We start from the raw sequence: 52,637 nt of genomic DNA on the forward strand, positions 1-52,637 counted from the left end.
CGTGAACCGTGGTCATCACCGGCCGGTCACGCTGACCGGCCCGCGTCGGTCGGGTCCTCGGCAAGCTGCGGAGTGTTAGGTGAGCGGTCCTCGGGCGATCGGTCCTGCCCTGGTCACCGTTGTGTCACCACGCGCCGACGAGGCCGTCACGGTCGTGCGGCGCGTGTCACGGTGTCGGTGACGTCGCGCAACACTCCTGCACCGAACCGTACGGCTGACTGGCCCCGGTCTCGTGTCCGCCCAACCTTCGCGTCCCCGCGCACCGCCCGTGGTCGCGCGGTGTCGCCGTGTGCTGAGCCTCCAATTGCCATGTGGGTTGATACGCCGATGGTCCCCTCCCGATTGACGCGCTTCTGTGTCGTGCTTGGTGCGGTGTTCGCCGCCGCCTGTGGTGACGACGTTTCCATCATTGCCCCGCCAGCGGAACCTGCGATTCGAGGGATTGGGGTCGCGCCGGTGAACGCGACGCTCAAGCCCGGCGAAACGCTCATCATGGTGGCGCAAGTGACGGCGGACTCCGGCGCGGACCGCGGGGTAACGTGGAGCTCGGCAGATCCGCGGCGCGCCACGGTGTCGGCGAACGGGATCGTGACGGCGGTCTCCGAGGGGGTGGTGATCGTCACGGCGACCTCGCGCGCCCGGCCCGACATTTCTGCGTTTGCCACCATTCAGGTGCTCCCGGCGGCCACCGTGCGATCGATCGGCATTACCCCAGCGACCTTGACGTTGCGCGTGGGGACCAGCGTGCCGCTGGTGGCGGCGGTGCAGGCCGACTCCGGGGCAGACCGCACCGTGTTGTGGAGCTCGGCCGACCCGAGCCGCGTCTCCATCTCGAGTACCGGCGTTGTCACCGGATTGGCGGAAGGGGTCGCTGTGGTCACGGCGACGTCGCGCGCGCGCCCCGAAGTGTCGGCCTCATCGGCGGTGACGGTGCAGCCGGCGGCTGGCGTGCGTTCGTTGAGCGTGACGCCAGCGTCCGTGGAGTTGCAGCCGGGGGCGCAGCAGGCGCTGGCGGTGAACGTGCAGGCCGACGATGGCGTCACCCGCAGCGTGACCTACACATCGAACAATCCCGCGATCGCCACCGTCTCTCCCGCCGGCGTGGTGACGGCCGTTGCGATCGGGACGACGACGATCACGGTGTCGGCGGTGGCGTCGCCTAACGTGACTGCGACCGCCATCGTCAGCGTAAAGTCGCCGGCGCCGCCGCAGGTGTCGATCCAGTCGATCACGAAGGGCGGAACCGGTTTCCCCGTCAACCTGCAGGGTGCGGGTGGGCAGCTCGATGTCACGATCAATGTGGCCCCCGGCCAGGACCCCCTGTCGACGGTGGACCTGATCGTGAACCAGAACGGGTCCGACATCCTCGTCGCCACGCAGGCGTTCCTCGGCGGCGGCGCAACGGCGGGCCGGGCGGACGCAGCGCAGGCATCCACCGCGCCGATCGTCCTGTCGTTCCGCACGGAACTGTACGATCCGGAGACGGGTGAGGTGCGCATGAAGAACGGCCCGGTTGCGCTGCGCGCGGTGGCGAAGTCCGTGGCCCCGGGCAGCGGGACGGCTCAGTCGGCATCCAACACGGTATTGCTGACCCTGTTCAATCCCGATGGCTTTCATGTGACGATGCAGGCGCTGAGCTCGACCTCGCAGTTCAATGCCAACGACGCGAACGGACGCGCGTGGGTGCAGGCGGGTCGAGGGCTGGTGGTCCGTAGCGTCCCGGTCTCGTTCTCCGGGCGGGTGATCGGCTTGCGCACCATTGCCTTTCCCGGCGAGGCGCCGGTGGCCAACCTGGTGTCGACGCGTACTGGCGTCTCGGTTGACACCCTCGCGTTGAACGGTTTCAGCGCGCCAACCACGGGTGAGGCGTACCTGAATGGTCAGTTCCCCGCGATGACGGCGGCCAGCACGCTGGGCGAGACCATTGCCTTGGCCGGAACGGCGGGGACGTCGGGGGCCGGCGTGCTCAATGCCCAGCCGCAGGTCACCTCAGGCGAACGTCTCACGGGCCTCCGCGTGGACAACGCACCGCCGCCTTCGGGTGCGACCTTCGTCATCTCCACGGCCTCGGCCAACAGCAATAACTGGATCAACGGCACCTATCCGTTCGAGTCGGGACTCAGTGGCTTGGTGGGGGATGCCGGGGTCGGGCTGGCCGGTTCCAACACGACGCCAACGGCCGCCAGCGCCCTCGTGGAGTTCCGGATCACCGGTGGCGCGCTCACGGATACGGTCGTGGCGACCCAGGGAAGCGCACTGGCGGCGACGACGACCCACCTGGCCTACAAGGGTGTTGCGCGCTATGCCGACCGCCTCGGCAACCGACGCGAGGTGCCGTTGACCGGGTCTGGCGTGAACCCTCTCGCGACTTTTGGGGTGGACCTCGTGGCGCCGACCGCGCGTTACCTGACCAGTCCACCCCCAGGGGCCGCCACGATCGGCTTCTCCTCGGATTCGGTGTACACCTCACTGACGGACGTCGGCCTGTCGCCCTTCGTGTTCGGCATCGAGGCGATTGATGACCGCAGCGGGTTCGGCGCCACCCCGGTTGAGGTGACGCTGGAGCGACACTCGCAGCCCAATCCCTCGGGCTCGTTCCTTGGCACGCGCACCTGCGTGATCGGCACCGCGGTCAATGGCACGTGTACGGCGGGCGCCGTGGCCTTCGCGGGCTCTCCCCTCACCGATGGGTACCGGCAGCTCACCACGGCGCTCGATGGCACGACCGGGCTCGAGGGCTACTACGGGTGGGTGGGTCTCGTGCGCGACCAGGCGGGGAACGCGAGCAGCGTGTTGCGCAAGCGCGTGCTCTATGACCAGGGCACCGGCGCCTCGGCGCCGCTGGTGGCCACGGCGGGCGCGCCCGCGTTCATGCGGGGCGGCCAGGCGGTGACCTTCGTCCCGGTCGCCACCGACAATGTTGAGCTGACGAAGGGCCAACTGTACGTCGGCTACCCGAACCTGCCAACGACCACCATCCTGGCCTATGAAGGCGGAGCGGCGGGATCCTTCGCCATCGGGACCGCGTTTGACTCGCTGTTGACGTCACCAATTTCAGGTGGGCCCGGCTTCACGATCTCCCACTTTATCCGTGCGATCGAGAGCACCGATGTCGCGCACGCGCCGCAAGCCTACAACGCGGCGACCGTCAAGCCGAACGCGACCAATGTGGTCGTGCGTGATGTGCCGAACCTCGTGCCCGCGACCCTGGCCGCAAATGCGGTGATCCTGCCCGGGATGGTGGAGACGCCAACGGGGACTCCGGGGTTTGCCAACCTGACCGGCCAGCTGGCGCTGCTGAAGTGGCGTCCGTTCACGGGATCCGGCTTCATTCGCATGGAAGCCGTGGGGCCGAGCGGCCAGACCGATTCTCCGTTTGCCCGCGTCTACCTGGCCAAGCTGGAGGCGGGCATTGCGCCGAATGCCCAGGTCTGGCGTATCCTGAGTGAACAGACAGCTGCGACGAGCCAGGACAACGGGCTTGAGCGTGTCTGGAAGTACGATCTGGGGACCAGTCTCTCGGCCGGTTCCTACATCGCGATCGGCGTCACTGACGACGGCGACGCGATCGTCTCACAGGTGATCGTGATCTAGTCTGGATTGGCCAGGTCGGCTGCGAGGACCAAATGGAGGCGCACGTCCCGCACGGTGGGCTCCGCGTCAAAGCCGATGGTGCGCCACTCCGTGGCGTCACCGGCGGCGACGGGGGCGGCGAACCGCTTGAACCGGGCGCAGGTGGGGCCGGGTGGCAGGCAGGGGGTGGAGCGCCAGTAGTCGAAGGGAAGGCCGTCCCAGTCCACCGAGGGGGAGACGGTCCCACTGCCGGGCACGGCGATCCGCAGCTCGTTAGGCGAGGTGACCGTAATCCCACCCGGGGTGGCGAGCGCTTCGACACGCGCGGCAAACAGGTAGATGCCGCCGCCACCATCCGGCGCCGTGGGAAACGTGGGTGTCACGAGGCGTGTGCGCGTGAGGCGATTGTGGATGCGCACGCTGGCGGTGACGCGCACCCACCCGGGTCGCACGGCGCCGACCATGGAGCGACGCAGGTCGCGCACCTCAACGGCGAGCGCGTCCTGGCCGAGCAGGGAGTGGAAGGCGAGCGACGGCGCGGGCGCCCCAACGAGCGAGACGTCGTGCACCAGCGCGAGGCGCGCGATGGCCGGGGGCAGCGGTGGCGGCGGCGTGACCTCAGCGGTCACGGCGCTGCGGCAGGCCACCAGGCTGGTGAGGAGCAGGAGATGGGGGCGCATGGCGAAGAGGGGACGTCCGCAAGTGTCGGCCGGTCACGTGTAACAGCCGCTGGCGACCGTGTAACGCTTCCCGATACACAACACCGCGTGAATGCGGACCGAAGCGTTGCGCGCTCTCTACCACGCGCCAATGGCCGGACGCGCCCGGGAGGGCGATCATCCCTTCCCACGCGCCGCCGTGGCTGGAGGCCTAACGAGTCATGGCCCGGCCGCCGGGCAGCGCCCAGCGAAGGACGAGGAGTGGCCAAGCGACGTTCACGGACCAGGGTAGGCAGGGATCGGCCGCGTCCGACGACATCCGCACCCTCCGCCCTCCTGATCCCCATCGCGGCCCACCGGCTCACCGCGCCCGTCATCCACGGGGGCAATCTCTATCGCGTGATCGAGAGTGCCGCCGGCCAGTGCGTCCTGCAGGAGTGGTGCGCGGGCTACTGGATGCCGAGCCTGCTTCCGCTCTACGAACTCAACGATGCCCGCCTCGCCTCGGAGCGGGACCTCGCCGAACGACAGGTGCCCATCGCGGACCGCCAGGTGACCACAGCGTCACTGGCATGGACCGCGCCGACTCTTACCCGCTTGCCCCACCAAGAGAGTGTGGCACGCCAGAGGAAATTGCATGTCAACCAGTGAAGCGTTGCCCTTGGGGGGCGGGCGCACCACGGTGTGTTGGCGTCCCCGCAGGGCGCGCCTGCTGAACGTACTGAGTCTCCTTTGCCTCCTGCCCGCAGCAGCCACCGCGCAAGGCGGTGGACGACTCGCGGGACGCGTGGTGGATGCCGGAAGCGCTCAGGCCATTTCGGGGGTCACCATTGTCGTGGGCGACAGCGCCGCGATCGTGGTAACGGACCTCGACGGGCGGTATCGCACCGGGCTGCTGCGTGTGGGCAAGTACAAGGTGCTCGCGCGACGCCTGGGGATGCAGCAGAAGCAGTACGACTCGATTGCGGTTGAGGACGGGCAAACGACGGTGGTGAACTTCGCTCTCTCCGCAGCCGCGGTCTCCCTTGAAGCGGTGGTCGTCAGCGCCGAGCGTGCCGATCGGGCGACGTCCGAGGCCGGCCTGCTCGCTGTGCAGCGGCGCGCCGCTTCGGCGTCTGACGGAATCAGCGCGGAACAAATCGCGCGCGCGCCGGATAGCGATGCCGGCGAGGCGGCCGTGCGTGTGCCTGGGGTGTCCATTGTGGACAACAAGTACGTCGTGGTGCGCGGCCTGGCCGAACGGTACAGCAACACGCTGCTGAATGGTGTGGAGATCGCGTCTCCGGAGCCGTCGAAGAAGGTGGTGCCGATGGACATCTTCCCGTCGTCGCTGATTGACGGGATCGTCGTCACCAAGAGTGCGACGCCGGACAAGCCTGGCGATTTCTCTGGTGGCAGCGTCGAGATTCGCACCAAGGAGTTCCCGGAGGAGTTCGTCTTTCAGTACAACCTCTCCGCGGGCGCCAACTCACTGGTGACCGGTCGGATGGTCGACTTGCCGGAGTGGAGGGGGCTCGACTACCTCGGCTTCGACGCCGGCAAGCGGCGTCGCGAACCGACGCTTCCGGCGTCCTTCGACGACCCGACGGCGGTGGAGCGATACCAGGAATCCCTGCGGAACGAATGGACGCCGCGTATGCGCCGTGCGCTCCCGAACCTCGGACTCGGCGTGAACGTCGGGGACCAGAAGCAGTTCGGGTCCAGTGCCTTTGGGTACCTGACCTCGCTGACCTGGTCGAACAAGAACGAACTGCAGCCAGAGCGGCTCTTTCAGTTCCTGCTCGACCCAAATGCGAACCCCGCGCGGGGGTATGTCTTCCGGGAGCGACGGTCGGTGGTGGACTGGGGTGGGATCTTCAATACGGCCCTGCGCCTCGGGACCAATCACAAGTTCGGGTGGAAGAACCTCTACACACGGAACGCCGAGGAGTATTACGCCACGAACGAAGGGTTCAACGTTGACCTGAACGGGGCGTTCCGCGGCTACCAGTTCTCCTACATCACGCGCGACCTGATCCAGACGCAGCTCACCGGCGAGCATATCGGGCAATTCATCCGGCCCTGGCGGGCGGAGTGGAAGGGCACAGTGAGCCGCTCGACGCGTGACGAGCCGGACAACCGCCAGGTGCCGTACGTGCGCCCGGATGACGACAGCTCGTTCTTCGTAGGGATCAACTCCGACTTCTGGTTCCGTTACCTGCAGGATGACCTCAGGGCAGGCCAGGTGGACCTCTCGACGCAGCTCCCGTGGTTTGGTGGGCGTGAGACGATGTTCAAGGTGGGGGGATCGGCGCGTCGCAAGGTGCGCGAGTTCGACGCCAGGATCGCCGCGCTCTCCCTCAACCTGCAGGGCGCCTTGCCGCCGCGGATTGGCACGCTCCCCCCTGAGCGCCTCTTCCAGCCGGAGAACGTCGGGGACTTCCTCATCGTGAACTTCCCCGGCAACCTCGCACAGCCGTATTCCGCGGACGATGACCTGTTTGCCGGGTACGCCATGCTGGACCTGCCGGTGTTCAGCTGGCTGCGCGTGGTCGGTGGTGCGCGGCTGGAGGATTGGCGGCTGAACCTGATGGACGGCGGGCGCGAGCGCTTCGCGATGGACTCCACGCTTGTCGCCACGACGCGGAACAACAAGGACGTGCTCTGGTCGGCGAATGCTACCGTGTCGCTCAGCGAGCGAATGAACCTACGGTTGGCAGCGTTCAAGAGCCTGTCGCGCCCGGACACCCGTGAGCTGTCGCGCGATGAGTATGTCGACCTGGTCGGGTCCTGTCCCCTGATCGGCAACCCGACCTTGCAGCGTACCCTCATCACCAACGGCGACCTGCGGTGGGAGTGGTACCCGGGGCCCGGTGAGGTGATCTCGGTCAGCGGATTCTGGAAGTACTTCGAGCAGCCGATCATTCGCGCCATTACCGGCGACAACAACTGCCGCTTTACCTACAACAACGGGGAAGACGCGACGAACGTCGGGGCGGAGATCGATGTGCGGAAGGGGTTGTCGTTCCTGCCGGGGGCGCTCGGCAACCTCGCGGTCGGCGTCAACGGCACGTATGTGCAGTCCCGGCTGACCATCGACCCGCGCTTCGGAAACTACGATCGCGACCTGCCGCTGGAGGACCAGTCCCCCTGGCTGCTGAACGCGAACCTCAACTGGGTCGACCCGCGCGGCCGCATGGAGGCCTCGGTCCTGTACAACTGGTTCGACGACCGGGTCTCGCGTTACGGGTTTCGCAGCGGCGGAGGTGGGGAGCAGGGCCCGAACATCATCGAGGAAGGGCGCGGCACGCTCGACGCCAAGGTGCAGTGGAAGGCGTCGCGCCAATGGACCGTGACCATGACCGGCAAGAACCTGACCGACAACCGCGTCACCTTCCGGCAGGACACGCGCCGTGGGGCGGTGCAAACCGGATACGCCCAGCCGGGCATCGGCGTGTCCCTTGGAGTGAGCCATGCGCGTTAGGCACTGGTTACCCGGCCTTGGAACGCTGGCGGTTCTTGCCGCCTGCGGCACCGAACAGACGGCCGTCGATGCGGCGCCGACCGCTGCAGCCCTCCGTGTGGAGGCCGTAGGCGTCAGTTCGGTGTCGATTTCGTGGGACCGAGTGAATGCCGCCAATGTGACGGGATATGAGTTGCAGCGGCGCGAAGACCTGAACGGGCCCTTCCGTCCCGTGGGGGGCAGCATCCCGCAGGCCGCCGGTCGTATCACGGTCTTCGACAACGAGGTCAAGCCGGAGACCTACTATGGCTATCGTGTCCTGACGCTCACGACTCTTGGCGGGCGATCCGGCCCGTCGACCGTGGGTGGGGCGCGCACCCCTTCGTTGCCCACGCTCGTCGTGACCGTCACCACGACAGCGCCGAACGACGGCTCCATGGACCCGGACGGGTATGTGGCCACCGTCCTCGGGCCGCGCGATACGGTCACGACCTCGATCGGGACCAACGGGCAGCGGCGCCTGGGCGCCCTGCGGGCGGGGAACTACCTGGTGGTGCTACGTGGTCTTGCCCGTAATTGTGATTTCCAGACGGGCGACTCGCTCCGGACGGCGGTGGTCACTGACATCGGCCTCGAGACCGAGACCTCTGTCCGCTTTGATGTGTCCTGTCGAGATCCGCGCCGCGGCAGTGTTGTCATCCGATACGAGCAGGATGGCGATACCACCGATGCCGACGGGGTGGGGCTCAGCGTCACGGGACTCCTGACCGAGCCTGATCCCGTCGATACCACGCGGGTGTTCGTGCGCACGGAACGGATCCAGACGCGCATCGCGACCTACCGCTACGACAATCTCCGAGGCGGTCAGTACGAAGTGACGCTCAGCGACATTGCGGCCGTGTGCAACGTGATTGGCAACCGCCGTCGCACCGTGACGGTGAAGGCGCTTTCGCTGGACACGCTGCGCTTCAATGCCAGCTGCTCCCGCCCGCAACAGCTCCCTGATACCGTGGGGAAGCCCGTGGTTCTGGAGCACGTGTGGTCTGCGGATGCTGCGCCGACAGGAACGAAGGTGTCCCTCACCACCACCTTTGATGGGACGCGCCTGCCGACAACCTCTTTCCAGGGGGTGTCGTTCGACGTGGGCTACTCGCCAACGGTCCTTCGCTTCGACTCCGTTCGCAAGGCCGACATCGGCACCCTGACGTCTAACGGACGGAGCAATCCGGGGTTGGTGCTGATGGCAGGCCTCGAAACGGACCCGGGTGGCTTTAGCGGCCGCATCGTGCTCGGTCGGATCTGGTTTACGGTGATTGGCGCGACCGGGACCAGCACGAGAACCGGCACCGTGCTCAAGTCGCTGCGTCCGGTCGGCGTGGGGAGCCCGGAGGAGGTCAGCAAGCTCCGTGCGCGGGAAGCCACCTTCACGGTCGGCACCTTCACGACACAGAACGTGCCGCCGGTGGCGCGTGCGAATGGTCCCTACGCGGCCACTGCAGGCGTGGCGATCCGCCTCTCGGCGATCGGTTCGACCGATCCCGACGGGCGTGTCACTGCCTGGCAGTGGGACTTTGGCGATGGGACCCCGCGGGTGAATGGGGAAACGGTGGACCACGTCTATGAGAACGCGGGCACCTTCACGGCGTCTGTCACGGTGACGGACGACAAGGGGGCGACCCATACCGACCAGGCGCGGGTCACAGTCACGAACTCCGGGGCCCCGAATGTCGCCCCGACGGCGCGCATCTCGGCGCCGGCGAGTGCTACGGTCAACAGCTCGGTCACCTTCAGTGGGACGCAGTCCACGGACCCTGATGGGACGATTCAGTCATACGCGTGGGCCTTTGGCGACGGGACCATCAGTTCGGGTCCGACGGTCGCCAAGGTCTACAGCGCCCCAGGCACCTACAACGCGACGCTCACGGTCACCGATAACCGCAACGCGCGGTCGACGGCTTCGCACGTCATCACCATCACGGCGGCGAACCCGGGAACGACGCCGTTCTCATGGAATGCGACCTTCAGTGCGGTCGACCAGGTGAACCAGAGCGTGGATCTGACATTGACGCTCGATCTGTCGGCGGACATCCCCGAGACGCCGGGACCCGAGGAGCTCAGTTCGTTCCTGGTGGATTCACTCAAGTGGGACCCCGTCATCCTGCGACTGGACGCGTTCAACTTTGGTCCGGGTCAACAGCAGACCGTGGACCAGTCGGATATCGCGCGTGGCAAGGTACGGTTCAGCGGTGGCACGGCGCCGGGGCAGAATCGTGGGGTGCTGACCATCGCGCGTCTGCGGTTCAAGGTCCTCGGCGGCCTGGGCGCGAGGGCCACCACCTTTACGGCGCTCGGCCCGCTCGTCGGCACGCCGGCCACCGGGTCCTTCAACTACCGGCCGAAGACCGATGTGCGCGAGGCCTCGTTTGTGAACGGGCCTCCAGTGCAGACGGGGACGATCCTTGGGGCGGTGACGTCCCCACAGAAGGGCAACATCCAGGGAGCGACGATCACGGTGAGCGGTGGCCTGAGCGCGACCACCGCGGCCAATGGCTCGTACAGCGTGGCAAACGTGCCGAGTGGGAGTCGCACGGTGACCGTGTCCGGATTGCCGAGTGACTGCACGGCGCCGCCGGCGCAGAGCGTGACTGTCACCGGTGGCGGAGTACACACCGTGAACTTCGCGGTCACGTGCACACCGCCGCCACCGACAGGGACCGTGACAGGTCTCGTGACCTCGAGTCTCGGTGGCGTGATCGCCGGGGCCACGGTGACGATTGCGCCGAACACGACGACGACGGACAGCACCGGGCGGTACACGATCGCGGGGGCGCCGTCACCCACGGGATCGATCCAAGTGACTGCCGGTGGGTGCACGTCGCGGACGGTGATCTACAACGGACTGGTGGCGAATGACACACTCACGCAGGATGTGCTGTTGACCTGCCAGCCGACGGGTGGGGCGACCTATCCGTTCACCCTCACGTGGGGGAACATCACCAACACCGGCCCGACGGGTCGCCAGGTGACCGCGATCTTCGCGATCGACATGGGACCGGCCCCTGGGCGTCCCGACGTGAACGGGAGCGGCGCGGACGAACTCGTCGCGCTGAACTGGACGCTGCAGTATGCGAGCACCGCGCTCGCCTACCGGTCGCGCACGATTCTGGCGAGCAACCTGGACCTGATCGCCGTGGGGAATCCGTCGCCCGGGCTGACCAACCTGGCGCAGACCAGCTCGCAGAACCTCACCGATAGCGGCAACATTCAGTTGGTGCGGGTGACCTTCGACATCGTGTCCGGCTTCTCGGGAACGGTGACGCCGACGATCACGCTGAACCAGGCGCGCGCCGGCTCGTTCTCCGCCGCAGTGAACGTGGATTCGTCAGTGCGGATTGGGACGGTGCCGACGCTGACCGTGCCCTGAGACGGGGAGCGGTGGGACGCGCGGGAGGCCCGGATCGGGTCTCCCGCGCGTTGCGTTTCGGGCTGCAGGAGGCGGCCGCGTTGCCGTTACATGGTGCGTCACGGATGCGCCCATTTCGGTGACCTGTTCCGCACAGCACCGGTACGGCCGGCACGGACCCGCTGTGACCTCGCGCACCCATCATCTGCTTGCTCGCAAAACGCCGAATTGGCGGCGTTCGAGCGAATCCCCCATGGAGGAACAAGCAATGCAGCTGACGCGCACCAGCGCCGGCCGTCGCTTCTTCACCACCGCAGCCGCGGGACTTGCATTAGTCCTGGCCGCGTGTGGAAAAGAAGCGGGGGTCGGTCCGGTCAATCCGGAGCTTCCCAGCAACCCGGTCATTCCCCCGCAGTATCGTGGCGCCGCTTTCGTCGTTGACGTAAGCTCGCTCAAGAAGTCGATCCGCATCACCCCCCCGCAGGGCTCCATCCGCAACGCGATCACCAACGCGACGACCAATATCGCGGGCGACTTCGCGCGTGGTGTGCCGAAGCTCGGCAACCCGGCGAACGAAGACCAGACCTTCTCCTCGTTGCTCGGTGGTGACGTCGTCGACCTCGTCGCGACCAACTACCAGGCGGGCGCCCTTGGCGCGGTGCAGCCGAACAAGATCCTCATCACGTTCGACCTTCAGATCAACAACAAGCTCAACGGCGTTGACCTGATCCTCCCGACCTGGCCGGCTCCCCCCGCGGGCGCTGCCGGGCCGCTGCTCTTCCCGTTTGAAATCGGCGTGACCACGACCAGCGGTGGTGTGTCGGTCGGTGGCGCTGGCAACGAAGTCATCGTGTCCTCGCCGCGCGGTGGCGCGGTGACCGTCTCGAACGATTGGGACGGCAACGGCACCCCGGGTTCGGGCGCGCCGCACAACTTCTTCAACGACGTCGGCTGCACCGCGACGGCCAATGACTGCTTCCGCAACGAAGAGTACGCCGCGATCCCGGCCCTCGGGTCGTCCGCTGCTCGTCGCGTCGGCTTCCTCATTGACCCGACCGTTGGCGACTTCCGCGTGAAGATGATCCTGGCTGCTGACCTCCGGAACGCCGGTGGCCCGGCGCAGTTCGGCACGGTCGACGGCACCGTCACCTCGCCGCAGGTTGGCCCGATCTCGGGCGCTTCGATCAGCATCAGCGGCGGTTTCTCGGGCACGACCGGCGCGACCGGTTCGTACTCGGTGTCCAACGTCGGCGTCGGTGCGCGCACGGTCTCCGTGAGCAACCTCCCGGCGGGCTGTACGGCTCCGGCCTCGCAGTCGGTTACGGTCACGAACGGTGGAACCTCGACCGCGAACTTCTCGGTCACCTGCGCCGTGCCGACCGGCAACGTCGCTGGTGCGATCTCCTCGAGCCTCGGTGGTGCGCTCGCGGGTGTCTCCGTCACGGTGACCCCGACGGGTGGTTCCGCTTCGGCCCCGGCGACGACGAGCGCTGCTGGTGCCTACAGCATCACGGTCCCGGTTGGCCCGGGCACCGGTGCGGTGACCCTCGGCAACCTGCCGGCCAACTGCACCAACCCCGGCGCGACGAACTACTCCGGCCTGACGAGCGGTGGCACGGTGACGTTGAACGTCACGGTGACCTGCACGGCTCCGCCGCAGTTCGGCACGCTGACCGGTACGGTTTCCTCGAGCCTCGGCGGCATCGTCGCGGGCGCGACGGTCTCCGTTGGTGCGGCCACGACGACCACGAACGCCAGCGGCGTGTACACGCTGCCGAACGTTCCGGTTGGCGCGGGCACGGTCTCCTTCTCCGCGTCGAGCTGCACGGCCGGGACGGCCCCCTATTCGGGCCTCACGAACGGCGGCACGGTGACGGTGAACACCACGTTGACCTGCACGGTTCCGGTCTTCCAGTATCCGTTCACGGCGACCTGGGGCGCGATCACGAACACCGGTCCGACGGGCCGTCAGGTCCAGGTGACCTTCGCCATCGACATGGGCTCGGCCCCTGGCCGTGCTGACGTCAATGGTGCAGCCGCCGACGAACTCGTTGCCGCGAACTGGACCTTCCAGTTCAACGGCGCGGCCCTGACGTACCAGGCCCGGACGATCATCGGTGGCACCAACGGCGGGCTCGACCTCATCGCGGTCGGCAACCCGTCGTCGGGCCTCACGAACTTCGCCCAGACGTCGTCGCAGAATCTCACGGAGCAGGGTGTCATTCAGCTGGTCCGTGTGACGTACAACATCGCGGCCGGCTTCTCCGGCACGATCACCCCGACCATCACGCTCAACCAGCTGCGCGCGGGTTCGTTCGCGGCGCCGGTGAACGTGGATAACAGCGGCCAGGTTGTTGCGCCGCCGACCCTCACGGTTCCCTGACCGGAACCATCCATGGATGTCGCTGCCGTCACGTCCGGCAGCGGCATCCATGGACCTGGCTCGACTCACGCCTACTCCACAGGAGTTCCCTACAGATGTTCAGCGCCTTCACGCGCAATCGGGGGATCGCCACGCTGCTCTTCGCAGCCGCCGCGGTCACTGCTTGCGACAACTACGATTCACCGATCGTGCCCAAGGCCGGGAGCGAGGAACTCGTCCTCGCGCTCAAGGTCTCGAGCATGATCGCAGCGCCGGGGGAGCGGATCTCCGTTGCCCTCGACGCCGAGTACAGTGGGACCCTCGCCGGTGTGTCCGGCGACGTGCGGTTCAACAGCACCAAGCTGCGCTACGTTGGGCAGACGGTTGACGATGGCATCATGATGGTGAACGCGAAGGGTGCGGGCGAAGGGTTGCTCCGCATCGCCGCGGCGCACCAGACCGGTTTCGCCGGCGACATCGGATCGCTCGTGTTCGAGGTGATCGGTGGGGACTATCTCTCCACGATCTCGTTCGACGCGGCGGACGCCATGGCGCTGCATGCCGATGGTGCGCGCAAGATCAAGGACATCACGGTGTCCCGTTGGGCGGGCGAGGATCGCTACCTCAAGGTTGGGGAAGCGACCATCATGACCTCGGACGACTGGATGCGCCGCCTGATGCCGGGGCGTGACCCGAAGTTCGGGACCACCTTCGCGCGTCCTGGCGACCTCGCGGTGCCGAACCTCGTGTACGGCGACGTCAACCTGTCGGGCGGCGTGACGCCGGTCGATCTTGACGACGTCATCTTCCTGCTCAACGTGACCGTCGGCAACCTCGAGCTGATCGTGGACGCTGACTCCACCACGTTTGGTGGCGCGGGCGCCGGCCGTCGTGACGCGGTCATCGCGGGCAACGTGGACCCGATCAACTCGCCGGGCCTCGGCGAAGTGGGCGATGCCCTTCGCCCCGGGATCAACGCGCCGGGTGACTTCGGCCAGATCGACCTCGGCGACGTCATCGTCGTTCTGAACGAGATCGTGAACGCCGCGGGCCAGCCGGTCGCCGGTGAGATCATCCCCGGTCGTGCCCCGGCGACGCCGGGCCGTGTGGTGGTGAGCGCGAACATCACGACCAGCACGACGTGGACTAGCAACAACGTGTACGAGATCCAGGGCGGCATCAACGTGACCAACGGCGCGACCCTGACGATCCAGCCGGGGACCGTGATCGAAGGTCAGCGCGGGACCGGGCCTGGCGTCGGTGGTGCGGCGCTGTTCGTCCAGCGTGACGGCCGCATCGTGGCGGACGGCACGCCGTTGCAGCCGATCAAGTTCACCTGCGTGGGCACGCCGAAGGCGAAGGGGTGCTGGGGTGGGCTCGTGATCAACGGCAGCGCGGGTCTCAATGAAGGGACGGCGACCTCGCCGATCATCGCAGGCCGTGCCGCCACCGGCAATTGCCTCGAGAAGACGGGCGAAGGGAACTCCGGCCTGTACGGCGGGTGCAACGACGCCGATTCCTCGGGGGTCCTGCGCTACGTCGTCATCGAGTACTCGGGCTTCCGTTTCACCACGACGAACGAGCTGAACGGCATCGCGCTCCAGGGCGTGGGCAGTGGCACGGTCGTCGACTTCGTTCAGGTGCATGCGGGCCAGGACGACTCGTTCGAGCTGTTCGGCGGCACGGTGAACGTCAAGCACCTCCTCCTCACCGCCGGCTCGGACGACCAGCTCGACTGGACGGAAGGGTGGCGCGGCAAGGCGCAGTTCATCATTGCGCAGGCCGACTCGCTGGATGGCGACAAGGGGATCGAGGCCGACGGCAACAGCACCGCGTTTGGTGCAACGCCGATCGCCAACCCGAAGATCTGGAACATGACGATCATCGGGAAGTTCAGCCCGGCCGGGACCGGCGGCGCTGACCCCAACAACAACGTGGAAGGCGGGATGCACATCCGCCGCGGCACGCGCCCGGACTTCAACAACTTTATCGTGATGGGTTACCCGCACATGCTGGACATCGACGACACCGAGACCTGTGTCACCGATGCCAACAGCGCGGCGTTCTCGATGAAGAACTCGGCCTTCCAGTTCTACACCACGGTCAACAACACCGACGGTAGCGACCCCGTCGGCTGCGGTTCCGAAGAAGTGTTCCTCGCCCAGGGGGCCTTCGCCAACCAGATCGCCGCGAACGGTACGGCGACTGTGGTCACGCTGCTCGCTCCGTACAACGTGATGACCCCCGACTTCCGCCCGGCGTTCGGGCAGGCGGCGGGTGGCGGCACACCGCCGAGCGACGGGTTCTTCGACACGTCGGCGACGTACAAGGGTGCGGTGGCTCCGGCCAACTCGGCCAAGGCCAACATCCCGTGGTATGCGGGGTGGTCGCGTCCGTGGCAGAACCCGACGCTTCCGTAACGAGCGTCAAGGAACGGCAACACTCGGATACCAGCGGGCCCCGCACCATTGTGCGGGGCCCGTTTGGCCGCGATGCTCAGGGTCCGCTACACGCCGGACCTGTTCAGATGACGAAGTGGTTGGTGCCCCTCCTGCTCGGCCTCGGCCTCACCAGTTGTGTGGGCGAACCGACGGCACCCGTGGGCGCGCCGTACCTTGCCGTCGTGGTCCTGGTCGACGCCCCGGACGAGGTCACCACCCGCGGTCCGTATCGTTTCCGCGTGCGCGAACTCTCCGGCACCATCCGCCGCGATACCACCTTCTTCGCGACTCCACGCGATACCGTCATCCTGTCGGTGGAGCCCGCGACCTACGTCGTGGAGATCGACGAAGTGCCGGCCGCGTGTGGCGTGCGCCAGGGCGGCATTCAATACATAGAAGTACCCCCAAGGACCAACACGTCCCTCGCACGCTTCCTGCTGACCTGCCGCAATGCACTCACGTTGACGGTGCTGAGCGACGGGAACCAGGTGGATTCCGGCTATGTGTTCACCGTGACGCGGCCGGGGGTCCCCGCGCGCACGGGCGTGCTCGCATCCAGCGACACCATCCTGCTCGACAACGTGACCCCTGGCACCTACGATGTCGCGCTGCGCCACGTCGCGGAGAACTGCACGGTCCTCAACTCGGGTGGCGATGCCGTGCAGGTGACCATACCGCCGGCGGGTGGGGCGACGCATCATTTTCGCGTGACCTGCTCGGAGCCCGCCCGGCGCCCGCGCATCGCCGAGTTCCGAAGTACGTATGATCGCGGTGCTGTGGGGATCATGCTCCGGGTGGCGGATCCGGACCGTGATGTCGAACGGTTCGCGTGGGACATCACCGACTGTTCACGACGCAGCGTCTTGCCCGACGGTTGGCGCCGCCGCGGGGGGTTCGCCGGATGGGAGAACGTCACCAATCGCGATACGGCGATCGTGATCTCCGGCTTCGATATCCCGTTGAGCGACGCCCAGCTCGTCGGACGGTGCCAGGCGGTATACGTCGGGGATGAGCGTGGCAACATCTCGGAGATTCTCGAGGTGCCCCTGGTTCCGCGCACGGCGGCGAAGGCACCTGGGGTCGTTCGGTTCAACGCGACCTACGTCGGTACAGCATCCCTGCGTGTCGACCTCGAAGTGTTCGATCCCGACGACGACTTTGTTGGGGCGTTCCTCGCGTACAACCTGCGCGATGGTGTGGTCATCCTTCCGCCGGACGGAGCCCCCGACCGCGTCATTCTCCAGCCCGCCGGGATCATTGGCTCGACGTTCCCCGACTTGCCGTTCAACATCGGCTTTGGCCAGTGGTCGGACTACCTCACGGTCACGGTGTACCTGGTGGACCGGGCGGGGAACGTGACGCGCATCGAGGACCCGAACCTGTTCCAATGATGGGCCGCTCCGCCGTGTGGGCGTTGCTCGTCTCGATGGCGTGCCAATCGGCGGTCGCGCCGCGTCCGCTACCGCCGGGATCGCGCGAATTCATTCCCGAAGCGATCTACCGTCGTTGGTGGCAACAGATGGAGCAGTGCGCAGGTCGCACCGCGCCGTTTGACGCGGTGCGCTGGTTCCTCATCCCGGGCGACGTGCCCTTTCGGATCGCCGGTCATGACCGTCCAGCGCTCGGCTACTGGGACCCCGCGGACAACCGGATCGTGCTGCTCGAGTTCCTCCCTGACCGACGGGCGTCCTACATCAGGCATGAAGCCCTGCATGCGATCCTGCGCCGCGTGGACCATCCGGACGCGTATTTCGTGCAGAAGTGCGGTGCGACGATCGACGGCCCCGAAGACCCGGACCAGGAGTCGTAACAGTGGCCGTGACGTTGCATCCGCGACCGTTACGTCACGAGGCACGAAGCAACAAACGCGCACCAGCGACCGCGGGCGCCGTGTGCGGCTGAGCTCGTGACCGATATTGAGAGGTCGGCATCCCGTCACCTCAGTCGAACCCGCCCATGCGGTCCGTGCGCATGCTCGTCCTGGTTGCGAGCACAGTGTCAACCATGTCTTGCGACGTGCCCCCGACGCCTCCCTGGGTCGCGCCGCCGTTGCCCGCGGTGGCGCTCCCGGCCGGTGTGCGTGAGGCGGCCTTCATCGCGGACGTGAGTCGCTTGCGACACACGGTGCGCATCGCCGCACCACGCAAGACGATCACGACCGCTCGTGTGGCGCCTGGTTCCGCCGAACCGTTCGCGTCCCTGCTCGGTGGTGACGTCATTGACCTCGTGGCCACCAACTATCAGGCATCGGCGCTGGGTGCCGTGGTTCCCAACAAGATCCTGGTGACGTTCGACCTTCAGGTCGTGAACAAGTTGAACCAGCTCGGGCTTCGCTTGCCGACCTGGCCTACTCCTCCTGTCGGGGCTGCTGGCCCGCTGCTGTTCCCGTTCGAGATCGGCGTCACGGCGACCAGTGGTGGCGTCACGGTGAATGGCGGGAACGAGGTGATCGTTACCAACCCGCAGGGCGGTGCCGTGGTGGTCTCTACGGATTGGGATGGGAATGGAACGCCGGGTAGCGGAGGGCCGCACGACTTCTTCAATGATACGCCGTGCCAGGGGCTCGCCAACGACTGCTTCCGCTATGAGGAATACGGCCCCATCGGGCCCCTGGGATCGTCGTCCGCCCGGCGCGTGGGTTTCCTCGTTGATCCCACGGTCGGCGACTTTCGGGTGAAGATGATCCTCGCCGCCGATTTGGGGGCAAGCGGACCCATCACCACGGGAACGATCGCCGGCTCCGTCACCTCAACACTTGGCGCGGGGATCGGTGCGGCGCTGGTTACCGTGTCCGGTGGCTGGGCGGGTACCACCGCGTCGGACGGATCGTTCTCCATCCCCGCGGTCGGGCCAGGCACGCGCACGGTCTCGGTGAGCAACCTGCCGTCCGGCTGCACGGCGCCGGCAGCTCAGACCGTGACGGTGACTGCCGGCCAAACCACGCCGGTCGCATTCATCGTTAGCTGCAGCGTTCCCACGGGAACGATTGCTGGCATCGTCAGCTCGAACTGGGCGGTGGAGCCCAACTGGAAGGCGAGTGTGGTCGTGACCACGCTCGGAGGAGCATCACTGCCGCCCGTCATCGCAGGGGCTCAGGGACAATACACCATCACGGGCCTCCCTCTCGGCTCCGGCAGCATCACCGTCACACCGACCTTTCAACCGTGGTGCCAGACGGTCACGATTCCCTACACGGGGCTGTCCAATGGCGCGCCGCTGAACATCAACATCCCGGTGCCCTGCTCCCGCCCGCCGCAGACCTACGTGCTCAATGGGGCGTGGGGGCCGATCCAGCCGACGGGGCCAACAGGCCGACGTGTCGCCCTTCTCATTGCGGCCAATATGGGGGCGGCGCCCGGACGCCCCGACGTCAACGGGGCGGCCGCCGACGAACTCGTCGCCGCGCGGTTCCGCCTGACCTATCCGGGCGCGCTCCTGCAGTTTGTCTCCGCGAGCCGAATTGACCCCGCGTTCGACGCCGTGACGGTCACCGTGCCGGGTGCCGGGGTGCTCGTCGTAGATGTCCAGCGCAGTACGCCGGGTAGTCGCGCGGGGAATGTGGAATTGGCCAGGCTACTGTTCGACATCCCGGTGGGGGCGGCAGGCAATGCCACGCTCTCTGCCATCGTGGAGCGTCTGCTCGCCGAGACCTTTGTGGATCCGGTGGACCCCAACCAGAGTGCCACGGTCTCGATTGCCGTCCTCCCGATTCCGTAAGGGCTGACGCTGGGGTGCCCTGGATACCCCACGCGGTCAGCGCCGAAAGCGACGGCGGCTGTCTTCCGTTTGTGCGCGCAACCTGCCGAGGTCGGCGGCGGACGCTGGATCGTCGACGAGGTTCCCGGACTCCTTGCCGGCGCTGTCGATCCGAAACAGCTCTTCCCGGCCGGTCCCGTGGTTGATGATGTACGACCACTGGCTGTCAAACGTCCCCGACAGGTCGCCCTGTGCGGTGGGGTAGTCCCCGAGCGGAGAAGGTTGCTGCCGTGCGGTGGCGAAAACGGGACTCGTCGCAGCCGTGCTGTCTTCCCACGCGAGGCGCAACGATTGCCCAGGGAACCCGGTGCTCGCACCCGTCACGTCAAGAATCGTCGCGGCGAGGTCCCGCAGCGAAACGGCACGCGCGATGCGCGTCGCGGGCACACGGCCGGGGAGACGCAGAAGGAGCGGGACGTGCACAACATCGCGATAGAGGCTCTGGGCGTGACCGTGCAGGCCATGCTCGCCAAGGAGCTCGCCGTGGTCCGACGTCAGGATGACCAGGGTGGAGTCCAGCGACCCGTGTGCCGCCAGCACGCTGAACAGCCGGTCCATCTCGCCATCGAGGTAGCGCATGGCCTCGCGATAGTCGTCGAGCCCGCGTTCGTCATGCGGATACCGACGGCGTGTTGAGGTGTCGGCGCGTGTCTTGAGATGGGGGTCCATCAGGTTCACCAACCCAAACGTGGGCCGGTCGGTGACCTGCCGCCGCCACGCCAGGTACGCATCGACCACCTCGCCGCCAAGGCGCGCCTGGTAGCGGTGCTGGCGCACGACGGACAGGTCGGGGCGCAGCAAGGCGCCGAGCGGCGGTCGCCATGGCGTGCGCAGCAGGGTATCCGCGAGGTTGGTCTGCGTCCACGGTGCGCTACGGATGGTCTGCGCCCCTGACCGCTCGTAGTCGTCCACGTGATGGAACCCGCGATCGAGCCCGGAGTCCCAGGCGGTGTAGTGCAGGTTGGCGACAAACGCTCCCGTGGCGTACCCCGCGCGGCCGAGGATCTCCGGAATGACCGGGTGCTCGCGCTCGATGGGGACGGTCCAGTCGGCCGCGAGTTCCGATGCGTACCGCCCGGAGAGCATGGAGGCATGCGACGGGAGCGTCCATGGGCCCACCGAGAACGCCTGTGTGAACACGGCACCCTGCGCCGCCCAACGATCCAGGAGAGGAGTGGTAGCGGCCGCCGGTGTGACAAAGCCGACGTCGCGTGCGCGCGCTGCATCCCACACGATCAACAGCACGTGCGGGGCCGCGCGCGGTGGCGCGGGCAGGGCGGCGAGTGCCCGCGCGGAACGCCAGTGGCGCCACGACGGCAACCCCAGCGCCAGGACGAGGACGATCACGACCGTGAACGTTGCCCAGCGCATCGCCGCCTGTTCGAGTCGCACGGTGCGCGGCAGCGCGAGCCGCGCGACCACACTCCCAAGTCCGATGGCGAGCGTCAGCGAGGCGAGACGGGACAGCTGGCTCACGGGGAGCAACAGCCCGAAGGTCGCGACGACCACCAACATGCCCACCACCCATGCCGTCCACTTCGTCGACCTCACCATGCCGCCTGCGACCCCGAGGACCACCCCGAGCGGGACAAGGACCGCGCCGAACGCCACGGGCGACATCCACAGGTAGTCGCGACTGACCCATTGGAAGTGGCCCAGGGCGCTGTCCCCGAACTGCAGCAGTGCCGCGGAGGTCCAACCGGCGGCAGCAGCGGAGAGGACCGCCAGGGACAGCGCGGTGCGCAGGGCCGCCCACCGCATCAGGACGCCACCACGACTCTGGGAGCGTCATACCGCGGGGCATATCCCCACCGCTTGCGTGCGAGCACCGCCAGGCGACTCTCGAACGGGTGGGCGGTCCAACCGTCCACGGGCTCCACGTCGACCAGGTCGCAGCCTGTGGCGCAGCTGCGGGCCATGGCCTGGACGTCGGCGTACCGCACCAGCGGCCCATCGGCCCAGGTGCCGCGGGCGTTCAGGAAGTCGACCATGTCCGACACCTCATGCGCGATCCCACGCTCCACGGCCCGAAACTGGGCGACCACGGCCTCAACGAGCGCTGCACTTGGCGCCTTGTGCCCCTTGCCGATGCCGACATAGTGGGCCTGGCAGAGCGCAAACTCGCTGGGGGTGAACAGGTTGGCCCCATCGACGAGGAGGCGCGCGTGCGGGGCGACCTGGTCGAGAAAGCGGGCCAACCCGCGGTACGCAGCGTGCGCGACGGCGACGAATACCACCTCGGCGTCGCGGAGCGCCCCGTCGAGGGACGTTGTCAGTGCCTCGGTGAGCGCTGCAGCGGCGATGTTGGCGTCTGTGGGCCGCACGTAGGGATCGTGCAGGGTGACCTGGGCGCCGGCGCCACGGAGCAACCGCGCGAGGACCAGGGCGGGCGCATTCCGGGTGTCCTCGGAGTCGCCGCGGTAGGCGGCACCCAGGATCGCCACGCGCTTCCCTGACAGCGGCCCGAGTCGAGTGGTGGCCATGGCGGCCGTTAACCCTGGCGACGCGTCATTGATCTCCCGCGACGCCATGATGAGCGAATGCGACGTCGCGCGTCCCGCCTCGATCGCGCGCCACCAAAGGAGGATGCCATCCTTGGGCAGGCAGTGGCCCCCGACGCCAAGGGTCGGCACGAGCAGGGCGCCACTCGGGACCGCCATCCCGTCCCGGGACGCGACATCGGTACGGCCGACCTGTTCGTTGGCGGCCTCACGCAGGGCGTGAAAGTCGATCTCATTGGCGTCGCACCACCGCGCGACCTCCGCGGCGAAGGCAATGCGCACGTCGCGATAGGCGTTCTCCAGGGTCTTCACGATCTCGGCCGCCGTGCTGGTCGTCTCCCACAGTCGCCCGCCCGTCACGATCCGCGCGTAGATCGCCGCGATACGGCGCGCGGTCTCCGGCGCGAGCGCGCCGACGAGCTTGTCGGCCGCGGCCACGCGTTCGACGAGGCGTCCCGGCATCACCCGGTTGGGGGAGTTGCCCAGGTGGATGTCGCGTCCCTCCTGTAGCCCGTAGGTGGCAAAGAGGGGTGCGATCACGCTTTCCATCGTGGAGGGCGCGAGCGTGCTCTCGATCACCAGGAGCGGTGCCTTGCGATCCGGCGCGGCGGCGAGGGCCGCGGCGATGCCATGCAGCGCCTCGAACAGCGGTCCATAGTCTGGTGAGAGGTCCTTCCTGTCCGTCTGCACACACACCAGGATCAGGTGGGCGGCGCCACACACGTCATAGGTGTGCGTGGCACGCAGCGTCCCCGCGGCGGCATTCGTGGCCACCAGCGCGTCCAGCGCGGGCTCCACCCCGCCGATGGGCGATTCACCTCGATTGATGGCGTCCACCTTCCACCCGGAGGTGCGGGAGGCGCGCTGGACGACGACGACCTCACCAGGCTCGGCGTCGAGCCGACGCGTTGCGTCTGCCAGAAGGGCGGCCATGGGCATGCCGACAATGCCGGGGCCAACCACGACAGTGCGCCAGCGGGAAAGGTCAGGAGTGGGAATCATGGGCGGGTACCAGGGTGGGACTATCGATGCACTGGCGGTGCCAGAGTTCGAGGTTGAGGAGACCCCAGACCGATCGGGAGAAGGGCGTTGGGGCGTCGAGCAGTGCTTCGACGCGGACGGGGTCGAACAAGCCGCGGTGTCGTGCACGCTCGGAGAGCAGGGTCTCGCGCACAAAGTCTCGTGATGCGCCACTCACCCAGCGGTGCAGTGGAACCGGGAACCCCATCTTGTCCTTGCGGTCGAGCACCGACGCAGGCACCACGTTGCCGACGGCGCGCTTGAGCAGGTACTTGAGTTCGCCGCGGGCGAACTTGCGGCGAGCCGGCATGGACGCGACCAGGTCGACGACGCGATGATCGAGCAGGGGCACGCGCGACTCGAGACCATGGGCCATCGAGACGCGATCCTCGACTTGCAGCAGGGCCGGAAGGCTCGTGCCGAGGTCGAAGTGGGTCATCTTGTTGAAGTAGGCGGGCGTATCGGGTTTGTTGAACACGGCCGCGAACCGCGCGAAGACTTCGTCGCGCCCGCCCGACGCGGCGAACTCCGGCGTGAGCAGCTCGTTCATTCCCCCCGATCGATCCAGCAGGCGAAAGTACCGGCGGTCCATCGGTTCGAAGAGCCCGTCGCGCCAGAACTCCTGGAGCATGGGCACATACGCCCGCATCGCCGGCAGGTTGCGCACCATCGAACCGAGGGAAACGATGTGCTTGTGTTCCTCGTTGGTCTCGAAGATCGCGCCCTTGAGGGCCTGCTCGAAGTACGCCAGCAAGTAGCGCACGTACCCCCCAAAGACCTCATCGCCGCCCTGGCCGCCGAGGACCACCTTGACGTGCTGCGCGGCCAGGCGCGCCGTGACAAACTGCGGGAAGATTCCCGGGCCGGCGGCGGGTTCGTCCATCTGGGCGACGAGCGACGGGAGCAGCGTGACGAACTCCGCCTCGGTGGGAACCACTTCGTGCAGCGGAATCCCGGCGGCAGAAGCGACGGCCCGGGCGTGCGGCGACTCGTCAAAGGCCGGTCCCTCGTCAAAGCGACCGGTGAAGCCGACGATGGGACGATGCCTGGCCGCCAGCGACGCCACGATCCCCGAATCGAGTCCCCCGGAGATGTAGGCACCGACCGGTACGTCCGCGCGACACTGGAGGCGCACGGCGTCCTCGAGCAGCCACTGTACCTGCTCGACAAAGGCGCTCTCGCTGGTCTGCAGGTCGCACCCGAAGGTGGGGGACCAATAACACCAGGTGCGGCGGCGGCCGGACGCGAGGTCCACCTCCATGCAATGCGCTGGCGCCACCTTGTGCACGCCGGCAAACAGGGTCTCCGTGCCGGTGACATACTGAAAGGTCAGATACTCGCGCACCCCGACCGCATTCGGCCGACGCTCCGTCGCCGGGTGCTCCCAGAATGCCTTGATCTCCGATGCGAACAGGAGATCGTCGCCGGCCTGTGTCCAATACAACGGCTTGATCCCGAAGTGATCGCGCGCTGCCAGGAGGGTCCCCCGTCGACGGTCGAGCAGGAGAAACGCGAACATGCCGTTGAGTCGGGCGACACACGCCGCCCCATACTCGTCATACAGCTGCAGCAGTACTTCAGTATCCGAGGTGGTCTGGAAGCTTCGCCCTTTGGCGCGCAGCTCGCTCCGCAACTCCACGTAGTTGTAGATCTCGCCGTTGAAGACGACGGTGAGGTCGCCATGGGTCATCGGCTGGTGGCCAGTGGCGAGGTCGATGATCGACAGTCTTTGGTGCGCGAGCGCCACGCCCGGTTCCACCAGCACGCCGTGATCGTCGGGCCCCCGATGCCGGAGGGTGGTCGCCATGCGGGCCGCCAACCGCTCGGGCACACCCGCACCATGCGCGCGTACAATCCCCACGATGCCGCACATGAGATCAGCGCCCTCCCGCCGCGAGCGCCGACTCAGCCACCCGGACCGGGAGCGATCCCCGCGCCGTGAGCGCGGCAGCGTGGGCAGACATCGGGACGACCTCGAAGTGCTCGTCCAACATGGCAAAGGCGCGGTGCAGCACACGGTGTTTGGTCGCCGTCGGGACGTCCATGCCCGGGAAGAACCCCACCTCTGGCGCCACGTCGGCGCTGACGACGTCCAACGGATGCAGCAGGATGCTGGGCGCGACGCCGGCCACGCGACAGGCGGTGAGCGCCGCGCGCCAGTAGCCTAACGCCAGCGCCTCCGAGTACCGGGCGAGGTAGAGCAGGTAGCTGGGGTGAAACGGGGTCCGGGTTCCAGGCATCACCGTGACCGGGATCTCGAGGAGGGACCGCCCGCCGTCCAGGGCCCAGGCATACGGCGTATTGGGCCAGGTGCCGGCGGACCAGGTGCCGAACAGGGCCGACCGTTCGGCCTTTTCCTGCGGCGTCAGGTGAGCGGTGGCGAAGTAGTAGCGTCGGGCGAGCGGCCCCAACCAGGTGGGGAGGGTGCTCGCGTCGAACTGGTAGCCACGTCGTGCCAGGACATCGAGCAACGTCGGGCTCCAGCTGTAGCCCGGACCGCGAAACGCCGTGGGACGGCGCCCGATCACCCCCGCGATTGCCTCTTCCGCGCGGGCCACCTCGGCTTCGAGCTGGTCTGGTGCGTAGCGCGAGAGCCAGGGTTCATGTTCATGGGAGTGGTTGCCCACCTCATGGCCGGCTCCGACGATGGACTGCAGGGCCGACGCATTCTCGTCGCGTTCGGCATCGACACCGACAACAAAAAAGGTGATGCGGTAGTCCCGCTGGCCAAGGAGATCCAGGGCCACCGGCACCACAGTGTCCAGGTAGGAGGGGCGCGACTCCCACCCCGAGTCACCATGGGTCTTCATGTACGACCACAGGTTATCGAGGTCGAGCGACAGGCTCGCGATGGGGCGGCGGTCAGGCATGGACCACTCCCGGTCGCGCGCCAAGGCGACGAGCCAACGCCTGCGCGGCCCCCTCCGCGAGGCGCACGGTTTCATCGACGTTCAGCGTGCCATGGGCGATCTGCGCCGAATTCACCACGTGCACCCGGGGGTGTGATGTGGCTACGGGTGGCATGGCATCCCTGGAGTAGTGGCGCGTCGAGACCGCGAGCACGTCGCGGGCACGCGCCACCCGTGTCGCGACCACATCGTCGGCGTGCAGGTCGGGGACCATGCGCTGCAGCCCGGCGAGGGCCTGGGCCGCGATGGTCCGATCGTCCAATTCCCAGGCGGGATCGTCCTGCGTGAGATAGCGGGGCAGGTACACGAGGTGGTAGCCCCCAAGCTCCGCGGGGTCCACCAGCGCCGTGGTCTCGATGACGCCGGTGAACGGAAGGCCAGCATCGGTGATGTTGGTGACGTAGAACCCGTGCAGCGGGCGACGCAGCAGGAAGGACGGGCAAATGACGCCCTGATAGGTGACGCGGCCGAGGCGCGCCTGCTCAGCGGCCGTGAGAAAGGGGCAGAGCGCCGACACCTGCGGACAAGAGACAGTGAGCAGCACATCGGCGCCACGCCACGTGCGTCCATCGGCGGCCACGACGTGCACGTGACCCGTATCGGGCACGACCTGCGTCACGCGCGCTCCCGTGGCCACGGACACGCCGGCCGCCTCTACAAAGGCCCGCAGGGCGGGGACCACACGATCGTACCCACTGCGCACATACCCCATCGCCTCGTGGCGTTCGAGCCCGGGCTGGCGCGCGCCGTACATGCGCTTGATAATCGCCCATATGAACGCCGCGCTGGCGGACTCGGCGTTCGCCCCGAGCTTGCTGCGCAGGAGCGGGCCCCAGATGGCCTCCACGGTGGCGCGTCCCGACCACTGCGTCAGCCAGTCGAAGGCGGTGCGTGCTTCCAACGGGGCGGGATCCCGCTGCCGCGCGGCGGCGAGGATGGTCATCGCGAGACGCCCCTTGCCGATGAGGCCAAGCGGCGGAAAGCGCAGAAAGTCGAGCGCCGTCGACATGGAGTACCACCGCCCGTCCACGTAGAAGCCGGTGCGGGTGCGTCCCCAGCGCATCGCGTCCCCAAGCCCGATCTCCCGGAGGAGCGCAAGCAACCGGGTGTCCTGTCCGAGAATGACGTGGTAGAACCGATCCCAGCGCACGTCGCCGATCCCGTCCGCGGCGGCAAGCCCACCCACGTCGGACGCGCCCTCGAGCACAGTCACGTCGTGTCCTTGCTGTCTCAGGCGCAGGGCGAGGGTCAAGCCCAACATGCCACCGCCCACCACGATGACGTCACTCATCGCGGCACCGTGGCAGAGGAGAAGGGAGACGTGCCAACGTCCCGGCGGCGGTCCGGCCAGCGGCGGAGCTGCCGCAGGAGGCCGAGATGCCCGCGGATGACCCGCAGGATCTTGAGCTTGGAGTGGCCGATGAGGCGGACTTCGAGGGTAGCCGGGACCTCCTCCACGCGTTCGCCGGCGAGGACCGTGCGAACGAGCATCTCCGCGATGCCCAGGAATCCCCCATGCGACTGCGGCAGCCCGATCATGGCGCTCCGACGATAGGCCCGAAAGCAGCTGGTGTAGGTGTGCAGTCCCGTGCCTAACGCGCGCGTGTACATCCGCGACAGCGTCCGCGAGAGGACCAGGCGCCACTCCGGCACGTGTCGCACACGGCCCGCCGGGTGGTACGGCGAAGCGGTCACCATCGCCGCGCCGCGTCGCAACGCCGGAAGCAACAACGAAAGCTGGTGTGGATCGTAGGTACAGTCGGCATCGATGGAGCAGGTCAGTTCATCGCGCGACGCCTCGATGCCCGTCCGGATGGCATGCGCAATGCCCCGGTTGCCCTGGTGATGCACCACGCGGCTGCCGGGCAACGTATGCGCGAGGTGTTCCAGCAGGGCTCCCGTGGCGTCACGGGATCCGTCGTTGACGAAGAGGAACGAGACCTCGTACTCACTCGCCAGGTCCCGACGCACCGAGGCCAGCGTGTTGAACAGGAACGGGAGGCTCTCTTCCTCGTTGAAGCACGGCACCACGACGGTCACGGGATGCCGTGGCCGTGGCGCGGGCGTGAGCACAACGGGTTGCACCGTGGCCGTACGCACCACCGCGGCGACCGGGATGGGCGCGAGGTCGAGGAAACGCTCGTAGCTGGTGAACGACTTGTTGCGCATGGCCTCGCGCAGGCGATAGGCGGCGCGCTCGAGATGGCCGTAGTGCCGCCGGCGCGAGAGGCGCGAGACCGCCGTGAGGCGCGGCTGTTCGAGATCCAACTCCCACGCCTGGAAGTACAGGGCTAATGGGGACGCTGGCCAACTCGCGAGTGCATGGCGCACCAGCGGGGCGGGGAGTTGACGCAGCCAGGCGCCACCGCCGACCGGCAACAACCATCCTCCGAGCGACATGGTGGGCACCGGAAACACCCTCAGGGCATGGGTGCCGTGTTGCCAGGTGAAGGGATACCGGGACAGCGGTGCCGGCAACGATTCGCGGCCGAGCGGACGGAACGACGCGTCGTAGTCGTATCCCAGCTCGGCGACGACGTCGAACGCCCATCGGTCCCGGGAGCGGACAAAGTCGGGGATGCGAACCCCGCGGGGCGCCCGACCAGTGGCCGCGGCAATCGCAGCGTGGCCACGGCGTAGTTCCCCTTCCAGCCCCCTTCGGTCCAACTGCCGAACGCCGGCGTGGGAGAACCCGGCATTGGCGACATCGTGCCCCCGTGCGATGACCGATCGCACGAGCTCCGGCATGTGTTCCGCCACCCAGCCCAAGGTGAAGAACGTCGCCTGGGCACCTACCTCGTCCAGCAGGGCCAGTGCGGCGCCGGTGGCATGCGAGAGCCGCGACTCAAACCGCGTCCAATGCCCGGGCTCCACGAGGGGCTGGAATGCCCCCGCATGGTAGTAGTCCTCCAGCGAAACGCCGATGACGTTCCGGGGACGTTCGGGACGGTTTGACGAATGCGTGTGACCCACGACAGGCACCAGAGCAACTGTCAGCCCATCGTTTCCGTCGCCCCGCTGACGACTTGTAAGTCATGGTAAAACAATGACTTAGCCTGAGCAGGCGGACGCCCGGTCCAAGACGAGGCGCATTGACCCCGAATGCATGAGGCCGTCACGCCACATGTTTGTGACCCACGTTCCACACGGGCTGACGCTATTTGGCCTCGACGCGCCAGACGCGGAGGGAGGTTGTCTCGAAAACCAAACGAAGCCACGGGCGCTCTGCCGCCAGCAGGGTGTCCATCCCCGCAGCCCCAATGGCCCAGGTACCCGCGTCTCCCTGCACGATGTGTGTTATTCCGTGCTCGAGAAGGAACGCTCGCGCCGTGTCCGGTTCAGCGCCGAACAGCGGGGCGGAGGGGATCCCGGTCTCCCAGGTCAGGACCCGGGGACTGAAGAAGGCCACACGTGTCGACGGGTCGGCATCGTGTGCCAACGAGAGAAAGCGTGTCACGGCTACGACGTCGGGTGTCGAAGCCCACGTGCCTGGTGGTGCGTGCCGGAGTTGTTGCCCCACGCCCACCGCGACCAGTCCCGCCGCGATCATGGCGACGATCCGGCCACGGGTGCGGTCGAGGCGTGGGGGCAGAGCCCAAAAGAGGCATGCAGGTACCAGCGGGACGAGCGGCCAGAGATACCGTCCGGCTCGCGTGGGCAGGGCGAGGAGCATCAGCACGTACCAGGCACCCACGACCAAGGTCGCGCGGTGCCGAGAGTCGCGCAGCCGCGACCATCCGCCGGCGAAGGCCAGCGAGAACACGATGGCACCAAGGCTCCATCGGGCCACACGCCCGGGCACCATGACGGGAAGCGCTTGCCAGGCACCGTCCAACATCGCCGCGAGGTTCAGCCGAAGGTCGGCAACCAACGCTGCCGGGCCGCGCACGCTTTCGCTTCCAAGGGCGCTCCCAGCCGACATCCCGACGAGGATGGCCAGGGCCACCAGCGTCCAGGCGAGGCACGCGATGCCCCAACGCGTTCGTGCAGCCCGGTCAGGTCCAAGGAGCACGATCGTCGCTGCGGCCGGAATCAATGGAAGGGCGGCCATACGGAACGAGAACGCCAACGATCCGGCGATCACGAGGGCGGCGGTGGCCGCGTGCCCCGGGCGCCGAGCGGCGAGGAGCGCCATCCAGGTGAACGCGATAAACGGGAGGTCCGCCATCACCGTGTCGAACGCGTGCGGTGCCCCGAGCGCCGTGGCCGTCCAGGCGGCGACACCGACGCCAACCCAGGGTTGCTCCTCATCCTGCCAGTAGCGATACACCACAACGATGGCCAGCACGAACGACAGCACGAGCACCCATCGCCAGGACACGCCGGCGGCCATCGCCAACGCGAGTGCTGCGGGCATGCCCGGTGGTTCGGCCACGGGTGCCACCAAGGTGGAGTATTGCGAGTGAAGGAAGCCGATCTCGGTATACGGGAGTCCCTCAACGAGCGCGCGCGCGTGCAGCAGGTACTGCCCGTGATCGTCTGCACCGAGTTGGGGACCATGGTGCCAGTGCGCGAACACCAGGAGTCCCACGAGCACGGCCAGGAGCCCCCTGGCCAGTCGACGGTGGCTCACCCGACGGGGAGGGGTGACGCGCGGCGACGCGCGGGGAGCATGGCGCTGATCGCTGCGGCGATGCGCAGGCCGGCGTCGCCGCACCCATAGGTGTCGCGCGGCCAATCACGCGGCGCGCACCGCGCGGCGTCGATCGCCTGCGGCAGCGACCGGACGCCTGACGGGGCGATCAGCCGATTGGCTCCCAGCTCAACGGTCTCCACCCATTCCGTGATCCCACGCATCGTCACGCACGGCGTCCCGAGCCAGTACGCTTCGCGCTGAACGCCCCCGCTGTCAGTCACGACGACGCTGGCGTCGCGGATGGCCGAAAGCATGCGCGTGTAGTCCAGCGGCGGCGTGACGGTCACATTCTGCGGCCAGGGGAAAGGGCCGGCCGGCGTATCGATCGCGGCGCGGGTGCGGGGGTGCAGGGGAAGCAACACCGGGAGCGCGAGTTGTCCCAGCGCCGTGATCACCTCTTGGAGCCGCTCTGGAGCATCAGTCAACTCGGCGCGATGCAGGGTGCTGAGCACAAACGGCGCTTCGGCCCTGGCCGTGGGCAAGCGCGCGACGGACGCTTCCAACACATCGCGCGCGATGTCGCCAGTGACGACCACCTGTCCGGTGACCCCCTCCCGTGCCAGCGTCGCCGCGGCCCGGAGCGACGGTGCACACAGGAGGGCACTGGCATGATCCACAATGCACCGGTTGCGCTCCTCGGCCATGTCCGGGTCGCCCGACCGGAGTCCGGCCTCGACGTGCACGACAGGGATGCCGAGTTGCGAGGCTGCCAGCGCGCAGGCGAGGGTCGAGTTGGTGTCTCCAACGACCACGACCATCCGTGGGCGCATGCGCGAGAGCACCAGGGTCGTGGCTGCCGACATACGAGCGGCCTGTTCCATCGGATGCCCCGGGCCAACGCCGAGGAACGCGTCGGGTGCCGCGAGCTCCAAATCCCGATAGAGGGCACCGCGCAGGGCGTCATCATAGTGTTGCCCCGTGTCCACGGTGAAGACGCTCAACTCCTGCTGCAGGGCGGGGAGGAGTCGGGCAACCTTCACCACCTGTGGCCGCGTGCCATAACACAGGGCGACGTCGGGCCGCCAGCGGCGGCGCGGGGTCGATTCGGGCCGGGAGGTGCGGTAGCGTGGCATCAGTGCGCGGCATGATGCATGTGTTGGGCCACCCTCGGTGGGAGGGAGGTAGTGGCCGGTCTGCTCGGTCGTCCTGACGCGGCGCCGCCCCGTCGTCGCCTGGCCGGCGCACGGAATGACGACGAGGAGGAGTCGGATCCGAAGACAGCCTGGCTCGGTCGCGGCACCCCCCGTGGGGTTCGGCGGCGACCGCAGGTGGGTTCGAAACTGCTGCGGGAAGCTGACCGAACGGCGACCGCGCGAATGCCGCTGGGCACTCCTCATGTTCTCGGCGTCTACGGCACTGCCATTGCTGGTGGTGTACTTCCGTCGCATCCTTTGCCTGCCCGTCGCATGAGCGCCCGTGTGAACCGAACGACAATGCCCACTCCGGTCGAACTCCCACTCCCCGTGCCGCGACCTCCGCTCTTCGATGCCTTGGGCGGGATGAACGCCGTACTTCGCTTGGCCCATGCCTGGCACGAACGCTGTCTTGGCGATGAGGTGGTCGCGCACGCCTTCAGTCATGGCTACCACCCACAGCACACCGAACGGCTTGCTGCGTACTGGGCAGAGGCTTGGGGCGGTCCGGCAACCTACTCGGCGGAGTACGGCACAGAATCGTCAGTCGTGCGAATGCACAGTGGCAATGGGGCACACGAGGAGATGGATGTGCGGGCGATCGCGTGCTTCTCGCTTGCGCTGGACGATCTGGGTAGCCTGGAGCCGGCCTTGAGGCAGGCACTGCTTGACTACTTTGTATGGATGACGACGACGACCATGGCGGCGTATCCGCGTTCACGGCAGGATGTCCCGGAAGGCCTGCGTATGCCTCGTTGGTCATGGAAAGGCCTCGAGGACTAAGTACGTACTGCCTGCCGTTGGCGAACGTGCTTGTCACCCTTGGGAATCCAGATGCGGTGATGTTCGCGCCGACCGGATGGGCGCGCCTTATGCTCCGTGCCTGAGTGGCGGCCGGAGCTAGCGCGCGCTGGTCCCTCCGGTGCCACCCACTCGCGGTTCGCTCACGCCCTCCCAGCCACCCTTCACGCGCATCACCGCGTTGACGTTCGCGATCCCCGGGATGTACCGCACGGCGTGCCCGATCGCCCGCAAGCCGGACTCGGCCTCCGGCGTGAGGCCACCCGTCTCCACCATCAGGGTGTCCGGCAACGCCTGGTGGTGCAGGCGCGGGGCGCGCATCGCGTCGGCGAGCGACATCCGGTGTTCGATGACGTTGAGGATCACCTGGGGAGGTCGCGGTGATGATGCGCGGCCCCCCGGCTGCGCCAACCACCAGGAGCAATTCACCCTGCGGGTCGAGGACGATCGTGGGTGACATCGCGCTGAGCATGCGCTTGCCTGGGGCGATGGCGTTGGCTTCGTACTGCACCAGGCCGAACATGTTGGGCTTGCCGGGCGCCGTGGCGAAGTCGTCCATCTCGTCGTTCATGAAGAACCCGACAGTCTTCAGGTAGACCGCGGAGCCGTAGCCGTTGTTGATGGTGGTGGTCGTCGCGACCGCATTGCCGTGGTTGTCCACAACGGAATAGTGCGTGGTGTGCTGGCCTTCGATGATCTGCGCCCCGTTGGGCGGGGTGGGCGTCTTGCGGGCCGGGTCGATCGTCCTGGCCAGCGTACGCGCGTACGCCTTGCTGGTGAGTTGCGCGATGGGGACCTGGACAAAGGCGGGGTCGGCCAGCTTGTTATTGCGGTCGATGAACGCACGCTGGTAGGCCGAGCCCAGGAGGTGGGCGTACTCCGGCGTCCCCCAGGCCGGGACCTGTGACCAGGTCTCCAGCATGTTAAGTGTTTCGGTGATGGTGATGCCGCCGGACGAGGCGGGCGGCATGGTGAACAGGCTGTAGCCGCGGTAGCTGCTGCGGATGGGGGCGCGCCATTCGGGGGTGTATCGTCGCAGGTCCTCGCGGGTGATGATGCCGCCGCCGCGCGTCATCGCCGCCACCAGGGAGTCGCCGACCGGTCCGTCGTAAAACGCCTTCGGGCCCGTGCTGGCGATGTACTCCAGGGAGCGGGCCAGGGCCGGTTGCCGGAACAGGCCCCCACGGCGAGCGGGCTGGCCGTTGGGGAAGAAGACGTCCTTGCCGTCAAACCGGGCGAGGTAGTCGCGGCTGGAGGCGAGCGAGAGGTGCAGCGACGAGTCCACCGTGAAGCCGTCCCGCGCGATCCTGATGGCGGGTTGCATCACCTGCGACAACGTCAGGGTGCCGTACTTGGCCAGCGCTTCTGCCATGCCAGCGACCGCTCCCGGGACGCCTGACGCGCGGTAACCCACAATGCTTTCGTTGGTGGGATTGCCGGCGGCATCGAGGTACATGTTGCGATGGGCGGCGAGCGGGGCGACCTCCCGATAGTCGATGGCCGCGTTGCGACCGTCGGCCATGCGGATCACCATGAAGCCACCGCCCCCGATGTTGCCCGCGACCGGGTAGGTGACGGCGAGGGCAAATCCCACGGCCACGGCGGCATCGACGGCGTTGCCCCCGGCCCGGATGATCTCGTTGCCCGCATCCGAGGCCCGGCGCTCGTTGCTGGCGATCATGAACTCCTTGCCAAAGGCGGCCGGGCTGCCCGCGGCGAAGCGCCAGCCAGCGGGGAAGGTCGCGGCCTGCCGCGGCGGGACACCACCGCCTAACGACTCCTCGGGTGACGGGGTGCGGGCGCACGCGAGCGCACCAAGGACGGCACAGGCCAGGAGACGACGGTTCATGTCACACGTGGGGGTGGAGGAGGGAGACACTGGCGACGAACGATCGCGGGTGCAGTGACACGAGGGTCCGCGTGTCGTCGGGACGAGACATCATCGGCATGCGCCGAAATACAACACCTCGGGTCTCGCGCGAGACGCGACGGCGGGTGCACACTAAAACCCCACACGCAGCGACAATCTCGAGTTGAAGTGCCGCGCGAAGCGCCCGCCGCCCTGGCCGGATGTGCTCCGCTCGTGCACCGCGTACAAGCCATCCTGCACAAACTGCAACTGCCAGTCAGGGGCGATGGTGTAGCCAAACCCATACCCGGCCCCAAAGGCGAAATCGGTGTTCGAAATGTCCACCTCGCGACCCGTGACAGCGAAGTTGCCATAACGCAGCGCGCCCAGGAACCCTTCGATCACCTGGTGGAAGCCGGGGCCGCCGCCATAACGCACGGTCGCACCATACGAACTGATCGTGGCATCGGCCGCACAACGGCTGCACCCCGAGGTCCCGCCGAAGGTGTTGAAGTTCAGGGGAAGCCGCGCGTAGTTGAACGCCACCCCCACCGCCAGAAACCGCGCGACCTCCCGCTCCAGTGAGCCGCGCAGGGAGAACGCCGCATCCAGGTCCCAGGTGCTACCGGTGGCATCGTCCACCACATACGGACCCCAGTGGATCCCGGGGCCGGCGGTGGCGAACCAGCGCGGGGCGTTTCCCACCACGAGCCCTTGGTCCCGTGCGCGTTCGCGGGGACGACGTTGGGCGTCCAGCGGCTCGACGAGTCCGGCGAGCGCAATCAGGGCGGGCACGAGGCGTTTCAGCATGGGCGGCAGCACGGGGTAAGTTTACGTCGCTCGGCACCTTGCCGCGCGATCCCACTTCCTTCGACACCGCGACGTGCCGTCCCCCCCGCCCCAGCCCCCCCGCTCGACCCCGCATCACGGAACACCGCAACCCGCGCACGACCGACATCGACCTCGCGACGACCCTGGAGATCGTCGACGCCATGAATGCCGAGGATCGAACCGTCGCGGATGCGGTCGCGCGTGTACGGGAGCCGGTGGCGCGCGCGATGGGGTTCGTCGAGGACGCGTTCCGGGCGGGAGGGCGACTGTTCTACGTCGGGGCGGGCACCTCCGGTCGCCTCGGGATCCTGGATGCCTCCGAGTGCCCGCCCACGTTCGGGTCGGATCCCGATCTGGTGCAGGGGATCATCGCCGGAGGAGAGCCGGCGGTGTTCCGGTCGCAGGAAGGGGCCGAAGACCACCCGGCGGGCGGCGCGCAGGCCGTGGACGAGCGCGGGGTGCGCCAGGGGTGACGTGGTGGTCGGGATCGCGGCCTCAGGCACGACGCCGTTTGTGCGCGGGGCATTGCTGCGTGCGCGGGAGCGCGGTGCCCGCACGGTGATGCTGGCCTGCACGCCGATCGATGCCGAGTTCGAGCAGAGGGTGGACCAGGCGATTGTCGCCGTGACCGGGCCGGAGGTCGTGACCGGATCCACACGTCTCAAGGCGGGGACCGCCACCAAGATGATCCTCAACATGCTCACCACCGGCGCGATGATTCGCACGGGCAAGACGTTCGGCAACTTGATGGTGGACCTGCGCGCCACCAACGTGAAGCTGGCCGATCGGTCGGAGCGGATCGTCATGGAGGTCTGCGACGTGACGCGCGAGGTGGCGCGCGACCTCCTGCAAGCGGCGGATCGGAGCGTGAAGCTGGCGATTGTCATGCACGCGACCGGCGGCTCATTGTCCGACGCGCAGCAGGCCCTCGCGTCGCACGACGGGGTGATTCGCAAGGTCCTCGGCGCCAGCGGGAGGAACGCATGATCGTCGTCGGCCTGATGTCGGGGACCTCGCTCGACGGGATCTCGGCCGCGGTCGTCCGGTTTCGCGACGTCGGGGCACGGGTGGAGGCTGAGTTGCTTGGGTTTGATGTGGCGCCCTATGCGATGGGTGATCGCGCCCGGCTGGCCCAGGCGCTCGTTGGGGGCACGCCGGAGGAGTATTGTCGACTGGGCTTCGACCTGGGAGAATGGCTGGCGGCCGCGGCGATCCGCGTCCTCGCACAGGCGGGTATTGCCCGCGGCGACGTGGCGGCGATTGCCTCGCACGGCCAAACGATCTGGCACGTGCCGGGGCATTCCACCTGGCAGATCGGCGAAGCCGCGGTGATCGCCGAGCGCACGGGCTGTCGGGTCATCAGCGACTTCCGCGTGGCCGACGTGGCCGCGGGGGGCCAGGGAGCTCCGCTGGTCTCGATGGCGGATCGCGTGCTCTTCTCGTCGCCGGACACCTGGCGGGCGCTGCAGAACATCGGTGGGATCGGGAACGTGACATTGGTCCCGCCGGGTGGCGGCGAGCTCGGGCTGCGGGCGTTCGACACCGGCCCCGGGGTTGTCGTGATCGACGGCGTGACCCAGCGCGTAGATCCGTCGCTGACCTACGACGTGGATGGTCGTCTGGCGCGCCAGGGGCAGGTGATCCACGCGGCCGTCGAGGCGACGCTGGATGATCCGTACTTCCTCGCGCCGCCACCCAAGACCACCGGGCGCGAGTTCTTCGATGCGGCATACATCACCACCTTTATCGAGCGATGCCGCGCCGAACACCCGCAGGCGAAGGGGCCGGACCTGGTGGCGTCAGCCGTGGCCCTCACGGCTCGGTCGATCGGGAGCAGCTTGCGACAGTTTGTCCCGGAGCCGGTGGCCGAGTTGGTGGTGTCCGGCGGCGGGGCGCAGAATCCGGTGCTCGTCGAGGCGATTGCCCACGCGGTCGCCCCGATCCCGGTCCGGCGGTTCGACCAGTTATTCTTTGACGGCGAGGCCAAGGAGGCCGCGGCTTTCGCGTTGTTGGGCTACCTGCACCTTACGGGGCGCCCGGGGAACGTGCCGGCGGCGACGGGCGCGCGCGGGGGGAGGGTGCTGGGGAAGACCTGTGGGGGCGGCGGCCCGTAGCCGATAACTGCCACAGCGAGGCACGAGCGGCACGGGCAGTACGCGCAGCACGGGAGGCGTGCCGCCCGTGCTGCTCAAGTCTCGTGCTTCTCGTGCCGCATCAGTACCGCTGCTCCCGCTAGAGCCACCGCCAGAGCAGGTACAACGACAGCAGCGCCCCGGCCGCCGCGAGCGCCGCACGAATCATCAGTCCCTGACGCCGGCGTTCGGCGACGACCGCAGCAGGGAAGGGTTCGATCGGCGTGCCGCGCATCATGGCGGCGGTGCGTTCGCGGAGTAGCGAATCGAGATCGGTGCCCGGCGCAGCCGGCGGCCCGCTTCGCTCATACAGCTGGTGTCCCACCGCATCGTCAGCCGAGGCGCGCTTGAGGCCAGCGCCGTCGAAGCGCGCGCCAACCACGGTGATGTTGTCGGGCCCGCCCATCTCGTTGGCGAGATCCACCATCCGCTGGCACGCCGTGAGCAGGTCGCGCTCCTCCCGAACACACCGCGCGATGTCCTCCCCTCTCACGAGCCCGGAGAGTCCATCGCTGCAGAGGATCAGGACGTCTTCGCGCCGCACGCGCTGGTGGGTGAGGTCGACCTTGATATGCGCTTCCGGGCCGAGGGCCTGGAGGATGATGTTCTTGCGTTCGGAATGCTCCGCCTGCTCCTCGGTCATCTCACCGGCTTCGACCAGTTTCTGGATAAGCGACTGATCCTTGGTGAGCTGACGGGCGACACCGTCGCGGACGAGGTAGGCCCGGGAGTCGCCGACCTGGGCGAGGAACAGGGTATCGCCCAGGAGGCCGGCGATGGTCGCCGTGGTTCCCATCCCGCGGACCTCGGGGTGGTCGGTCGCGTAGCGGTAGATGACGCTGTTGGCTGTTTGGGCCGCACGCTCGATGGCGTCGACGAACAGTTCCGGTGCGCCCGGCGCGGCGGCCGACCAGTCGTCGCGCAACGAACGCAGCACGACATCCACGGCCGTTGCGCTCGCGAGTTCGCCAGCGGCGGCGCCGCCCATGCCGTCGGCGACCATGAACAGGAGGCCCCGAGCGCCGACGCGCTGTTGGACCGAGGCGTCGAAGTCGAGGGGCTGCCCGGTCGCCAGGTCAGAGACGAGGAAGGCGTCCTCGTTGTGATCGCGCGTGCGGCCCACATCGGTGACCGCATACACCTCGACCATGATGGAGCCACCGTCCCCGCCGCCCTGCAGGCGCGCTGCCTTCACCTCAATGGGAGTCTTCATCCCGCGAACGTCAGGCGAGGTCCACGCGCATGACCTTCCCGGCCAGGGACAAACGCTGTCCGCTGGTCATGCGACGCGGCCCACGAACGGAGACCGCCACCCCGTTGCGGCTCCCGACGTCGCGCACGGACAACGTGCCATCGGCGGCACAGGTGATCGAAGCATGCCGAGCACTCATGGTGCGGTCGAAGGCAAACACCCAGTCTCCCTCTTCCCGGCCGATGAGGACCGACCGCCCCGGCCACAGGTACATCATGTCCCGAACGCGTCCGTCGCTGCGCAACTGCTCGAGGACCGCGCAGTCGCGACCCGGCAGGATCGATCCCAGCATCGACTGGTCCGCGAAGTAGGTGCCGTCATCCACCCAGCGACGATAACGAATGACCTGCGATCCCAACAGCAGGACATCACCGTCATTCAGCTGGGTCTCGGTGGTCAGGAAGATGTAGAGGGCCCGGGGATCACCCACGGGCTCCACCTCTGCGCCGTCCGATCGCAGGGAGAGGGTGGCGCCGTCACCCCCCGCGTGCCCGTCGCCCACCAGGATTTCGACCCCGTCGGTCGTGATCGTGGCGGAGTCGCTCTCGAGGGCAATCACGCGTGCGGCCGTGCCGGCCGCGTCGAGCACGGTGAGCGACGCACGGGTCGAGACCTGCGGAATACCACGTGGCGCCGTTCCCCCGGCACCTGGTGGCCCACCTCCGCCGATCCTGGTCCCGCAGCCCGAACAGAAGCGCGCCGTCTCGTCGGTGCGAATCGTCCCGCAGGTCCGACAGAACGTCAACGTCTCATCGGTCACGATGGCCATCCGAAAGCCGCACCGTGCACAAAAAGGCACGCCAACTCGGTTAGCGTGCCCACATTTGTCGCACCTGCCGAGCATGGGAGGAAACTGGGCGCGCCCAGTCGTCCCGATGATCAGACCTGGCGTGGCCTCGCCACACCCGGTGCAGAATCGCACACCGGGGAGAGTCGCTGGTTGCACTTGGTGCAAGCTGCCACGTGAAAGCAGGAAAATATGAGGGAATCAGGGCCCGCAGGACGTCCGAAAATGGCACACACAGGCGTACGGAGCAACTCCAGTGCCGGATTCGGCGGCGCCGGAATCCCATGCGCTGCTTGGAGATGCGTGTGTTTCGCGGGGAAGATCGCCCGAAAGCTGTGGCGACAAAGCTGCGAGCCCACGGCGTGCGCGCATCAGTCGTCGCACTGTTGCAATGCCCTAACGCTCGCTGGTTCGGTCCAGGACTCTGTAGTCGACGATCACCGGCCGATGGTCCGAGCCGACGTCTCCGGCAACCCGCGCCCGGATCGGACGGACGCCAGTACTGCTGAACACATGATCAATCCGAAGCCGGATCCAGCCATTGTAGCGCGTGTAGCCGAAACCGCTCCCCAACCGATCAAACGCGTTCGTCAGGTCTCCAAAGCTGTCCCTGAGGTTGCGGCTTTCCGGGGGGGCGTTGAAGTCCCCAACGATCAGCATGGGGATGACGCCACCGTCGGCAAACGCGCGCTCGACGCGCCTCCATCTCCCGGATATCCATGTTGTCCCGAAGCCGCGTCAGGTCCGGGTCACCTTCGGCGACGGATTCGAGCCCTTCCGGGCTGTTTCGAGATGAAGGTTTGTCACCCCGAGGAGCCCAGCCGGGGTTTCGAGGACATAGCGTGACGTACCCAGCACCTCCCGCACCTGTACGCTCGGCGCCCCGCACGCGCTCGAGGTCGTCCCGGTTCATCGACTGTGCGTCCTTGATGGGAAAACGGGACAGCAGGCACAGGGGATTTGCGTCGTGCGAGTGCCAACGGGGGATCGTACGGATCACGGCCTGGAGCGCGGGGCCGCATTCCTGGAACGCCAGGATATCCGGCTTCCATAAGTCCATGAGCGCGACGAGCTCAGGCGCGACAACGCTGCCACCGCCCGCGTTCAGGGTCACAATCCGCAGGGGCTCGCCAGATGGTGCGGGGAACCAGCTGCGGAGGCCGAGCTGGAAGCCCATGATGGGGCCAAGGACGATCCCGACGGAGAGGAGGTTGGGCACCAGCAAGGGGCGCCAGACAGCGAGGGAGAGCAGGCCGAGCCCGACGGCGGGGACCAGGTATGTCCAGCGGCCCGCGTAAAGCAGGACGGTCGCCGGAATCCAGCGGTCCCCAAGTGTTGGAAGCACCACCGCAACGGCGGCCACGCCTGCGAGGAGAAACCAGGAGGCGATAGCGAGATAGAAGACAACCGGGCGTCGTTCGATCCATGGCTGCGCGAAGGGCCAGCTGTGCCGGATGGCCCTCCCTAGTCGCTCGCGGATGGCGGTGACGCGATCGCGGAGTGACAGCGCGCGTTGCGCCACGTGCACGTACTGCGAGGGGGGTGCGCACGCGATGCCGCGGCCGCATGGGACGCTTGCACTTCCAGCAGGTGATGACCTGGCCGAGATAGCGTTCGTCGACGTTGAACTGCTCGCCGCACTTGCAGGTGACCGCGATGGAGGGCAAAGGTGGCTGGCCGCTGGTCGAGGGTGGCTGCAGGCTGGAACCGGGGGCTGGGCGCTGGTGCTGCGGGGTGGGATCTTGGTGCGCGCGCGGGGGACTCGTGACCCCTTCCCCGCGCCGCGGGGGATAGGTATGCAACCATCATTCCTGTCGCGACGGCAGGGGTCGCGCCGCGATGGGGAGCTATGATTGCCCCGCCGTTACCGGGGCGGGGACGCCGGCACCGGGTCGTGCAGGGCGCCACGAAGGCCGAACATTGCGAGCAGTCGCCGACCCTCCGCGGGGGGCAGGACGGTGAGGGCGGTGGCGACCGCGTCCGCCACTGCGGCGTCCCTCCCAATGACGGTCGCGACCTGAGGCCCTCGCGTGCCGCGTCCTGTCGCGGGGTCCAGGATGTGCGATTCCCGGTGGCCGTCCACCACGATCTGTTGCTCGGTGGGTCCTGAGGTGGCCAGCGCGGCATTGGCCAACGCGCCAGCCAGCGCTGCCATGGTCGTGTCGGCGAGGGGGGTCGCGATAGTCCATCCCGGCTTTCCTGGCGGTGCCTCGCCAACGACGAGGTCCCCACCGCCCTCGACGAGTGATTGTGGCGCCCCATGTTGCCGGAGCACGTCGAGCGCCCGCTGCAGGATGTACCCCTTTGCGATGCCGCCGAGGTCGAGTTGCATCCCCCGCGCGACGCAGTCGCACGCGCCGGCCGAGCGTATCCACATCGAGGTGGGCATGTCCCACGCGCGCGCGCGCCGTGGCGAGCATGCGCGCGCCCGGCGGCGATCCGGTGTGTCGCGCGGCGCGCCACAGACGGGTGAGGGGGCCGATGGTCGGATCGAAGGCGCCGCGGCTTGCCCGTGCGACCTGCATCGCCTTCCCGAGGAGCTCGGCGAGTTCGGGGGACGTCGGTTGCCATCCGGTGCCCCCGGCCTCGAGACGCCGAAGTTCGCTTGTGGGGCGCCAGTCCGAAAAGACGTCTTCGAGGCGCGCGATCTCCCGGAAGGCCGCGGTCGCGGCCGCCCGGGCGTGTGCCTCGTTAGGCGACCAGAGGGTGATCCGGACGGCGACGCCGAGGTGGACTTCGCGGAAGGTGTGGGCCCGCAGGGTGGTGTCCGGCGCCACCGCGCCGGTCAGGAGCAGGAACCCCAGGAGAGCGGTAGACATTCCGGGCCGAAGGTAATACCGTCGTGGCACCGTGACCGCCCACCAGTTCCGGCGTTTCCTCGCCGCGTCCGTCCTCATGCTGGCGCCCCGTCTCTGGGGACAGGAGATCGTGCGCGACTCCATCCCCGGGACCCTGGTCACCATCGAGCTGGTGCGCGTCCCGGCCGGTGCCGTGACCGTGGCGGGATCGCGCCGCGACGTCCCGGGTTTCCTGCTCGGGCGGACCGAGGTGTCGTGGGATGCCTACGACGCCTTCACGATGAGTCGCGCGCCGTCGCCACGATATTCGCCAGCGGGTGCCGATGCGGTGGCGGGGCCGTCGCGTCCGTATGGCAACCCGGACTATGGGTTCGGTCACGCCGGATACCCGGTCATTTCCGTGACGCGTGATGCGGCGATGGCGTTCTGCGCATGGCTGTCGTCGGTCACCGGCCACAAGTATCGATTGCCGACCGAGGCGGAGTGGCAGCGCGCGGCGGACCTCGCGGGGAGTGGGACGGCAGACGGCGGGCGAGAGACGGCAGACGGCAGTCGGCGGACGGCAGAAGCGACGGCGAGTCGCATGCCCGGAGCTGGCACCAGGCCGGTGACGAGCGGGGCGCTGACCGCGCCGGGGATCTACCGCCTGTTCGGGAACGTGGCGGAGTGGGTGATCCCTGATGATCGGGCGCTGGTCGTGCGGGGCGGGTCGTGGCAGGATCCTGCTGGGGCCGTGGGACCGTTGGCGCGCGCGCGGCAGGGGGAGAGCTGGAACGAGCGCGATCCACAAATTCCAAAAAGCAGCTGGTGGCTGAGTGATGGGCCCTTTGTAGGCTTTTGCATCGTGCGCGAGCCGTAACCCCAGGGAGGCGAGATGTCCGGATATTCGCGACGTGATTTCGTGCAGGCGGGAGCGGGTGTGGCGGCGGGACTCGCCTTCGCGCGTCCGCTGCGGGCCATGCCGTGGGAGTCCGCGGCCACCATCAAGGTGGGGCTCGTCGGGTGCGGTGGTCGCGGGACCGGGGCGGCACGCGACTGCCTGCGGGGCAGCGAGGGTGTTGAGCTGGTCGCCGTCGGCGACCTCTTTGCGGACCGTGTGTCCAGCTGCCGCGAGCACCTCGCCAAAGCGGCGGCGGAGAATCCGGCGTTCGCCGCGAAGTACAAGGTGGACGACGGCCACGCGTTCAGCGGGATGGACGCGTACCAGAAGGTCCTCGCCAGCGGGATTGACCTCGTCATCCTTGCGACCCCACCGGGGTTCCGGCCCGTGCACTTTGCCGCGGCGGTCGACGCGGGCAAGCATGTCTTCATGGAGAAGCCGGTCGCGGTGGATCCCACCGGGGTCCGCGCCGTGATCGCGGCCGCGGCTCGTGCCAAGGCGAAGGGACTTGCTGTGGTCGCCGGCACGCAGCGCCGCCACGACCCGTCGTATCGCGCGGTCATTGAACGTGTCCATGGCGGCGCGATCGGCGAGCTCGTTTCCGGGCAGGTGTTCTGGAACCAGGGCGGGTTGTGGCACGCGGCGCGGCAAGCGGGGTGGAGCGACCTCGACTGGCAGGTGCGCAACTGGCTCTACTTCACCTGGCTCTCCGGCGACCATGTGGTGGAACAACACATCCACAACATCGACGTGGCCAATTGGGTCGTGGGGTCACACCCGGTGCGCGCCGTGGGGGTCGGTGGGCGGCAATGGCGCACCGGGGCGGAACACGGGCACATCTTCGATCACTTCGCCGTGGACTTCGAGTATCCGGGCGGCGTGCACGTGACGAGCATGTGCCGCCAGATCGACGGCACGGCCGACCATGTGGGCGAGCAGTTCCGCGGGACGAAGGGAACGACCGACGCGGCCGAGAAGATCGTCGGGGCCAGTGCGTTCAGCTATGCCGGGGTGAAGGTGAACCCCTACGTGCAGGAGCACACCGACCTCATCGCCAGCATTCGCGATGGCAAGCCGCTCAACGAGGGGCAGCAGGTGGCGGAGAGCACCCTGTCGGCGATCATGGCCCGCGAGGCCGCGTATACCGGCCAGGTGATCACCTGGGACCAGCTGCTGGCGTCGACGCAGGACCTGACCCCGCCGGCGGGACAAGGGGCATACGCCGTTCCCCCCGTGCCCATGCCCGGGCGCACGAAGGTCGATCGGCGGTGGAGCGAATGACCATGGATCGCCGAGCCTTTGTTGAGTCCGGGTTGGTGGCTGGGCTTGCCGCTGCGGTCCCTGGAGGGGTCGAGGCGCAGGGCGGAGCCCCGCGGACCTTCCGCCTGGCCTACGCGCCGCATTTCGGGATGTTCCGTGCGCATGCGGGCGAGGACGTCGTCGCGCAACTCGAGTTCATGGCCGCGGAAGGGTTCACCGCGCTGGAAGACAACGGGATGCGGGAACGTCCGGTGGCCGAGCAGCAGCGCATCGCCGATGCGATGCGCCGGTTGAAGATGCGTATGGGAGTGTTCGTCGCCCATACCATCGGGTGGACGGCGCCGACCCTTGCCTCGGGGGATCCCGCCGCGCGCACGAAGTTCCTGGAGGAGGTGCGCGGGTCCGTCGATGTCGCGAAGCGGGTCGGGGCGACCTGGATGACCGTCGTCCCCGGGCACATCGACATGCGCCTGGAGATGCAGTACCAGACGGCCCACGTGATCGAGACGCTCAAGCGCGCGAGTGCGATCCTCGAACCGCATGGGCTGGTGATGGTGCTGGAGCCGCTGAACACGCTGCGCGACCATCCCGGCATGTTCTCACACGCATTCCGCAGGCCTATGCGATCTGCAAGGCGGTGGGGAGCCCGGCCTGCAAGATCCTGTTTGATGCCTACCACCAGCAGATCACCGAAGGGAATCTGATCCCGAACTTCGATGCGGCGTGGGACGAGGTGGCGTACGTGCAGGTGGGGGACAACCCGGGGCGCAAGGAGCCATACACCGGGGAGGTGAACTACCAGAACGTGTTCTCCCACTTGGTGCGGAAGGGCTTTCGTGGCATCGTGGGGATGGAGCACGGGAATGCGCGGCCTGGTCGTGAGGGGGAGCGCGCCGTGATCGACGCATACGTGCGGGCCGACGCGCCCTGACCGGTGCGCTACGAGGAGTATCCCGTCGCGCCGGAACTCGCCGATCACTTGCTGTCCATCTGGAGCTTTGAGCGGCCGGCGGAGAGCGAAGGCGTGGTCCAGCACTTTGTGCCACCGGACGGGTGCGTGAGCGTGGCGGTCGCCTCGCACGTGCGGCGACTGACGGAGACGATCCTCATCGGGGCGCACGACCGTCCGCTGGTGGTGCCGATCTTCCCCGGCGATCGGTACTGGGGGATGCGTTTCTGGCCAGATGCGGGGGCCGCTTGCCTCGGCATTGATGCCGCGCGTGGGTCGGGCGAAGTGAACGGGCGCCTGCCCACCTCTCGGCGGCGGCTACGGACGTGGTACGCGCGGTGGACGACGGGGCGGGGGACGATACGGTACGGCATGCACTGTCTCGTTGGGCCCTCGGGAGTGACTGGGCCACCGTCCCGCTCGACGCGCCGGTCCGGCTCGCCGTCCTGGCCATCGTCGCGTCGAAGGGGCGATCCCGGTGGGGGGAGTTGCCGGGGACGGTGGGGCTGACCCCACGCACGCTCCTTCGGCGATTTAGGGCAGCGACGGGACTCACGCTCAAGCGTTATGCCAAGGTGCGCCGGTTCCGCGAGGCGGCGGCACGCCAGCGTCGAGGCCCCGCCACGACCTGGAGTTACATCGCGGCGGATGTCGGTTATTCCGACCACGCGCACCTCACGCGCGAGTTTCGGGAGATTCATGGAGCGCCACCCAGTGAGGTGGCGCGACTGATCGGGCGGATCAGTCACGGGAAGATCCGTCCGTGAGGTGGCGGATTCCTTCAAGCCGACCGCGGCGCGCCGCGGCAGCTTTCGGTTGTCATCCCACCCGGAGTGTCGGTCATGTCAGCTGTTGCGCGGGTTCTCGTCGCGGTGTCGATCCTTGCCGCCGTGTCGTCTGACGCGCAGCCGACGGCGTCGGACCCGGTTGCGCGCCGTGAGGCCATGCAGAAGCTCGCGTTCATGGTCGGTGAGTGGAGCGGCGACGCGCGGATAGTGATGGGTCCCGGGCGCACGGAGCACGTCCGCCAGGCCGAACATGTCCGATTCGCGCTGAGTGGCCAGGTGCTCGTGATCGATGGCATTGGCCGGATGCTGAAGGACGGAACCGTCGGGGATACGGCGTTCCAGGCGTTTGGCGTGCTGGACTGGCGCCCGGAGCGTGGGTACCAGTTGCGATCGATGACCCATGAGGGTCGCGAGGGGACCTTCGTGGTGACACCGCTGTCGGAGGGACAGGGATTCACCTGGGGCTTCGAGGTGCCGGGGGGGCGGACGCGGTATACGATCCGGCTGACTCCCGAAGGGGAGTGGCACGAACTTGGGGAGTTCAGCCGTGACGGCCAGCAGTGGTTCCCGACGATGGAGATGCGGCTGCGGCGCGCCCCTCGGTAGGCGGCCGACGCGCGCGACCGGCCGTGGTCGGTCTCACGGCGCCAACTCGACGCGCCGCAGGCGCTTGTCCCTGTGGCGCGGACACCACCCGACGTGGCGCGTACGCCACCGCATGGTGCTCAGGCAGCGCCCGCCGGAGCGCGGTCGGCACCTGCGGGAGCGTTTACCGCACCAAACGGCGCGCTGTCACCTCCAATCGCGGCTCGGACGACGCGAACCGAGGCTCGGACAACGCCAATCGGGGCTCGGTCATCGCCAATTGGGGCAGTGACACCGCCAATCGGAGCTCGGACAGCGCCACCTGGGGCGCAGACGTCGGCGCTCGCCGCGTTGTCAACCAGTCGACGCGACGCCGCGCGGGTCGATCGGCACGTTGTCATCTCCAACGATCACGCTGCCGGCGGCATTCGGCGCTTCGTCAGGTCATTCCGCCACGTTGCACACGCCACGCGGGGCACTGCAGCGCGCCAACGCGACGCAGCATGGGCCAGGCATGACATTGCGCGCGCCAACGGCGACGCGGCACACGCTCTCCGGCGCCGCAGACACTGCTCAATATGGCACTGGCGCAACACGTCGGGTCGCTGTCAAGCGCGCGCGGGCCGACGTCGCCTGCACTCGGGACTCGGCCTGCGTTCATCGGGCCGTTGCGGGAGCCTTCCTCCGCCTGCGCCGCGAACCACGACACGCTCCGGCCGCCAGCGATGGGTCATGCGTCTGCCGAGGAGGCGTTCGGACGTTCATGGCGCGAGCCGTCGCGTCGCCTCGTAGCGCGTTGCGGGTTTCCACGTCCCGCCGCCGTCCGATGATTCGTGCACGTCCAGGCGGAACAGCTCACCCGCCGTTGGAACGAAGGTGAGGCGCGAGTGGACACGCTCGCCGCGCGGATTCATGTAGTAGGTACCGGCGCGCACGTTGTCGACCACGAGGGCCCCATCGCTGCGCACCGTGCCATCAAAGACGTCCAACAGGCCGGAGGCGTCGTCGAGGGCACTCACACGATAGCGCTGCTGCGCGGCGTCGTACGACAGGGTGAGCACAAAGCGGTACCCAGGGGCCGTCATGCGGCCCTCATAGGCCGCGCCGCCCAGCACCGGGACGAACTCTGTCGCCAGCTCAAGTATCGGCAGGGCACTGGATTGCGATGTGTCAGCGGGGAACTGGGTGCCCGCCCACCGGCCGAGCAAGAAGCGCAACGGCCGCAGCCCAGCGCGCACCTGCTGGTGGATGGGCGGCACGCGAACCGGTGCTGCACTCCGCATCTCGGCGACGATGCCGCTCGCATTCATCTGGGCGACGCCCACGGGCCCCATGCCGTAGGTGTTCCGTTCGCGCAGGAACCCGGCGTAGGTTCGGGTCAGGCGTCGCATCGCGGCGGGAGTGAGCGCTCCCGTTGGGGCCAGTGACACGGAGTCGGCGAATTCCGCAGCCGCCGCGAGGCGATAGAAGCGCAGCTGCTCGAGATTCTCCTGGACCACGGTCCCCAGCGGCATGGGGGCGAAGTGGCCGGAGTACGCGGTGACCGGCCCCGGGTAGTCGACTAGAAGCTGTGACAACGCGACCATGGCGAGCCGTGAATGCTGCTCGCCGATGTAGTACGCGCCCCCGGCCACGGTAAGGTCGCCGGTGAAGAGCGCGCCCAACTCGCGCACATGGACCACCGTATTGTTCTCCGCCTCCGCCGGTCCGTAGTCCCGGAGGGTGACGGTGAGCCCCGCGAGGCGCAGCGTGCTCCCGGACGGGACCAGGGAATCGGGGCGCTGCAGCCGGCGCTCGTAGTCACTGCCTAACGCGGCGAGCCAACCACCAGGCTGCAGCGCCTGGTCGTGGACGCCCTGCATCGCGTCAGCGGTCGGCCGAGTGGCGACGAGCGGGGTGCGCGGAAACGCCTCCTTTAGTTGGCGCAGCCCGCCGAAGTGATCCGCATGGGGATGGGTGATGATCACCGCGGCGAGCGGCTTGCCTGTCGCGCGCAGGCTGGCGATGAGCCGGTCGACGTCACTGCGCAGGCACATGGCATCGATCAGCACGAGCCCCTCAGCTGACTCGATCCACCAGGCATTGGTGAAGTAGGAACGCGCGTCGCCGGTCGCGACATGGATCTGCGCGAGCGGCGCCCCCGGTGCTGCGGATTGCGCGCGGAGGGGCGTGAAGGCGCCAAGCAGGAGGGGCGCCGTGGAGAACGCGCGGGCGAGTGTGGTGATACGCACAGGCGAGCTATCGGTGAAGGGGAGCCGGCAGGGGTAGCCGCCCGACGCGTGACGGGGAGGCGCGAAGTGATCAACGTCCGTCGCGATGGTGCGGGCGTTGGTCTTCACGTTGAGGAGGTCAGGGATGTTCCACGACGCGCATGCGCTTCATCTCCGAAGCGGGCTGGCCCTTCCACGTCGCGCCACGGTCCGTGGAATGCTCGAAGCGCCAGATCAGGCCCGCTGACGTGGGGGCGAAGGAGACGCGCCAGAAGTGGGGGTTCTGCAGGACCAGCGCGCCGTTGGCATCGAAGTCGCCGTCGTAGATATCAAACGCGCCGGTGCCGGCGTCCAGCAGGCTCATGCGGTACCGCTGGCTCGTGGAGTCATAGCCGACGGTCACGCGAAAGGCGACGCGGAACACTTCATCGAGCTCGAAGTACTTGCCGCCCAGCACGGGCCAAAGCGCCAGACCGAGGTCGCTGTGTCTCCGGCGACACCGGAGGAAACGCGATAGCTCCCTCAATGAAGCGCAAACGTTCCCGTGCAGCCTCCGTCCTTCCGGCGGGTGCGCCTTGCGCGGCGACGGGTGGGGCCGCGAGCAGCGCGGCGGCGAACAGGGAGGCAAGGGGCCTGGTGTGCATGAGCGTGAAGGAGGGACGATGGTGGTCGCAGCGCTGCAGCGATGTCTGCGAGTACGACGGCGCGACGTCCGTGTTCCTCGCATGGGACGAGCAGCCGTCCGCGCGTGCTGAACGCGGGGGACCGTGCCTGCACCCAGGTCGCAAGGCGAGTGATCTTGCTTGTCCCTTGCATCAGGAGCTCAAGCGCCATGCGGCCACTCGGCGAGGCCCCTTCTCGTCCTCAGCACCTTGGCCGCCCCATTGCGACCGCAAGCCGTGGAGGCTGATCGTGCGGTAGCCAGCGAAGGGCCGCGCCGGGCCTCCGGCGACTCGTCTACCTCACCGGGCGTTGGTCCGTGCGAAACTTCGTGAGAAATGCCGGCGGTGCCTTCGTCGAACAGCCCGCCCGCTCCCTCATGCGCGCGCGATACCTGCGCGACGGGCTGAGCCTCCTCGTGGAGTACCACGAGGCAAGGGCTGACGGCTTTCACGGCGTGCACCTGATCACGGCTGATCCGGCCCGCGGTCTGGTGCACCGCTACTCGGACGCTCGGCGCAACCAGCGTGTGGAGTTCAGCGGCCGCTTTGATGGCGACCAGTATGTGATATCGAGGGTCGGCGAATTTGCGACGACCAGGGCACCTACCTGTATCGCGAGGTCGACGGGGAAATCGGTCCTGACGCCTTCGTCAAGCGGCTGTATCGCTCCGACGATGGTGGCGTGAGCTGGAGCGAGCTGGGCTACTACTATCGATTCGTCCGCGAGCCGTAGTGGGGCGGGATGGGGTTACTCCCCATCGTCGCGCGCACCGCGTCGACATAGCGCTCGCTCACGGGGACCTGGGCGCCGGAACGCAGCTGCAGGAGGTAGGTGCCATCGCCGGTGACGCGCAGCACGCCAACGTCCGCGCGGCGCACGATGGCGCTCCGATGGACCCGCAGGAAGACGGCAGGATCGAGCCGTCGTTCGAGCGCGCCGATCGTCAAGCGATGCAGCACGACGCGCTTCGCGAGGTGAAGCTCCACGTAGTTGCCCGATGCAGCAAACCATCGGACGTCGTCCACGGCGATGGACTCGATACGCCCAACCGAACGCACGCTCAACCGGGTGAGGTACGGCGTGGGCTGCCCGCCGCCGGGCTCGGATGCATCCGTCAGGTAGTCACGGACCGCGATGGCATAGGCGGCCCGCTGGCGCAGGCGGAGCATCTCCTCGATGCGGGCCACCGCTTGCGTGAGCCGTGTGTCCTCCACCGGCTTGAGCAGGTAGTCGAGGGCATGAATCTCGAACGCCTCGATGGCAAAGTCCCCGTGGGCAGTGACGAAGACAATGATCGGAGGCTCGGCGCGGGAGACGAGTTCGCGCGCAGGACCAATCCACTCTCCCCGGCATCCGGAATGTCGAGGAACACAACGTCCACGGAGGCGTCAGTCGCCTCCACCGCACGTCCCGCGCCCGGAGTCGCGTCGCTCGGGCTCGCGTTGAGGGCCGCGCGGGCCTCCGCCACCCCCGGACATTCCGCGACGACGCGAACCTGCGGATGCGCCGCGAGGGCATGCCGCAGGTTGGTGCGTGCCAGCGGCTCGTCGTCCACGATGAGCACCTGGATCACGTCACGATTCATGCGCCGGTGCCACGGGAAGGAAGAGGGTCACCACGAAATGTCCGTCCGACGGGCCGGCTTCGAGGCGCGCGGTCGCTCCAAACAGCAAGGCCAGCCGGTCCCGTATGCCGCGCAGGCCGAGCCCAAGCCCGGGATTGGCCGGCGCACCGGGATGTTTGGTGTTGCGCATGCCGTGATGGCATGTCGGAGTTGGGCGCTGAGCTGGCCGATGGCGTCGATGGCCACGCGCTGGTCGTTGCTGCGCACCAATCCGGCGATGGCACTCAGGGCATTAAACAGGAAGTGCGGTTCGAGCTGGGCACGCAGGCCGCGCAGGCGCTGCTGCTCGAGTTCCAGTTGCAGGGCGAGGCGTTCGGCGTCGGCCGCCTGCTGACGCGCGCGAAGCGCGCGCCCTTCGCGCACCGTCACGATCGCGTAGATCGCCATGAAGCTGCCGGTCATCAGGGCCAGGTCCAGAAGCCACAACTCTGCGGGCCAGCGACGCAAGGCGGGAAGGAAGGCCTTTACCGGATCTGCGGCATTGCGCAGGGTTACCGCCGCGACCTGCCACAAGATCTCCGGGACGAGGAAGATCACGAGACTGCCCACGTACAGGGGCACCACGGTCCGGCGCTCGCTGAGAACGACGGTCCGACGTTCCATGGTACGGTACAGCAGGGTCGTATAGGCGACCCATGGCACATACGCCACGAGGTACGCGCCCAGGAGTTCCTGCAGTCCCACGGGAATGCCGCGCCGCAGATGTCTCGGTAGGCCGCCGCGACGTGGGAACGAGCACGGTGGCCCACATGCCCAGGCTGGCGCGGAGTATACGAAGCAGGGGGTGTGGGACGCGGTCATGGGGGAAACGTACGATGCGTGCACTCACAGGTGTCGGGGTCGCAGGATACGCACCCTTCAGGGGTGGGCGAGGGGTCCGTCGCTGCCCCGCGGTACGAATCGCCGATCCCGGGGGACGACGTCCGAGAACCGTGGCCGATGAACCTCGTAGGATCCGGTGGGTCGCACCCGTCCTTCCTTCTCGCGCGAGATCATGCCCCTGTCGAATTGTGCTCCGTCCGGCCACGGCGAACGATGGCGCGACCCGCGCGTCTCAGAGGGACGCGTTCCGCAGTGCGCCGCTCGGGCGTGGACCATCGCCACGCCGCGCTTCGGTCGACGGCGGAGCATCGCCGCGGCGCTCATCGCGACGAGCGCGTGCGCCACGGATGGCGTCGTCTCTCCGCTGCCCCCCGAGGTCCACCGCGCCGGCCTCGACTCGCTGGTGGCCGAGATGCGCGATGGCGCGATGGGGATATCCGCAGCTTCCTGCTTCTGGTCGGTGACCACGCCCCGGTCGAGTACTATTTTCGCGGCGCGAAACGGAGCGACGCCGCCCCCGTATACTCTGTCTCCAAGAGCATCACTTCGCTGTTGACCGGGCTGGCCCTCG

Annotated in this window: 36 protein-coding genes and 5 pseudogenes (1 of these 41 cut by a window edge); 18 read left to right on the forward strand and 23 right to left on the reverse strand. The window is 67.9% G+C overall.

Features of this window, described 5'->3' with window-relative positions:
* Positions 1–16: the 5' end (the start) of a hypothetical protein gene (locus IPK85_26875; GenBank protein ID MBK8250990.1), read on the reverse strand. It extends 2,765 nt beyond the left edge of the window; only the first 16 of its 2,781 coding nucleotides appear in the window; it begins with the start codon at positions 14–16; its stop codon lies off the left edge, out of view.
* Between the two features lie 311 nt (positions 17–327).
* Between IPK85_26875 and IPK85_26880 the strand changes: the two genes are divergently transcribed.
* The gene (locus tag IPK85_26880; protein MBK8250991.1) at positions 328–3,594 is read left to right on the forward strand and encodes an Ig domain-containing protein; all 3,267 of its coding nucleotides are present in this window, start codon (positions 328–330) and stop codon (positions 3,592–3,594) included.
* Here IPK85_26880 and IPK85_26885 read toward each other — a convergent pair.
* Positions 3,591–4,253 carry a hypothetical protein gene (locus IPK85_26885; protein ID MBK8250992.1) on the reverse strand — a complete coding sequence of 221 codons (663 nt, stop codon included), beginning with the start codon at positions 4,251–4,253 and terminating at the stop codon, positions 3,591–3,593. The genes IPK85_26880 and IPK85_26885 overlap by 4 nt on opposite strands.
* 240 nt (positions 4,254–4,493) lie before the next feature.
* Here IPK85_26885 and IPK85_26890 point away from each other — a divergent pair, with 240 nt between their 5' ends.
* From IPK85_26890 to IPK85_26925, 8 genes are all read left to right on the forward strand, one after another.
* Complete coding sequence (locus tag IPK85_26890) at positions 4,494–4,883, forward strand: hypothetical protein (protein ID MBK8250993.1); 390 nt, start codon at positions 4,494–4,496, stop codon at positions 4,881–4,883.
* Positions 4,870–7,695 carry a carboxypeptidase regulatory-like domain-containing protein gene (locus tag IPK85_26895; protein MBK8250994.1) on the forward strand — a complete coding sequence of 942 codons (2,826 nt, stop codon included), beginning with the start codon at positions 4,870–4,872 and terminating at the stop codon, positions 7,693–7,695. Before IPK85_26890 ends, IPK85_26895 begins: the two co-directional genes overlap by 14 nt.
* Entirely contained in the window at positions 7,685–11,098 is a 3,414-nt protein-coding gene (locus IPK85_26900) for a PKD domain-containing protein (GenBank protein MBK8250995.1), read from the forward strand. Before IPK85_26895 ends, IPK85_26900 begins: the two co-directional genes overlap by 11 nt.
* 232 nt (positions 11,099–11,330) lie before the next feature.
* On the forward strand, positions 11,331–13,460 hold the full coding sequence (locus IPK85_26905; GenBank protein ID MBK8250996.1) for a carboxypeptidase regulatory-like domain-containing protein: 2,130 nt from the start codon (positions 11,331–11,333) through the stop codon (positions 13,458–13,460).
* A gap of 95 nt (positions 13,461–13,555) precedes the next feature.
* Positions 13,556–15,859, forward strand: a complete 2,304-nt coding sequence (locus IPK85_26910) for a hypothetical protein (protein MBK8250997.1) — start codon at positions 13,556–13,558, stop codon at positions 15,857–15,859.
* Positions 15,860–15,966: 107 nt separating this feature from the next.
* The gene (locus IPK85_26915) at positions 15,967–17,271 is read left to right on the forward strand and encodes a hypothetical protein (protein ID MBK8250998.1); all 1,305 of its coding nucleotides are present in this window, start codon (positions 15,967–15,969) and stop codon (positions 17,269–17,271) included.
* On the forward strand, positions 17,268–17,690 hold the full coding sequence (locus IPK85_26920) for a hypothetical protein (GenBank protein ID MBK8250999.1): 423 nt from the start codon (positions 17,268–17,270) through the stop codon (positions 17,688–17,690). Before IPK85_26915 ends, IPK85_26920 begins: the two co-directional genes overlap by 4 nt.
* Before the next feature lie 206 nt (positions 17,691–17,896).
* On the forward strand, positions 17,897–19,597 hold the full coding sequence (locus IPK85_26925; GenBank protein MBK8251000.1) for a carboxypeptidase regulatory-like domain-containing protein: 1,701 nt from the start codon (positions 17,897–17,899) through the stop codon (positions 19,595–19,597).
* A gap of 36 nt (positions 19,598–19,633) precedes the next feature.
* Here the strand turns inward: IPK85_26925 and IPK85_26930 are convergent, their stop codons facing one another.
* The 8 genes from IPK85_26930 to IPK85_26965 form a co-directional block, all read right to left on the reverse strand.
* Complete coding sequence (locus IPK85_26930) at positions 19,634–21,397, reverse strand: sulfatase (GenBank protein ID MBK8251001.1); 1,764 nt, start codon at positions 21,395–21,397, stop codon at positions 19,634–19,636.
* Positions 21,397–23,139, reverse strand: coding sequence for a nucleotide sugar dehydrogenase (locus IPK85_26935; protein MBK8251002.1), 1,743 nt, complete (start codon positions 23,137–23,139; stop codon positions 21,397–21,399). The genes IPK85_26930 and IPK85_26935 overlap by 1 nt, the downstream gene beginning before the upstream one ends.
* A complete protein-coding gene (asnB, locus tag IPK85_26940) occupies positions 23,123–25,030 on the reverse strand; it encodes an asparagine synthase (glutamine-hydrolyzing) (GenBank protein ID MBK8251003.1) in 1,908 nt (635 codons plus the stop codon). Before asnB ends, IPK85_26935 begins: the two co-directional genes overlap by 17 nt.
* Before the next feature lie 4 nt (positions 25,031–25,034).
* The gene (locus tag IPK85_26945) at positions 25,035–26,027 is read right to left on the reverse strand and encodes a polysaccharide deacetylase family protein (protein ID MBK8251004.1); all 993 of its coding nucleotides are present in this window, start codon (positions 26,025–26,027) and stop codon (positions 25,035–25,037) included.
* Positions 26,020–27,357: an NAD(P)/FAD-dependent oxidoreductase gene (locus IPK85_26950; GenBank protein MBK8251005.1), complete on the reverse strand. Its 1,338-nt coding sequence runs from the start codon at positions 27,355–27,357 to the stop codon at positions 26,020–26,022. The genes IPK85_26945 and IPK85_26950 overlap by 8 nt, the downstream gene beginning before the upstream one ends.
* A complete protein-coding gene (locus IPK85_26955; protein ID MBK8251006.1) occupies positions 27,354–29,039 on the reverse strand; it encodes a glycosyltransferase in 1,686 nt (561 codons plus the stop codon). Before IPK85_26955 ends, IPK85_26950 begins: the two co-directional genes overlap by 4 nt.
* Before the next feature lie 184 nt (positions 29,040–29,223).
* Positions 29,224–30,639 carry a hypothetical protein gene (locus IPK85_26960; GenBank protein ID MBK8251007.1) on the reverse strand — a complete coding sequence of 472 codons (1,416 nt, stop codon included), beginning with the start codon at positions 30,637–30,639 and terminating at the stop codon, positions 29,224–29,226.
* On the reverse strand, positions 30,636–31,775 hold the full coding sequence (locus IPK85_26965; GenBank protein MBK8251008.1) for a UDP-N-acetyl glucosamine 2-epimerase: 1,140 nt from the start codon (positions 31,773–31,775) through the stop codon (positions 30,636–30,638). The genes IPK85_26960 and IPK85_26965 overlap by 4 nt, the downstream gene beginning before the upstream one ends.
* 360 nt (positions 31,776–32,135) lie before the next feature.
* Here IPK85_26965 and IPK85_26970 point away from each other — a divergent pair, with 360 nt between their 5' ends.
* Positions 32,136–32,618: an oxidoreductase gene (locus IPK85_26970; GenBank protein MBK8251009.1), complete on the forward strand. Its 483-nt coding sequence runs from the start codon at positions 32,136–32,138 to the stop codon at positions 32,616–32,618.
* Between the two features lie 117 nt (positions 32,619–32,735).
* Here IPK85_26970 and IPK85_26975 read toward each other — a convergent pair whose 3' ends face one another.
* The 3 genes and pseudogenes from IPK85_26975 to IPK85_26985 form a co-directional block, all read right to left on the reverse strand.
* Entirely contained in the window at positions 32,736–33,002 is a 267-nt protein-coding gene (locus IPK85_26975; protein ID MBK8251010.1) for a gamma-glutamyltransferase, read from the reverse strand.
* A 7-nt stretch (positions 33,003–33,009) separates the two neighbouring features.
* Positions 33,010–34,485, reverse strand: a pseudogene (gene ggt / locus IPK85_26980) (gamma-glutamyltransferase).
* A 153-nt stretch (positions 34,486–34,638) separates the two neighbouring features.
* Complete coding sequence (locus tag IPK85_26985) at positions 34,639–35,295, reverse strand: hypothetical protein (protein ID MBK8251011.1); 657 nt, start codon at positions 35,293–35,295, stop codon at positions 34,639–34,641.
* 182 nt (positions 35,296–35,477) lie between these two features.
* Here IPK85_26985 and murQ point away from each other — a divergent pair.
* Both murQ and IPK85_26995 read left to right on the forward strand, forming a co-directional pair.
* A pseudogene (gene murQ / locus IPK85_26990) lies at positions 35,478–36,303 on the forward strand (N-acetylmuramic acid 6-phosphate etherase).
* Complete coding sequence (locus tag IPK85_26995; protein ID MBK8251012.1) at positions 36,300–37,430, forward strand: anhydro-N-acetylmuramic acid kinase; 1,131 nt, start codon at positions 36,300–36,302, stop codon at positions 37,428–37,430. Before murQ ends, IPK85_26995 begins: the two are co-directional and overlap by 4 nt.
* Before the next feature lie 118 nt (positions 37,431–37,548).
* On the opposite strand, the gene IPK85_27000 is transcribed toward IPK85_26995, so the two are convergent.
* The 6 genes and pseudogenes from IPK85_27000 to IPK85_27025 form a co-directional block, all read right to left on the reverse strand.
* Positions 37,549–38,661, reverse strand: coding sequence for a Stp1/IreP family PP2C-type Ser/Thr phosphatase (locus IPK85_27000; protein ID MBK8251013.1), 1,113 nt, complete (start codon positions 38,659–38,661; stop codon positions 37,549–37,551).
* Positions 38,662–38,671: 10 nt separating this feature from the next.
* Complete coding sequence (locus tag IPK85_27005; protein ID MBK8251014.1) at positions 38,672–39,499, reverse strand: FHA domain-containing protein; 828 nt, start codon at positions 39,497–39,499, stop codon at positions 38,672–38,674.
* Between the two features lie 384 nt (positions 39,500–39,883).
* Positions 39,884–40,147, reverse strand: coding sequence for an endonuclease/exonuclease/phosphatase family protein (locus IPK85_27010; protein MBK8251015.1), 264 nt, complete (start codon positions 40,145–40,147; stop codon positions 39,884–39,886).
* Positions 40,065–41,015, reverse strand: coding sequence for a hypothetical protein (locus IPK85_27015; protein MBK8251016.1), 951 nt, complete (start codon positions 41,013–41,015; stop codon positions 40,065–40,067). The genes IPK85_27010 and IPK85_27015 overlap by 83 nt, the downstream gene beginning before the upstream one ends.
* Before the next feature lie 336 nt (positions 41,016–41,351).
* On the reverse strand, positions 41,352–41,819 hold the full coding sequence (locus IPK85_27020; protein ID MBK8251017.1) for an FAD:protein FMN transferase: 468 nt from the start codon (positions 41,817–41,819) through the stop codon (positions 41,352–41,354).
* A 13-nt stretch (positions 41,820–41,832) separates the two neighbouring features.
* Positions 41,833–42,450 (reverse strand): annotated as a pseudogene (locus IPK85_27025) (FAD:protein FMN transferase).
* Between IPK85_27025 and IPK85_27030 the strand changes: the two are divergent.
* The 5 genes and pseudogenes from IPK85_27030 (at position 42,338) to IPK85_27050 (ending at position 46,768) form a co-directional block, all read left to right on the forward strand.
* On the forward strand, positions 42,338–43,144 hold the full coding sequence (locus IPK85_27030; GenBank protein ID MBK8251018.1) for an SUMF1/EgtB/PvdO family nonheme iron enzyme: 807 nt from the start codon (positions 42,338–42,340) through the stop codon (positions 43,142–43,144). The pseudogene IPK85_27025 and the gene IPK85_27030 sit on opposite strands and share 113 nt — an antisense overlap.
* A 15-nt stretch (positions 43,145–43,159) precedes the next feature.
* The gene (locus IPK85_27035) at positions 43,160–44,446 is read left to right on the forward strand and encodes a Gfo/Idh/MocA family oxidoreductase (GenBank protein MBK8251019.1); all 1,287 of its coding nucleotides are present in this window, start codon (positions 43,160–43,162) and stop codon (positions 44,444–44,446) included.
* Between the two features lie 2 nt (positions 44,447–44,448).
* Positions 44,449–45,356, forward strand: a pseudogene (locus IPK85_27040) (TIM barrel protein).
* A 344-nt stretch (positions 45,357–45,700) separates the two neighbouring features.
* Positions 45,701–46,141, forward strand: coding sequence for an AraC family transcriptional regulator (locus tag IPK85_27045; protein MBK8251020.1), 441 nt, complete (start codon positions 45,701–45,703; stop codon positions 46,139–46,141).
* 75 nt (positions 46,142–46,216) lie between these two features.
* Complete coding sequence (locus tag IPK85_27050) at positions 46,217–46,768, forward strand: hypothetical protein (GenBank protein MBK8251021.1); 552 nt, start codon at positions 46,217–46,219, stop codon at positions 46,766–46,768.
* Positions 46,769–47,508: 740 nt separating this feature from the next.
* On the opposite strand, the gene IPK85_27055 is transcribed toward IPK85_27050, so the two are convergent.
* Complete coding sequence (locus IPK85_27055; protein ID MBK8251022.1) at positions 47,509–49,086, reverse strand: MBL fold metallo-hydrolase; 1,578 nt, start codon at positions 49,084–49,086, stop codon at positions 47,509–47,511.
* 10 nt (positions 49,087–49,096) lie between these two features.
* The gene (locus tag IPK85_27060; GenBank protein MBK8251023.1) at positions 49,097–49,414 is read right to left on the reverse strand and encodes a hypothetical protein; all 318 of its coding nucleotides are present in this window, start codon (positions 49,412–49,414) and stop codon (positions 49,097–49,099) included.
* 522 nt (positions 49,415–49,936) lie between these two features.
* Between IPK85_27060 and IPK85_27065 the strand changes: the two genes are divergently transcribed.
* Positions 49,937–50,305, forward strand: a complete 369-nt coding sequence (locus IPK85_27065; GenBank protein ID MBK8251024.1) for a hypothetical protein — start codon at positions 49,937–49,939, stop codon at positions 50,303–50,305.
* Between the two features lie 22 nt (positions 50,306–50,327).
* On the opposite strand, the pseudogene IPK85_27070 reads toward IPK85_27065, so the two are convergent.
* Both IPK85_27070 and IPK85_27075 read right to left on the reverse strand, forming a co-directional pair.
* Positions 50,328–51,190, reverse strand: a pseudogene (locus tag IPK85_27070) (response regulator transcription factor).
* Between the two features lie 42 nt (positions 51,191–51,232).
* Positions 51,233–51,928 carry a histidine kinase gene (locus IPK85_27075; protein ID MBK8251025.1) on the reverse strand — a complete coding sequence of 232 codons (696 nt, stop codon included), beginning with the start codon at positions 51,926–51,928 and terminating at the stop codon, positions 51,233–51,235.
* Between the last annotated feature and the right edge of the window lie 709 nt (positions 51,929–52,637).

It is taken from the genome of Gemmatimonadota bacterium (genome assembly GCA_016712265.1).
Lineage (GTDB): Bacteria > Gemmatimonadota > Gemmatimonadetes > Gemmatimonadales > Gemmatimonadaceae > RBC101.

Coding starts and splice junctions, on each gene's coding strand:
- IPK85_26970 (MBK8251009.1), top strand. CDS start 32,136: ATGCCCACTCCGGTCGAACTCCCACTCCCCGTGCCGCGACCTCCGCTC.
- IPK85_27000 (MBK8251013.1), bottom strand. CDS start 38,661: ATGAAGACTCCCATTGAGGTGAAGGCAGCGCGCCTGCAGGGCGGCGGG.
- IPK85_26930 (MBK8251001.1), bottom strand. CDS start 21,397: ATGCGGTGGGCGGCCCTGCGCACCGCGCTGTCCCTGGCGGTCCTCTCC.
- IPK85_26885 (MBK8250992.1), bottom strand. CDS start 4,253: ATGCGCCCCCATCTCCTGCTCCTCACCAGCCTGGTGGCCTGCCGCAGC.
- IPK85_26900 (MBK8250995.1), top strand. CDS start 7,685: ATGCGCGTTAGGCACTGGTTACCCGGCCTTGGAACGCTGGCGGTTCTT.
- IPK85_26995 (MBK8251012.1), top strand. CDS start 36,300: ATGATCGTCGTCGGCCTGATGTCGGGGACCTCGCTCGACGGGATCTCG.
- IPK85_26880 (MBK8250991.1), top strand. CDS start 328: ATGGTCCCCTCCCGATTGACGCGCTTCTGTGTCGTGCTTGGTGCGGTG.
- IPK85_27010 (MBK8251015.1), bottom strand. CDS start 40,147: ATGCTGATCGTTGGGGACTTCAACGCCCCCCCGGAAAGCCGCAACCTC.
- IPK85_26920 (MBK8250999.1), top strand. CDS start 17,268: ATGATGGGCCGCTCCGCCGTGTGGGCGTTGCTCGTCTCGATGGCGTGC.
- IPK85_26910 (MBK8250997.1), top strand. CDS start 13,556: ATGTTCAGCGCCTTCACGCGCAATCGGGGGATCGCCACGCTGCTCTTC.
- asnB (MBK8251003.1), bottom strand. CDS start 25,030: ATGTGCGGCATCGTGGGGATTGTACGCGCGCATGGTGCGGGTGTGCCC.
- IPK85_27035 (MBK8251019.1), top strand. CDS start 43,160: ATGTCCGGATATTCGCGACGTGATTTCGTGCAGGCGGGAGCGGGTGTG.
- IPK85_26895 (MBK8250994.1), top strand. CDS start 4,870: ATGTCAACCAGTGAAGCGTTGCCCTTGGGGGGCGGGCGCACCACGGTG.
- IPK85_26985 (MBK8251011.1), bottom strand. CDS start 35,295: ATGCTGAAACGCCTCGTGCCCGCCCTGATTGCGCTCGCCGGACTCGTC.
- IPK85_26905 (MBK8250996.1), top strand. CDS start 11,331: ATGGAGGAACAAGCAATGCAGCTGACGCGCACCAGCGCCGGCCGTCGC.
- IPK85_27050 (MBK8251021.1), top strand. CDS start 46,217: ATGTCAGCTGTTGCGCGGGTTCTCGTCGCGGTGTCGATCCTTGCCGCC.
- IPK85_26915 (MBK8250998.1), top strand. CDS start 15,967: ATGACGAAGTGGTTGGTGCCCCTCCTGCTCGGCCTCGGCCTCACCAGT.
- IPK85_26965 (MBK8251008.1), bottom strand. CDS start 31,775: ATGCCACGCTACCGCACCTCCCGGCCCGAATCGACCCCGCGCCGCCGC.
- IPK85_27020 (MBK8251017.1), bottom strand. CDS start 41,819: ATGCAACTCGACCTCGGCGGCATCGCAAAGGGGTACATCCTGCAGCGG.
- IPK85_26945 (MBK8251004.1), bottom strand. CDS start 26,027: ATGCCTGACCGCCGCCCCATCGCGAGCCTGTCGCTCGACCTCGATAAC.
- IPK85_26935 (MBK8251002.1), bottom strand. CDS start 23,139: ATGATTCCCACTCCTGACCTTTCCCGCTGGCGCACTGTCGTGGTTGGC.
- IPK85_26950 (MBK8251005.1), bottom strand. CDS start 27,357: ATGAGTGACGTCATCGTGGTGGGCGGTGGCATGTTGGGCTTGACCCTC.